Genomic DNA, 57671 nt, shown 5'->3' on the forward strand with positions numbered 1-57671 from the left:
AGGCTGTGTCCACCGCCCACGGCCCAGCCGGGCACCACGGCGATCACCACCTTGGGCATGAAGCGGATCAGCCGCTGCACTTCCAGGATGTTGAGGCGTGGCATGCCGCCCTCATCCACGTAGCCCTGGTGGCCGCGTGCGCGTTGGTCACCGCCGCTGCAGAAGCTCCAGCCGCCGTCCTTGGGGCTGGGCCCTTCGGCGCTGAAGAGCACCACGCCGATGCTGGTGTCCTGATGGGCATCGTGGAAGGCTTCGAGCAGTTCGCTCACCGTGTGCGGGCGGAAGGCGTTGCGCACCTCGGGTCTGTTGAAGGCGATGCGCGCCACGCCCCTGCATTTGCGGTAGGTGATGTCGGTGAACTCCTTCGCCGTGCGCCACTCCGGCGGCTCGGCGGTGATCTGCATGCGGGCCTTGGTCATGGGGGTGGTCGCTTGTGGTCCAGTAGGCGGTCGTCACGCGCGTTTCTCCGCGTACACGAAGTAGTAGCTCGGATAGAGGAATCGCAGGAAGGGCCGGATGCCTAAAGCGAGCCGTGGTGGCGAGGCCCAGGGCTCCCTGCGCAGGATGGTCCAGCCGCTTTTCTCAAGCAGCCAGTCGAATTGACGGGGCTCGAACTCATGGTAGTGGCGGTCCCAAGGGTCGGTCTTGCTCCACCAGGCTTTGGCGAACCACACTTTCAGCGGCACGGAGCAGACCAGCTTGATGCAGCCCCCTGGAGGTGGCTGCACATGACGCAACAGGTTGAAAGGTGCCAGCAGGTGCTCGAACACCTCGAATGAAGTGATGCAGGTGATGTCGCTGAGGTCGAGCCTGGCATGGTCCAGGTCCAGGTCTTCGCCTTGCGTGTTGCGCACAGCGAATCCCTTGTCCCGCATCATGCGCGAAAATGGATTGGGTACGCCCAGGTCCATGATGCGTTCTTCTCGGCCGATGCAGCTTTCGAGAAAAGCCATCGTTCTGCGGTAGCGCCGATCGGGCACGCGCCCCGCGTACATGCGTTCGCCTTCAGCTTCTGTGGACATGCGCGTGCTCAAAGGTACCGGCGCTCAATCCCTCGCGATGACGAGGGGTTGTGCGATGCTGTTCCCATTCACCCGTATCAGCACCATGTACATTCCTGTTGCCAACCCCTCCAAGGCGATCGGCGTCCCCAGGTCGTGCGCGGCGAACGACCGCACGGGTCTTCCGTCCTGGTGCCTCAGTTCCACATCGGCACGCGGCAGCGGGCCTTCAATGCGGAAGTGGTCCGCGGCTGGGTTGGGCAGGATGCGCCAGGCATCGCGTTCCAGCGTTCCCACATCCACGGTGGCGAGGTCCAGCACATTGATATCGTCCAGAAATAGGTCGTTGCCGCCACCGCTGGTGAAGGCGAAGCGCACCACCACATTGTCCGTGCGGTAGGGCTGCGGAATGTTCACGATCAGCTCCTCGCGCCAGTTCTCGTAGGCGGGTATGAAGCCCTGTCCGCCCGTGGGTGGTGCGGTGGCCAGTTCCGCACCGATAAGCGTGCGGCGCACCAGCCAGGAGGTGCCACAATCCCGGCTGATGCTCACCACAAGTTTGTCGTTGTCGCTTGGCTGGCGCTGCGCATGCGCGATGCGGAAGCGGATCACCGGGTCGGGTACCTGCGAGAGATCGAGGCGAGGCGTGTGCAGCGTGTACAATTCGCCTGGCGCGACATTCACCACGCGCACCGATCGGAAGCCGGAAGCGGCCGCCATGTCGGTGAGTTCCCAGCAGGGACCCGCATCGCATTGGTTGAACAGATCGCTCGCCTCCAGCGCGGGCATGCCTTCGAAGCCTTCGATATAGGGCAATGGAATGCCCGTGCTCTCCAACATGCGGAAGAAGCGCGGCCTGGTCACGGACATGTTGTTCGCGCCATCGCCCACGTCCAGGGTCACATCGAAATGACCGCTGCCGTTGTAGGTGAAGACCGGATCGCGATCGGTGAGGACGGGTCCTTCGCCCGTGTTCCATGCCCAGCTGATGGGGTCGTGGTAGGAGGCGTCTTCCAGGCGAACGACATCCCCCGCACAGAAGAGACGACGCGGTGCCCGGAAGTCGGCTTTGCACAGGCCCTGGACGTCCGCGAGTCCCGTGAACGCGAGATTCTCCGGGGTCCACAGGTTGTCGCGCCCGGCCACAGGACTGTTCAGCGCGGCATGCACGCGTGCTTTCTGGCCTTCGGTGAACATGCGTGCGCAGTAGGCGTAGTCCATGAAGTTCTGCACGTTGTCCACCTGCCCGTCGCAACTGGTGGCGTTCAGATTGCACACGCTCCAGCCGATGGTGGCCGGGGTGTCGTCCACCTCATCGCCGATGTCGCAATTCTCCGCCAGGCCCACCGGTTGGTAGAAGAAGCCCGGCACATTGTTCCCGCCCCATACGTGGTAGAGATCCAGGTAGTGGCCGGCCTCGTGCGAGAGCACCACCGAACGAAGATCGTCGCTGGTGCCGATATTGCCGAAATAGCTGCCTTGGATCACGATGCCATCCCAATGGGGCTCCTGTGCGGCCTGGGAAGGCATGAGCGCGTGGCCCGCCAGGCCCGCCGCGCCGCGCGTCACATAGATGTTCAGGTAGCGGTCGGGCGGCCATTGTGCCAGGCTCTTCACCTCGTGGTTGCCCGGCACGGTCAGTGGTGAACGGATCCGCTGTATGCCGCTGTGGCAGTTCCCCTGCGGATCGCGCCGTGCGAAGCCGAACTCCACCTCCATGTCCGCGGCGAGGGGTTTGAACATCGGTATGATGTCCACCGTGTCGGGATTCTGTTTGCGCCAGTTGCGCGTGAGGATCTCGATGCCATTGCGGATCTGCGCCTGCGAGATGTTCTCGGTCCCATCGTCATGGACCACATGCACCACCACGGGAATGCGATATGGCGATTGGGCCTGGAGCGGCTTGGCCAAAAGCAGCATGGCGGGGAGGGCGAGAATGGATGTGCGAAGCATGCCGCAAAGTAGTCCGGGATACCGGAGACTCAGCGCGTGAGCACCACCTTCACATGCCGTTGCCCCTCGTTGCTGTCCAGCACCACGTGCAGAAGCTGGGCGGCCAGATGTCCGAGGTCGGTGTTCCAGCGATGCTCCCCGGCGGTGGCGGATCCATCGAAGAAGCGGTGCACGATGCGGCCATCGGCGCCGAGCACATGCACCTTCAGCCAGGTGTCGCGTATCAGCCTGGCTTCCACTTGGAGCATGCCGCCGGTGGGATTGGGTCGTACGCGCAATTCGTGCATTGGCGGTTCGATGGCGGCCGGCACGGAGGTGTTCACCGGTGTGCCGCGCCGGAAGACCTGGTTGCCGCTGATGAACGCCGTACTGTCATTGATCCACAGGAAGCGGTTGTGCTCGGTGCCAAGTACCGTCGCCCCCCAGCTTGCCCCGCCATCGAGGCTCTCGAAAAGCAGGGAACCACCGCCGGTGTAAACATGGTCGTTGGTGAGTGCGCCGATGAGCTGGATGTAGCTGTAGAAGTCGGCCACGATGCCTTCGCTCCAGGTCAGGCCACCATCATCGGACCAGGCGTATCGCGTGTTGCCCAGCGCGGGATTGCCCACGATCGAAGCGTACCAGCGCTGCCCGTCGATGGTGTGCAGTTTCCAGATGTACTCGCCGGTCTGGTTGGTCCGGTGGCGTTCGGTCCAGGTCTGTCCGCCGTCCGTGGTGCCGATGATCACCCCCCCGCCGTCGGCCTCGGGTGTTCTTCCGCAGGCCAGTCCGGTCATCGGATCGGTGAACCAGATGTCCACCAGGGCGCTGGCATGCGCGCTCATGTTCGCATGGCTCCAAGTGCTCCCGCCATCCTCGCTACGGATGATGAAGGCCGGACTGTTCCATATGCCACAACCAACTATCGTCAGCGGGTCCGGTGCGGTGAGTCCGCAGATGCCGGGTATGGGCTGTGGCAGCAGCGGCGCGATGTTCACCCATTCGGCGCCGCCATCCAGCGTGCGCATCAACTTGCCGTTCAAGGTGCCTGCGAAGGCCTTCAGCGGATCGATCGCCAGCACGCTGCGCAGGTATCCCACCTGCGAGGCTTGCAGCTGCCAGCTGTCACCGCCGTCGGTGGTGTGGTGTATGGTGCCCGATCCGTTCACCACCCAGCCGTGCAAGGGGTCCGCGAAATGGATGTCGTCATAGCGGCCCACGCCCATGGGCAGTGGCAGCATCTGCCATTGCGCGGCCACTGGCGAAGCGAGAAGCGATCCGATGGCGATGAGGGAAGCGGGAATGGTAGGTGGCATGTGTGGATCGTGATGGTCGGCGCAAGGTATCCGGCATGCGGGCTGGTCAACGCACCGTTGCCTGGACCACTTCGCCGTACAATTCCAGATAGCGCCGCGCCACGTTGCCCATCGCGAATTTTTCCTCGGCGCTACGGCGTGCGGCCCTCCTCAAGCCATCGCGGTCGGCATGGCCCAGGCACCATTGGATCGCTGCCGACAGTCCACCAGCATCCATCGCCTTGGCGAGTGCGCCGTTCACGTGGTGCTGCACCATGTCGGCGTTGCCACCGATATCGAAAGCGGCCACAGGCGTGCCGCAGGCGAGGCTTTCCACCACGGTGTTGCTCAGGTTCTCCTGCAGGGAGGGCAGCACGGTGACATCGGCGCAGTTGTAGAGCGCGCACAGGCTCGCATCATCGTGGAGATGGCCGAGGTAATGGGCGGGATGCCCCAGGTCCGGCGGGTCCATCGGGCGTTCGGCGCCGAAGACCACGAGTTCGGTGTCGCCTTCGGGCAGGGCGCGCAGCGCGGCGGCCAGTTGGATGAAGCCCTTGCGCAGGTCGCCCGTGGCGTTCACCGCGCCGAAGAGCACGAGCCGGCGGCCCTCGGGCAGACCCAGGGACCGGCGCGCGGCAAGGCGGTCCATGGGCTTGAAGATGTCCGTGTCGATCGGGTTGGGCAAGTGCACCACGCGCTTGTCGCGCAGCAACCGGCTCTTCGCCGCGCAGCGGGCCATCCAGCCGCTCAGGCCCACGATCGTGAGGTGCGGGAGTTGCTCGAAGGCGGCGAGTTTGCGTTCGAAGACCTCATGGCTCAGGTCATGCTCGCGCGGCGAGCCCAGAACCGGACAGGCTCCACAGTGGCTATCCCACTTGCCGCAGCCTTCATCGTAGTGGCAGCCACCGGTGAAGGCCCACATGTCGTGCAGCGACCACACCAACGGTTTGCGTATCGCGGCAAGGTCCTCCACGCGCAGCATGCCGCCGTTGATCCAGTGCAGATGCACCACGTCGGCGTCGCTGGCATTGATACGACGTACGACGCCCGACCAGGGCACATGGGCGGGGGAGAACATCACTTCGCGGCCACGTGGATAGCGCTTGATCGGCAGCATGTCCAGCGTGGGCCGCAGTCTTGCCCAGGCGTGGGCTGGACCTGGAGCGGGCCCCAGCACGTGCGGGTCGTCACTCTGCCGCTGCTGCACCAGCATGCGGGCGTCGGCGCCCTGGGAACGAAGTGCCAGCAACAGGCGCTGGGCGGCGCGCGCGGCGCCGCCTTTGATGTCCGTGGCGTTGACGAGCAATGGCCTCATGCACGTCGCAACAGGTTCGCGCTCCACCGATAGAGACGGTTCATGGCGCGGGTGCGGAAACTGTCGAGTACGAAGAAACGGCGGTCCAGCCAGGCTTCATAACCCCGGCCTTCCAGCGGGCCGCGAAGCGGGAAGACCATATCGCCACGCGGCAGGGCGGCATTGGGGTCATCCGGATTGGCCGTATGCGTGGCCTCCGCGCTGAAGCCGATGTTGGTGATCAGGTTCACGTGCGGGTAGAGGAAGTCCTGCCCGCGCCGCTGGCACATGAAGTTGAACTGGAAATCCCAGGTGTCTATCTCGCCCACCTGCACCGCGTCGAACACGGCCTTCAGGAAGCGCTTGGTGGCCTTGCTTTTCGCCGCGATGCGCGGCAGGACCTCGGGGTCGCCCGTCCAGTCCTTCATGTCCACATCATAGTGCCGCCATACACGACGCCAGCTGGCCCAACCCCAGATCAGCGGATATCCGACGCGCCCGTATGTGTCCGCCGGATGCCTGCTGTGCACCGGCCGGTAGTCCCCGGTGATGCCCGCGATGTCCTCATCATCCTTGTGCTTCTCCAGCAATTCGGCGCAGTAACGGAAGAAGCTCGGGCTGGGCAGGCAGTCGTCCTCGAGTATGATGCCGCGTTCCTCCTGCTCGAAGAACCAGGTGATGGCACCGCTCACGGCACGTTTGCATCCGAGGTTCGCTTCGCGGAAGAGCGTGAGCGTTTCGCAGGGCCAGTCGATGCGTGTGAGGATCTCGCCGCGCAATGCACGCACCACATCGCCCTCGCCGTCGCGGTGCGCGCGTGGTCCGTCACTGGCGATGTAGAGTCGTGGCGGCCGTGCGGCACGGATGGCCTCGAACACACGCAGGGTGGTGTCCGGACGGTTGAAGATGAGGAACAGCACGGGTACGCCGCTGGGCGTTTCGGGAGCGCTCATGGTCATTCTACGGCGCGAAGATGGCGCGCTGCTACGCGGCTTGGCGCCCGACCACCGTCGCGCGATGCACGAAGCGCTGTGGACGGCGGTCCGCAGCGGGCGAAGCATCTACTTTTGCCGCCGCAACAGGCCCCATAGTTCAACGGATAGAATAGGAGTTTCCTAAACTCTAGATCCAGGTTCGATTCCTGGTGGGGCTACAACCATGGACCATGCTGCGCCGCGCGTTGCTCAATGACCGATTCATCCTGGCGGTGATCCTGCTGAACGCGGCGGTGATCTTCACCCAGGGTTTCACGCCACCGGCACCCTGGACCTTCCGCCTGGAGGCGGTGGACCACTTGTTGACCCTGGTGTTCCTGCTGGAGGCGGTGGTGAAGATGCGCACGTGGGGAACCCGGACCTACATGGCCAGCGCGTGGAACGTGTTCGACCTGTCGTTGGTGCTGCTGGCCCTGCCCGCCCTGCTGTTGTGGTTGATGCCGGTGGAAGGTCTCCGGCTGGACTTCCTGCTGGCCTTCCGCATCATGCGCGTGTTCAAGTTCTTCCGCTTCATCCGTTTCGTGCCGCGCATGGACCACATCATCGCCGGCGTGAAGCGTGCCGCACGGGCGTCGGTGCTGATCGTGTTCGCGTTCTTCATCTTCAATTTCATCGTGTCGTTGATCTCGTGCTTCCTGTTCCGTGAATTGTCTCCGGAACATTTCGCCGACCCGTTGATCAGCTGGTACTCCATCTTCAAGGTGTTCACGGTGGAAGGCTGGTTCGAGATCCCTGACGCCATCGCCGGGGAAGCTTCGCCCGTGGTGGCCTTTTTCACGCGTCTCTACTTCATCGTGATCCTGTTCTTCGGCGGCATCTTCGGCCTGTCGCTGGTGAATTCCATCTTCGTGGACACGATGATCAGCGACAGCAACGATGGTCTGGAGCGGCGCATGGAGGCGCTGGAGGCCAAGATCGACCGGCTGCTGGAGGATCGGCGCTGATCGTGTTCCCCCCTCAACACGGCGCTGTGTGAAAATGCGCATGTCTCGCGACGAAGCGAGGTGAAGGCCCCGTCTACCTTCGGCGTGGCCGTGCGTGCGAACCGCACGCGCCGATCGTCGCCGACGCATGCGATCCATACTTCCCGCGCCCATCCTGCTTTGCATGGCGACCGTGGCCATGGCCCAGCCGCCCAACAGCAGTTGCGACCAGGCCGCCCTGCTGTGCAATCAGCAGTCCCTGCCGGGCAACAACACGGGCGCGGTGGGCCTGCCGGGTTTCTGCGCCGGCACCACCAACCTGCTCTGGTACGTCTTCACCACCAACAGCCAGGGCGGTCCGGCCAATGTGAACATCACGGGCATCACCTGCCCCAACGTGCAGGGCATGTCCAACACACTCACGGCCGTGGTCCTCTCAGGCGATGGCTCCTGCCTGCCCGCATCCTTTTCCGCCGTCAGCGATTGCCAGTCGGGTAGCGGGGACTTCACGCTGGTGACACAGCCACTGCTGCCGGGCACGCAGTATTGGCTGGTGGTGGCGGGCAACGTGGGCGGCGGCTTTCCCATCGCCGCGCAATGCGGTTTCGACATCTGGCTGGACGGCGAAGGGGTGGACATCCCCGGTGTGGATTTCGGCACCGGCGGGGATGTCACCATCGGCGTTGGGGAGAGCGCGCAGTTGAACGCCTTCGGCGGACCGCCCTACGACTGGTCGCCCACCACCGGGTTGAGCGGCAGCGATATTCCCGACCCGATCGCTTCGCCACAGGGCTCAACGGTCTATACGGTGACCACCGAGATCAACGGCTGCGTCTTCACCGGCACGGTCAACGTCTGGGTGATCCGGCGCATCGATCCACCCAACACCTTCACACCCAACGGCGACGGCATCAACGATGTGTGGGAGGTGCCCGGCATCGCCGACTATCCCGGTGCGGAGGTGACCATCTTCGATCGTTGGGGCCAGCGGGTATTCCGCAGCATCGGCTACCGGGAGCCCTGGGATGGCACCAACAACGGCGCCAGGCTGCCCAGCGGCACCTACTACTACCATATCCAGTTGAACCAGCTCGAGGGGGTATCGCCGCCTTATACGGGCTTCATCTCCATTGTGCGATGAGGGCGCCCATCCTGGCCGTGATGCTTCTCGCCATGGGCGCACCGGCGGCGGCGCAACAGCTGGCGCAATACTCGCAGTACGTCTTCAACCAGTTCAGCATCAATCCCGCGGTGGCCGGCAGCAAGGACTGCATCGATGTGCGCCTCGGCTACCGCAAGCAATGGTTGAACTTCCCGGGGCAGCCCACCACGGCATGGGCCAGCCTGAACGGTGCCATTCGTCCGAAAGGCAAGCCTTACATGGCCAACAAGCATGGGGTGGGCGCCTTCGTGGAATCGGACAACGCGGGCAATTGGGGCTACACCCGATTCGTGCTGGCCTATGCCTACCACATGCGCATGTCCCAGGAGACCTACCTCGCCTTCGGGGTTTTCGGCGGCGCGGAGCAGATCAAACTCAATGTGGGTGAAGTGACGCTCACCGACTATGACGACCCCGCCATCGATGGGCGGGCCAGCGTGGTGGTGGCGCCGGAGATCACGCCCGGCATCTTCCTCTATGGCAAGAAAGGCTGGGGTGGGCTGGCGATGCACCACGCGCTCGGCAACGAGATCGACGGCATCGGGCTGGAATCGCGGCTGGCCCGGCATTTCCTCATGAGCGGCGGCTACCGGCATGTGCTCAGCAAGAAGACGAGCCTTTCGCCCAGCGCCATGATGAAGTTCGCCGGTGGTGCCCCGATGGCGTTGGACATCAATGCCATGATCGAATGGAACCGCACCATCGGCCTTGGCGCCGGCTACCGGGGCGGCGATGCGCTGGTGCTGATGATGAAGCTCGCCTTCCTGAAGTACTTCCAGTTCGGATACAGCTACGATGTGACCACTTCCAAGCTGCGCATGGGAGGATCCAACACGCATGAGATCATGCTCGGCATCATCCCCTGTGGCAAGGACGATCTGAAGAAGAAGATGATCAACTGCCCGGCCTTCGATTAGACCATGGAGCGAAGCACCCTGCGGGCCATCGCCCGGACGATCATCACGGCCTGCCTGTTGGCCGTAGCCATCTCCACCATGGCGCAGACGCCGCGCACCAAATACTGGACGGGTGGCAGCGGGGATTGGAGCGATGGCGCGCGCTGGTCCCTGACGCCTGATGGCCCGGGGGGTGCGGGCGTGCCCAGGGCCGATGAACATGTGATGATCGCGCCCGCGCGCGAGGCCGTGGTGCTGCTGCCGCGGAACGCGCAATGCCGCGACCTGCATGTTTCGGGGGAGAACGCACCGGTGACCATCGTCGGCCAGGTGCGCGATGTGCTGGAGATCTCCGGCCAGTGGAAGATGACTGGCGATGCGCGCTGGGACCATCGTGGGACCGTCCGGTTGAATGTGCGCCGGGAAGGCGTGGAGATCGACACGCGCGGCATACCCATTGGCAGCGAAGTGGTCTTCGATGGTGCCGGCGCATGGTCCTTGGCAAGCGACCTGGTCCTGCTCGATGACCGCGCCCTGGTGCTGAAGCAGGGCACGGTGATGGCCAACCGCGGCCTGGTGCGCGCAGCCGAATTGCGTTTCGACGGCAAGGCCGCGAAGTCCTTCCTCGCCGGAGACGCCATGCTGATGCTCGCGCAGCTGCCGGCCGGGCCCATGCTCAAGACCTACGTGCAGCCGGGCAATGCCACCTGGGTGGCCGGTGGCACCATGGTGAAACCGGACTTCGGGGTCGAGGTGGGCGCCGGCCCAATGGACATCAATGTATGTGGCACGGGCCCGGGGCAGACACCCTTTGTGGTGGACGCCCAGGTGGTGACCGATTACAATGGCTTTGGTGTGCGTTGCCGGGGCGAGTGCAACGCCACAGTGACGGTGACCGTGACCGGCGGCGTGGGGGGCTTCACCTACCAATGGCTGAACGGCGGCCCGGCCACGCAGACCTGGACCACGGCCTGCGGCGGCCCACAGATCGTCATCGTCACCGACATCGGCCAGGGCGTGTCCTGCCCGGTATCGGTCACGGTGTCCGAGCCCGCGCCCCTGGGGGTGATCTTCTTCGGGGGCGGTACGCCGCCCACCTGCCCCGATGTGTGCGACGGCTCGCGGCAGGCCCTGGGCATCGGCGGCGTGGCGCCCATCACCTACAACTGGAACAACGGCGCCGGCACCGGTTCATCCTTCAACGGCCTTTGTCCCGGTGCCAACACCCTGGTGGTGACCGACGCGAACGGATGCCAGTTCGACACCACCTTCGTATACGACCTGCAGCCCATACAGCCCAACCTGCTTTTCTCGGGCACCAGTTGCTTCGGGGCATGCGATGGTTCGGCGTCGGTGGCACCACAGGGAGGCACACCGCCGCACACGGTGCAGTGGTCCCCGCAACCACCCATAGGGCAGGGCACCAACAGCGTGAGCGGCTTGTGCGCTGGCAACTGGGAGGTCACGATCACGGACTTCAATGGTTGCGACACCACGGTGCAGTTCATCATCGATGAACCGCCGCCGTTGGACATCGCCGTGATCCTGGACGATGCCAGTTGTTTCGGCGCCTGTGATGGCAGTGCCACGGTGATCCCCTCCGGTTCGCCCGGGCCCTTCACCTTCCAATGGACGCCAGCGCCCGGCACGGGCCAGGGCACCGGTTCGGCAGCCGCGATGTGCGCCGGGGAGTACAGTGTGCTTATCGTGGATCAGTCCACGGGCTGCGATACCACGCTGCAACTGACGATAGACTCCCCGCCCGCTTTCGAGGTGGATCCCACGGTGACCGATGCGACCTGCTCGAACGCATGCGACGGGGTCATCTCCTGTCCGGTGATCTCCGGCGGATCGCCACCGCTGAACTTCATCTGGTCGCCGAACCCACCCCTGGGGCAGGGCACACCGACGGCCAGTGGATTGTGTCCGGGCCTTTGGTCGCTCACCATTACGGACGCGGCGGGTTGCGACACCACGCTGGTCTTCGATGTGGGCGCGCCACCGCCACTGGTGGTAGTTCCATCGCAAACGGACCTGACCTGCTACGACAGTTGCGACGGCACGGCCACCGCACCCACCAGCGGCGGCACACCGCCATACACCTTCGTGTGGTCGCCCACACCGCCATTCGGCCAGGGAACCGACTCCGCCAGTGAACTCTGCGCGGGTCTGTGGACGCTGACGATCACCGACTTCAATGGCTGCGACACCACGCTGCAGTTCTTCCTGCTGGAGCCACCTGTGCTGGAGCCGAATCTGGCCTTCACCAACGTCACTTGCGCGGGTGTGTGCGACGGCACGGCCACGGTGGATCCCACGGGCGGCACGCCGGGCTACATCTACGAGTGGATCCCCAACCCACCACAAGGTCAGGGCACCTCTTCGGTATCTGGTCTTTGTCCGGGCGTCTGGATCGCTTCGGTCACCGATACCAATGGCTGCAAGGAGATCCGCCCCTTCACCATCGAAGATGCCACACCACTGGAAGTGGACCTGAGTGTGCAAGCGGCCACCTGTCCGGGCATATGCGATGGAAGCGCGGCGGCGAATGTCACCGGGGGTACGGAGCCTTACACGTATGTCTGGTCGCCGGAACCGGGCGCTGGTCAAGGCACGCCAAGTGTGACCGGACTCTGCGGACAGAGCTACACGCTCACCGTGACCGACGCATTGGGCTGCGATACCACCATCGCCTTCACGGTGGATGTCCCCGATGCGATCGAGGCGAACGCGGTGATCACCACGATCCAATGCGCGGGTGACTGTGACGCGAGCATCACGCTCTCGCCCTCTGGAGGCACCGGCATCTACACGTACGACTGGTCGCCACCGCCGCCGAATGGCCAGGGCACTTCCACGGCCAGCGGGCTTTGCGCAGGCGACTGGACAGTGACGATCGCATCGGGCGCGTGCGACACCACCATCACCTTCAACATCCCCGAACCGCCGCCGCTGGACGCGGGACTCACCACGCTCGATCCGAGTTGTGCCGGTGATTGCGATGGCAGCGCAACGGTCGATCCCGCCGGCGGCACACCGCCCTACACGATCATCTGGGATCCAGTGCCAACCAACGGGCAAGGCGGCACCACGGCCACCGGTCTTTGCCCCGGCAATCATGTGGTGACCGTGACCGATGACCTCGGCTGCGATGTAGTGCTGCCCTTCGAGATCCTGGGGCCGCAACCCATCCTGGTCAGCCTGGTGCTCACCGATGCCGGATGCGACAACGCCTGTCTGGGTACGGCCACGGCCACGGTGAATGGCGGACAGGAGCCCTACACCTACGATTGGCAGCCACCGCCACCCATCGGCCAGGGAACACCCAGTGTGTCCGGGCTCTGCCCGGGGCCCTACACACTCACCGTGTCTGATGCCGCTGGCTGCGACACCACGGTCACGTTCATCATTCTGCAGCCCTCGGGCATCATGGCGGTTCCCACCGTCACCGACGCGAGCTGTTTCGACAACTGCGATGGGGCCATTGATGTGGCCACCATTGGCGGATCCCCACCCTACACGTTCACCTGGACGCCCGATCCTCCAGCGGGACAGGGCACGCCCAACGTGAGCGGATTGTGTCCCGGCGTCTGGACGCTCTTCATCGCCGACGCGATCGCCTGCGACACCACGTTGCTGATCACGGTGGGCGCGCCAACGCCGATCATGCCGAATGAAAGCTCCACCAATGAAAGTTGCGCCGGACCGTGTGATGGTACCGCCACGGTGACGCCCACCGGTGGTGATGGTTCGTACATCTTCGTCTGGTCACCGCAACCGCCGAACGGGCAGGGCACATCTACCGCCAGTGGCTTGTGTCCCGGAAGTTGGGGCGTGACGATCACCGATGCTTCGGGATGTGATACCACGGTCACATTCCTGATCCTGGAACAGCAACCCATCGATGCCGGGCTGGTGACCACGGACGTGATCTGCCATGGCGATTGTGATGGCACGGCGAGCGTATCACCCACCGGCGGTGTGGCGCCATTCACCGTCCTGTGGTCGCCGGAACCCGGCGCGGGCCAGGGCACGCAGAACGCCACGGGCCTCTGCCCCGGCGCATGGAGCGTGACGATCACCGACTTCGCGGGTTGCGACACCACGCTGCTCTTCAACATCAACGAACCACCGGCGATCACGCTTGACCTTGTCAACACGGCAGCGGATTGCTTCGATCCATGCAGCGGCACCGCCACGGTGGACGCTGCCGGTGGCACGGGCGTCCTGGTCATCCTGTGGCAACCCGATCCCGCCACGGGCCAGGGCACCGCCTTCGCCACGGGGCTGTGTGCGGGCACGCCCTACACAGTGACGATCACCGACGAGAACGGCTGCACCATCTCGCAGGGATTCACCATTGAACCGTTCGACGAGATCCAACCCAACAGCAGCAGCACACCGGCGAGCTGCCATGACGCCTGCGATGGCACCGCCACCGTGGGCCCCATCGGTGGACAGGAACCATACGCCTATGTGTGGTCGCCGGAGCCGGGTGCGGGTCAGGGCACGACGCAGGCCACAGGCCTCTGCCCGGGGGTGACGCAGGTGACCATCACGGACGCCAACGGTTGCGAAACCGTCGCTTCGATCCTGATCCTCGCGCCCGAGCCGCTTGATGTACAGGCGACGGTGACGGACCTGGATTGCGGTGGTGAATGCAACGGAAGCATCGTGCTGGATGCACAAGGCGGTACGCCACCCTACACCTACAGTTGGTCGCCGGTTCCACCCAACGGACAAGGCGACAACGTGGCATTCGACCTGTGCGCCGGTACTTGGAACGTGACCGTGACCGACGCCAATGGCTGTGTGACCACAGCGGGCTTCGACATCAATGAACCTCCCGCACTGGTGGTGACCGTCGCCATCACGCCCAGCGAATGCCAGCTCTGCAATGGCGGAGCACAATTGACCATCAGCGGTGGCACCATTCCGATCCTTGCGGTATGGACGGATGCGCAGGGCAACACCGTGGCCATTGGCGACAATCTGGCGAACGTCTGCGCGGGCATCTACTCGGTGACCGTGACGGACGACAACGGCTGCCAGGAACAATTGGTGGTGTCCATCTCCGACAGCGACGGGGAGGTCATCGCCGCATCCGCCACCGGGGCCAGTTGCCACGATGCCTGCGACGGTTCGGTGAGCGTGGTGGTCTACTGCCAATTGCCGCCCTGTGTCATCGTGTGGACGGACGCCAATGGGGATCAGATCGGCGATCAGCCCACGGTGACCGATCTCTGTGCGGGCACCTACTATGTCACGGTAACGAACGCGGATGGCTGCGTGTCGATCGATCCGGTTATCGTGACCGCGCCGCCGCCGATACAAGTGGTGATGTCCGCTGATGATGCGACGTGCGCCGGCGATTGCGACGGCTGGGCCTTCGCGATGATCTCCGGCGGCACGCCACCCTTTAGTCTGGATTGGTCGCCCGAACCGGGGTCCGGGCAGGGAACACCTTTCGCGAGCGGACTATGCGCCGGTACGTACACGCTGACCATCACCGATGGCGCCGGATGCGCCGCTTCCTTCGATGCCGCGATCGACAGCCCCGAGCCGCTGACGGTGGACGAGACGGTGGAAGGCAGCGCCTGTGCCGGCGATTGCGAAGGCTTCATCACACTGGATGCGCAAGGCGGCACAGCACCCTATACCTATGTGTGGGATCCCGTGCCACCGAATGGGCAGGGTGGAAGCAGCGCCACAGGCTTGTGCGCGGGCACCTGGAGCGCCACGGTGATCGATGCGGCGGGATGCAGCATCAGCCTGAGCTGGGAATTGGGCGAGTCCGATCCGATGGAGCTGACCACGGGCAGCACACAAAGCACCTGCCCCGATTGTGACGGTACCGCTTCCGTGTCAGTGGCCGGTGGAACGGGTCCATACACCTACGCCTGGACCCTGGCCGGTCAACCCGTCGGGGATGAAGCCGAGCTGCAGGACCTCTGCGGCGGACTCTACACGGTGACCGTGACGGACGCGGCCGGATGTGGCGCACAGGCCGTGGTGGCCGTGACGGACGCCAACGCCGAGGTGCTTTCCACGAACGATGGACAGGTGGGCTGCGCCGGTGATTGCGACGGTGTGGTGTCAGTGGATCTCGTCTGCTCCGCACCAGCCTGTGTCATCCAATGGTTCGATGCGGATGGCGCACCCGTGGGCGATGGCGACACCGTCAGTGGCCTGTGCGATGGCGACTACTTCGTGGTGGTGACGAACGCTGATGGCTGCGTTTCCATCGCCACGGCCACCGTCACGCCCAGCACCATCATCGCGCCGGTCTTCAGCAGCACGCCCACGAGTTGCGTCGGCGCATGTGATGGCACGGCCACTGTGGCGCCCACCGGCGGACAAGAGTCATTCACCTACACCTGGAGTCCTGAGCCGGGTGGAGGCCAGGGTACGTCGCAGGCCACTGGACTTTGCGCGGGCGTATACGCCGTAACGATCACCGAGGGGTCCGGTTGCGACACCACCGTCACCATCCTCATTGTGGATCCGCAACCCCTGTCGATCAACGCCTTCACCCAGCAAGCGGATTGCTCCGGCGCGTGCAGCGGCAGCGTGTCGGTGATCGTCACCGGCGGACAAGGTCCCTACGACTACTTGTGGGACCCCGTACCATCCAATGGACAGGGCGATGCGTTCGCGCAGGGCCTCTGTGCAGGGGTGGTGACGCTGACGGTGACGGACGCGAACGGCTGTTCCATCACGCAGCTGTATACCATCAATGAGCCTTCACCCATCGTGATCACGGCCACCACCACACCGAGCGCATGCGGGGAATGCATCGGTACGGCGAGCGCCAGCGCTCAGGGTGGCACTCCGGGCTATGGCTGGTACTGGACGATCGACGATGTGATACAAGGCACGGGCAGCAGCCTCACTGGTCTGTGCGCGGGGCTCTACTTCGCCACCGCCGTGGATGCGCAAGGTTGCACGGCCACGCAATTCGTGCCACTGGAGGATGTGGACGGCGAATCAGCCGCCACCACGGACGGCATCACCACCTGCCCGGGCGATTGCGATGGCGCGGTGTCCGTGAGCGTGGATTGCCTTGATGACCCGTGCGACATCACATGGTACGACACACAGGGCAATGAACTCGGCGGTGGCGCACAACTTGGTGACCTGTGCGCCGGGCTTTACATCGCGGTGATCGTGAACGCGTCGGGTTGCATCACCGTTGATTCGGCCTTCGTGCTCTCGCCCGATCCGATCCTGGCGAACCTGGGCACCGCGCCGACGAGCTGCTTCGGCGAATGCGACGGCACGGCCACGGTGGGCCCCACGGGTGGCGCGGGTGGCTATGTGATCGAATGGGTGCCCGAACCGCCCAATGGCCAGGGCGGCGCGCAGGCAACGGGTCTGTGCGCTGGCGACTATTCTGTGATCATCACCGATGCGGCGGGCTGCTCCATCACGCAGGGCGTGCTCATCCTTTCGCCGGATCCCATCAGCCCCAATGCGGTGCTCACCATCGCCACCTGTGCCGGTGATTGCGACGGCTCCATCGTGCTGTCGCCCAGTGGTGGCAATGGTGACTTCACCTACTTCTGGAACCCCGAGCCACCCAACGGCCAGGGCACCAACAGCGCCACCGGGCTTTGCGCGGGTTCGTACGCGGTCACGATCACGGATGCGAACGGATGCACCGCTGAATACACCGTGGTGTGGAATGATCCGCCCACCCTCAACGCCTTGGTGTCCCACACGGACAACGGTTGCTTCGGCGATTGCCAGGCCACGGCACAGGTGGATATCACCGGTGGTGTGCCGGGCTATGCGATCACCTGGTTCGATCCCCTGGGTCAGATCATCGCGCAGGATGTCACCGATGTCAGTGGCCTGTGTGCCGGTGACCACCAGGTGGTGGTGACCGATGCGAACGGTTGCGAACGCATCACATCCTTCACGGTGGGCCAGGGAGTGGAGATCCTGCCGAAACTCTCCACCACGAGCGAGACCTGCTTCGGGCCGTGTGACGGAAGCGCCTTCGTATCACCCAGTGGCGGTGCTGGAGGTCCATACACCGTATTGTGGCAGCCTGAACCGGGCTTTGGCCAAGGCACCACGCAGGCAGGTGGACTCTGTGCGGGCACCTGGCAAGTGACCATCACCGACGGTGCTGGATGTGTGAGCAACACGGAGTTCGAGATACTCCCCTACATCGCGATCACCGACGATGCCTTTGTGACGCATGTGGCATGCGCGGGCGCCTGCACCGGCAGCATCCTGCTGGCCACCTCGGGCGGTCTTGGTCAACTGGACTATGTGTGGTCGCCCGCGCCGCCCAATGGGCAAGGCACCGCCAATGTCACCGGCCTATGTGCGGGGGCCTGGTCGGTCACGATCACCGATGCGGTGGGCTGTACGCAGGTCTTCAACTACATCATCCTGGAACCGCCGCCCATCCAGATCGGAATCGGGCAGATCACGCCGGCCAGCTGCGCCAATGTGGCCGACGGCGCCATCACCACCACGCCATTGGGCGGCACGCCGCCATACACCTACGGTTGGACGGGCCCAGGCGGCTTCGTCTCGGACCAGGAGGACATCAACGGCCTGCTGCCCGGCACCTACTTGCTTACCGTCACCGATGCGAACGGCTGCTCCGAGGTCGCCTCGGTGCAGGTGCTGGCCCTCACCGTGGTGGTGGCCGATGCGGGATCGGACCAGGAGGCTTGTGCCGGCGGTAATATCATCCTTGATGGCAGTGGCAGCATCGGCGCCACCAGTTGGACCTGGTTCGACGACCAGGGCGATGTGGTGGGCCAGGGCGCCGTAGTGGTCCTCAGCGGGCTGCCGCCCGGCCCGCACACCTTCACACTGCTGGTATCAGACGGGCCCTGCAATGACACCGATGAGGTGACCGTGGTGGTGCTGTCCCTGCCGCTGGCCAACGCTGGTCCGGACCAGACGATCTTCGTGGGTGATGTGGTCACCCTGGGTGGGAACCCCAGTGGCCCACAAGGCTCCGCATTCAACTGGCAGCCCGATTCGCTGTTGGCCAACAACACCCTGGCCAACCCCAACAGCCAACCCACGCAGACCACCTGGTTCGTGCTCACCGTGACGGCGCCCGACGGTTGCGTATCGGTGGATTCCGCCCTGGTGACCGTGTTGCCCACGATCGACATCCCCACAGGCTTCACGCCCAACGGCGACGGTTGGAACGACGCGTGGATCATAGACAACATCGACCAGTTCCCCGAGTGCGAGGTGGAGATCTACAACCGCTGGGGCGAGATGCTCTTCCGCAGCGTGGGCTACAACACCCCTTGGGATGGACGCTACAACGGCGGTCCGGTGCCGGTGGGCACCTATTACTACGTGATCAAGCTCAACGACCCGCGCTTCCCGGACGCCTACACCGGCCCACTCACCGTGATCCGCTGAACCACAGGAGACCATGCGCACCCCAAGACACATCGCCCCGGTGGCCCTGATCGCCTGTTTGGCCGCGCAGGGGCAGCAGCTGCCGCAACTCACGCAGTACACGCTGAACGACTATGTCTTCAACCCCGCGGTCGCGGGAAGCAGACCTTTTTTCGAAGTGCGCAGTGGCCACCGCTACCAGTGGGTGGGCATCCAGGATTCGCCGCGCACCTTCACGCTGAGCGGCACCACGCCCGTGGGCAACAACATGGGCCTTGGCGGTTATCTGTTCACCGATAACGTGGGCCCCACCCGGCGCACGGGCGTGCAGTTCTCCTATACCTATCACTTGAAATTGAATGAGGACCTGCGCCTGGGCATGGCGCTTTCGGGCGGTCTGCTGCAATTCCTCATCGATGGTTCCAAGATCACCTTGCGAGACCCCGGCGACCCCGCCATGGACGATCAACTGCGCGGTGAACTGTTGCCTGATGCCAAGTTCGCCCTGTATCTGCACCATCCACGATTCTGGGTGGGTGCCACCGCGCCACAGATCATGCGCAGCAGGGTGCGGTTGATCGAGGGCCCGCGTGAAGCGCTGAGCCGTCTTGAAAACCACTATTACGCCACGGCGGGTTATCGCATCCAGCTGGGTGAGGACTTCCGCGTGGAGCCATCCGTGCTGGTCAAGTACGTGGACCCCGTGCCGCCCACCATGGACCTGACCGCCACGATCCGCTACCGCGACGCGATCTGGTTGGGGGCCTCCTATCGCACCAATGAGTCGTGGTGCGCCATGGTCGGATATTGGTTCCGGGAGATGTTCCAGTTCGGTTATTCTTACGATATCCTCACCTCCAACCTGCGGAATTACAGCAGCGGTTCGCACGAGGTGATGCTGGCGATCACCTTCGCGAAACGATCGGACAAGCTGGCCGACAGCCCACCCACGCCCTGATCGGCGGGAGGGGAGCAACTTCCTCGAGGCATTCTCGTCTCTATTTCCCGCACGCCGCGTTGCCCATGGCGATCGTCAATCGATCCAGTGTTTTCGTCGTGGCCATTAGTGCGTTCATGGGTTGACCCGTACGGGGGGGAGGGCCGTACCTTTGCCGCCCTTCGCGAAGGACCTGAACGGAACGTGCGTGCGAATGAGGCCGAGCTTCGATCCCCGAGAGCGATCCGCGAACCGGACAGTGCTGGCCTTGGCCGCCCTGCTCCTTGGTCTTCCGGGACCGGCGCAGGTCTACCTGGCGGTCGATGGGGTCACCTACGAGACCTGCACCGGGCTTTTCTACGATAGTGGTGGTGCCGCCGGGAACTACGGCAACAACCAGAACATCACCACCACGCTCTGCCCCACGGGTGGCGCGGGCACCGGTCCTGCCACGGCCGTGTTGTTCCTGCAATGGCAGGTGGCTCCCGGCCCTGGTGACCGACTCTTCATCTACGACGGCCTGGTGGCCGGCGGTGCGCCACTGGCGGTGGGGACCAGCGCGGCATCCTTGCTGGGTCTGACCTTCGTAAGCGCCGACCCCAGCGGCTGCCTCACCTTCCGCTTCGAAAGCGACAATGCCGGCACGGCCGCCGGTTGGGCGGCGCGTATCCTCACGGCGGGTGACCCCGGTGGGAACGGAGCCGCACAGGCCTGTGCCACGGGTGGGCCTTTCGCCCTGTTCCCCTTCCTTACCGGCAACCCGGACCCCGGGGGCGTGTGGAGCGGCCCCAACGGCGCGCATTCCGGCTCTTTCAACCCCGCTTCAGATCCGCCGGGCGATTATTTCTACACGCTCTCGGGCCCATCACCATGCGCGGATACCAGCGCCACGGTGACGGTGACGATCGTGCAACCGCCCGATGCGGGCACCAATGGCGCCTACACGGCCTGCGCCACCGATGCTTCCTTCAGTCTCTTCGCTTTGCTGGGAGGTTCGCCGGAAGCGGGCGGTGCATGGACCGGCCCGGGTGGTCCGCACAATGGCACATTCGTTCCCGGGGTGGACCCGGCTGGGGCCTATGTATACACGGTGGCTGGCACCATGCCCTGCAATGATGCCTCGGCCACGGTGACCATCACTGTGAACCAGCCACCCGTGGCGGGCACCAATGCCAGCATCACAGTATGCAGCTTGGATGCCGCCTTCGCCCTGTTCCCGCTGCTCGGAGGCAACGCGCAAGGCGGTGGCACATGGGCCGGTCCAGGCGGTGCGCATTCCGGCACTTTCATTCCGGGCACCGATCCGCCGGGCCCATATGTGTATGAGGTTCCCGGCATACCCCCATGCTCCCCGGCAAGTGCCACGGTGACCGTGGGTGTGCAGGCGGCGCCCAATGCGGGCACCATGGGCAGCGTCACGGTTTGCAGCAACCTGCCACCCTTCAGCCTTTTCACACTGCTGGGCGGCACTCCTCAAGCGGGTGGCACCTGGACCGCACCCGGGGGATCATCGCATTCCGGCATCTACGATCCCGCGACCGATCCGCAAGGTCCCTACACCTATACCGTGGCCGGCACGCCGCCATGCGCGAACGCATCGGCCGTGGTGAACGTGACGCGCATCCAGGCGCCCAACGCGGGCACCAATGGCACCCTGACCCTGTGCAGCGATGGCCCGCAGACGCCGCTCTTTGGTGCGCTGGGTGGGGCCCCGAACTCAGGTGGTACCTGGAGTGGCCCCGGCGGCGCGCACAGCGGTCAATTCATTCCGGGGACCGACCCACCGGGCCTCTACACCTACACGGTAGCGGGCACGCCGCCCTGCGCCAATGCGAGCGCCACGGTGAACGTGGTGGTGAACCAGCGGCCGAACGCGGGCACCCCCGCCTCCATTACGGTATGCAGCAACGATGCGCCATTCAGCCTGTTCGCCACGTTGGGTGGCGTTCCACAGGGTGGAGGCGCCTGGACCGGCCCGGGTGGCACGCCAGTTTCCGCGACCTACACACCGGGCACTTCGGTCCCCGGCGTATATACCTACACGGTCATCGGTCTGCCACCCTGTGCGCCTTCATCGGCCACGGTCACTGTGGCGCAGGTGACCGCACCGAACGCCGGCTTGGACCGCAGCATCACCCTTTGCAGCGACCATGCGCCCTTCTCCTTGGTGAGCGAACTGGGTGGCACCCCGGATGCTGGCGGTCAATGGTCCGGTCCGGGGGGGCCGCATGGCCCCACCTTCACCCCGGGGGTGGACCAACCTGGCGTCTACACCTATACCGTGGTGGGTACATCGCCGTGCGCCAACGACCAGGCTACCCTCACCATCACGGTGAACCAGGCGCCTGACGCGGGGCTCTCGGCAGCCATTACCGTGTGCAGCACTGACGGCAGCTTCCCCTTGATCAACGTGCTGGGTGGTGCGCCGGATGCGGGTGGTAGTTGGACCCGTCCCAATGGCACACCACACCCCGGCATTTTCAATCCCGGGGTCAGCGTTCCAGGCATCTACACCTACACGGTGGTGGGCTTGGCACCATGTGCTCCGTCCATTTCCACGGTGGAAGTGACGGTGAACATCGCGCCGGTGGCCGGCACGAATGCCTCCGTGGTTAGTTGCTCCAACGATGCGCCCTTCAGCCTGTTCGCCTCCCTCGGCGGAACGCCTGATGCGAGTGGCACTTGGACAGGGCCGAATGGGCCGCATGGGATCAACTTTGCTCCAGGCGCTGACACCCCCGGTGCCTATACCTATACGGTGCTGGGTCAGGCGCCCTGTGCGAACGCCACCGCCGTGGTGAACGTGTCCGTGGTGAATGCGCCTGATGCGGGCATCTCCGCGGATACCACGGTGTGCAGCAACCATGCGCCGTTCAGTCTTTTTGCACGCTTGGATGGCACCCCGGACGCCAACGGCTCCTGGACCGGACCCGGGGGTGGCATCGTGGGCAGCACATACACACCGGGCACGAGTACGCCGGGGATCTACACTTACACGGTGCCCGGTATCGCCCCTTGCGTCAATGCGGTGTCCACGATCACGGTGAGCGAAGTGCCTGCGCCGGACCCCGGCACCAATGGGGCCATCACGCTCTGCAGCGACCATGCTCCCGTGGACCTGTTCACACTGCTGGGTGGCACGCCACAGAGCGGTGGCAGCTGGGCCGGCCCTGGAGGTGCACATTCCGGCCTGTATCTGCCCGCCACCCAGCCGGGTGGCACATACACCTATACGGTCGCCGGCACGGCACCATGCGTGGATCTCTCCGCTTCGGTGCAGGTGGTGCGTGTGATCGCGCCGAACGCCGGTGTCAATGGCAACATCACGGTATGCAGCACCAATGGCCCATTCCAGTTGCTGAGCGTGCTGGGTGGCAACCCGAACGGCACGGGAAGCTGGAGCAATGCGGGCGGGCAACCCGTTTCCGGCACATTCACACCCGGCACCACCGCGCCCGGTACCTACACCTACGTGGTGAACGGTACAGCGCCCTGTGTGAATGACACCGCTTGGGCCACCGTGGTGGTGAATCAGGCACCGAATGCCGGCATCAATGCCAATACCACCATTTGCAGTTCCGACGCCCCCTTCGCGCTGGTATCGGTGCTGGGTGGCACCCCCAATGGAGGCGGCACCTGGGTGGGTCCGGACAACCAGCCGCATCCGGGAACCTTCATTCCCGGCACCTCCACGCCCGGCGGATACACCTACACGGTGTCCGGTCAAACGCCATGTCTCGATGCTTCAGCCGTGGTGGTGGTCAACGTCAACATACAGCCCAGCGCGGGCCTCAATGCCAGCTTTGAGCGCTGCTCCACCGATCCACCTGTGGACCTCTTCACCATCCTGGGCGGTACGCCGAACACCGGAGGTACATGGATCGGTCCTGGTGGCCCAACGTCGGGGGTGTTTTTCCCTGGCACGAGCCTGCCCGGCGACTACGTCTATTCGGTCACCGGTACACCACCCTGCCAGAACGCCTCCGCCACCGTAACGGCCACGGTGAACCAGGCTCCCAATGCGGGTAGCGGTGGAACGCTCACGGTCTGCACCGATCAAGCGGTGGTGGATCTCTTCGATGGCCTGAGCGGCAACCCCGATCAGAACGGCACTTGGAATGATGATGACGCCACGGGCCAGCAGAGCAACCAGTTCTTCAGTCCATTGGGGCTGCCCGCCGGTACCTACAGCTTCACCTACACCGTGCCTGGTATCGGGCAATGCGGCGATGATCTGGCGACCGTGCTGGTGACCACCGTGGCAGGCTTGGACGCCGGCAGCAACGGCACCATGACCGTTTGCGGTACCAACACGCAGGTGAACCTCTTCAATGGCTTGGGCGGAAACCCGCAACCGGGCGGTGTGTGGATCGATCTGGACGCCACCGGTTCGGTAAGCGGGCAATTCTTCAATGCCGCCAACGTACCACCTGGCACCTACAACTTCCGCTATGTGCTGGGCGGCACGCTGGCCTGTGCCTCCGACTCGTCGCAGACCACGGTCACCGTGGTGGCGCCACCCAATGCGGGCACCAACGGCAGCACCATCACGTGCAGCAACAATGCGCCCTTCAGTCTCTTCCCATTCCTGGGCGGCAACCCGCAGGGTGGTGGCGTATGGCGCCTGGGCAGTCCCACTGGCCCGGTGGTATCCGGCATCTACAACCCTGCTTTGGACAACCCGAACACCTACTTCTACGTGGTGAGCGGGACGGGGCCGTGCGCCAATGCGGTGGCCTCGGTGCAGGTGACGGAGGTGCAGGAGCCGAACGCAGGTGCCTCCAACCAGATCACCGTGTGTTCCAGCGGCGGCACGTTCAACATGACGCTGCAATTGGGCGGCAACCCACAGCCGGGTCAATGGACCTTCAACGGGGATCCGCACGGCAACATTTTCGTGCCGGGACTGGATGCGCCAGGGATCTACGTTTACACCGTGCAGGGCCAGCCGCCCTGTGGGCCGAAGGTTTCCACGCTCACCATCTCGGTGCAGCAGGCGGCCAATGCGGGCACCAACGGCTCGACCACCGTTTGCAGCAGCCAACCTCCCTTCCTGCTCTTCGGCCTGTTGGGTGGCGGCGCCCAGTTCGGCGGTTCATGGACCGGCCCCGACCTGCTTCCTCATGATGGCCTCTTCATTCCCGGCACCAGCCTGCCCGGGGACTACTTCTACACCGTGCCGGGCACTGCGCCCTGCGCGAACGATGTGGCGGTGGTCTCCGTGTTCGTGAATCAGGCGGCCAATGCGGGATGCAGTGGTGCCACCACCTTGTGCAGTGGTGGAGGAAGCGTGAACCTCTTTACCGTGTTGGGCTGTTCGCCGGATCCCACCGGGTCATGGACCGGTCCTGCACCCGGCAACGGGCCATTCAGCGGAACCTTCGTGCCGGGCACCAGCACCCCTGGCACCTATACCTACACGGTGCAAGGCGCGGCACCATGCGGCGCGGCGACGGCCACGGTCACTGTTGCGGTGAACCAACCTTCCAACGCCGGGCAGAGCAACGCCATCACGCGTTGCAGCACGAACCCCGCCTTCGCCATGGTGGACTTCCTCCTGGGCACTCCTGCGCTCAATGGCACGTGGACCGGGCCGGGAGGTGTACCCTCCAATGGTGTGTTCACCCCCGGGACCAGCACCCCGGGAACGTATACCTACACGGTGCCAGGCCAGCAACCCTGCCCCAACGCCACCGCCACCCTCAACATCACGGTGAATCCTGCGCCAGTGGCGGGTGTGAGCAACAGCCTGGCGGTATGCAACACGGGTGGCAGCACCAACCTCTTCAGCCTCCTTGGTCCCACGGCGCAGCCCGGAGGCACCTGGACCAACCCCATGGGTGTGGGCCATTCGGGAACGTTGCTGCCGGGCGTGGACATTTCCGGAAGCTACACCTACACGGTCAGCGGCCTCCCGCCATGTGCGTCCAGCTCGGCGGTGGTGGAAGTGGTGATCAACACTTTCCCGGACGCGGGTTTCAATGGTTTGGTGACGATCTGCACCGACACGGTGCCCTTCCAGCTTTTTGATGTGATCAATGGCACGCCGCAGTTGAACGGGCTGTGGACCGATCCTGCTGGCCTGCCGCACACCGGCATCTTCCTGCCGGGAACGAATCCGCCAGGGGTCTACACCTACACGGTGCCCGGCATCGCGCCTTGTGGCGATGCCAGCGCACAGGTCACCGTGCTGGTGAACACCTCGCCCAACGCGGGCCAGAACGGCGTGGTGACCGTGTGCAGCGACCAGCCGCAGTTCAACCTCTTCAACATCCTCACCGGCTCACCGATGAGCGGTGGCACCTGGCTCAATCCATCGGGCGGTTTGAGCAGTGGCATCTATGTGCCGGGCAGTTCGCAACCGGGCGCTTACACCTACATCCTGGTGGGCCAGGCGCCCTGCCGGAGTGATTCGGCCACGGTGACCGTGATCCAGAACGCGGCCGCCAATGCGGGCATCAGCACGGTGGCGCAGATCTGCTCCAACGAACCGATACAGCCCTTGATCTCCTTGCTCGGCGGAACGCCGGACCTGACAGGGACATGGACCTTCAATGGTGACCTGCATGGGCCATTCTTCGATCCCGCGACAAATGCTTCTGGAGCATATGTCTACACCGTTGCCGGTCTTCCACCTTGTTCCAACAGCACGGCCCAGGTGCAGATCACCCTGGTCACGGCGTCCAATGCCGGCTCGGATGGGGTGCTCGCGGCGTGCATCGATGATCCAGCGATAGCCTTGGTATTGGGTTTGGGCGGTACACCGGATGCTGGTGGCACTTGGACCGATCTCTCGGGTACGGGCCAACTCACGGGTGGTATGCTCAACTCCACCGGCCTGGCGCCCGGCTCCTATGCCTTCCTCTATACCGTGCAGGGCTTTGGTCCATGCGCGGATGCGAGCGCCACGGTGACGGTCAACGTGACCGAAGCCCTCAGCGCGGGCTACGACTCGGACATCTCCGTGTGCCAAGGCGAGATCGTGGACCTGTTCGCCGCGCTGGACGGATCGCCGCAGACCGGTGGATTCTGGCTGGACGTGGATATGAGCGGCGCGCTCATCGGCGGGGTGTTCAACAGCGGACAGACCGGCGGCCCGGGCACCTGGCGCTTCGACTATGTGCTTTCCGCCTCGGCGCTTTGCCAGAGTGATACGGCGCGCGTGACGGTGAACGTGATACAAGGACCCTTCGCGGGCTGTGATGGCGCCTTTTCGCTTTGCTCCACCAATCCGCCCGTGATCCTGATCGGGGCGCTGACCTGCGGCCCCAACGCTGGTGGATTCTGGTTGAACCCGGCCTTGGAAGCGCACAGCGGCACCTACTTGCCCGCCACCGATCCGCCCGGCATCTACCGCTACGTGGTACCCGGTGCCGGTATCTGTCCATCGGACACCGCCCAAGTGAATGTGCAGGTGACACAGGCCGTCTTCGCCGGTGTGGACGCCAACGTCTCGATCTGCTCCAATGACCCGCCTCTGAACCTCTTCCCCTTGCTGGGTCCTTTGGCCATGACCGGAGGGCAGTGGTCCTTGTTGGGGGTGCCGCACCCCGGCATCTACAATCCAGCGGTGGACGTGCCAGGCGTATATCGCTATACGGTGCAGGGGCAAATTCCCTGTCCGAATGACGATGCCTTTGTGACCGTGGCGGAACCGCAAGCGCCCAATGCCGGTTGCAACGCCTCCGTGGCGCTCTGTTCGGACCAGGTGCCCATCAACATGCGGCTCTACCTGGGCTGCTCACCCCAAGCTGGGGGAACCTGGATCGGCCCGAATGGACCTGTGGGTGAATTCTTCGATCCCGCCACGGGCACACCGGGTGTTTACACCTACACGATCGTGGGTACGCCACCTTGTGCCAATGCGTCCGCCTCGCTCACAATTTCGGTGACGCAGTTGCCCAATGCCGGGCAGAGCGCCAGCATCACGGTCTGTCTCGCCCAGGATCCGATCGACCTCTTCCCCGCACTGGGTGCACAGGCACAACCGGGTGGCAATTGGGTGGACCTGAACGGTTCCGGTGCGCTCGATGGCAGCGAATTCGATCCGGCCATCGCGGGCCTTGGCACCTGGGTCTTCCAGTATGGCTTCCCCAGCAATGGCCCATGCCCTGCGGTGTTCCGGCAGGTGACCGTGACCGTGATCGCCGGCCCTAGCCCTGGGGAGGACAACGTGGTGACCGTGTGCGGCGCTGAGACAGCGTTCAACCTGTTCGGTGCTTTGGCCGGCGATCCTGCTGGTGGAGGCAGTTGGAGCGATGTGACAGGTACTGGCGCACTGCTCGCGGGTGGCATCCTCAACGCGAGCCTGCTGCCCTTCGGGGGCCAATCACCCTTCGTGTACACCGTGACCGATCCGCAATGCGGCAGCCTGAGTGCGACCGTGCTGGTGACCACGGTGCCCTATCCGATCCCGGGTATCGACAACGCCATTGTGCTGTGCACCACCTCATCCGCGGTGGACCTGCTGGCCCTGTTGGGCGATCCCCAACTCGGAGGCACATGGGCCGGCCCGGGTGGATCCCCGCACGGGGGTACCTTCCTGCCCGGCACGGATACGCCTGGTGCATATACCTACACGGTGTCCGGCAATGAAGCCTGCCCGGACTCCAGCGCCACAGTGATCGTGACCGTGAACGCACCGCCCATGCCCGGAACAGGCGGAACCACCCTGGTGTGCGACACACTCCCGGCATTGCAGCTCTTCCCCCTGCTGGAAGGTGGGCCGCAGGGCGGAGGAACCTGGTCGGATCCCGATGGTACGGGCGCGCTCTCCGGTGGTGCGGTGAACACCACCTCGCTCTCGCCGGGCGAGTACCTCTTCGGGTACACGGTTTCCACGGAAGGCTGTCCCGACGCCACGGCCTTCGTCGCCGTAACGGTGGTAGGCGGGGTGGAAGTGATCGACGTGGAACGCATCTGCGACCCGGTGGCCCGCACCTACACGGTAAGGTTCACGATCACGGGTGGCGATCCGGCCACCTACTTGGTCAGCGGGCTGGCGGGTGAGTTGAGCGATGCCGCACCCTGGATCTTCAGCAGTGTTCCGCTCTTCACCAGCGAGAGCTTCGAGGCGTTCGTGCAGGACGGTTTCGGGTGCAACGAAGCACGTGTGACCGGTGGCAGCCCCTGCGACTTCGAGAATGTCGTGTTCGTGCCGCAGAGCTTCTCGCCCAACGGGGACAACATCAACGACACGTTCGTGATCCCCGGGATCGAGGGCTGGCCGGGCAACAGCATCGTCATCTTCAACCGCTGGGGCGCCAAGATCTATGAGGCGCGCGGCTACGACAACCGCGAGGTGGTCTGGGACGGCAGCGCCAAGGACGCGCTCTTCGACGGAGAAGCACCGGCGGGCACCTACTACTACATCCTGGAACTCGGCAATGACCAGCCCGCCATCACGGGATACATCTACCTGAACCGATGAGCAGCACTTTCGCCCGCATCGCCCAGGTGGCCCTGTGCGCCCTGCTGATCGGCCGCGCCACGGCACAGCAGGACCCGCTGTATTCGCAGTACATGTTCAACACCCTGGCCTTCAACCCGGCCTATGCGGGTTCGGCGGACCTGTTCACCGTGATGGCCCTGAGCCGCCACCAGTGGGTGGGATTCGAGGGTGCACCGGTCACACATACCCTGCTGGCGCATTCTCCTGTGAAGGTCACCGGCCTTTCGCTGGGTTTTTCGGCGATCTCCGACAAGGCCGGACCCGTGCGCCAGACCTCCGGCCATGTGGACATCGCCTACCGGATCCGCACCGGTGAGGAGTCGCGGCTCTCCTTCGGATTGAAGGGGGGCATCAACCTCTACCAGGCCGAGCTCGCCTCGCTCACCACGGTGGAAGCCGATCCGGCCAATGTGGACATACAGGGTGACATGCACCCCAATTTCGGCTTCGGGCTCTTCTGGCACACGCCGCGGAGCTATGTGGGCCTGTCCGCGCCCAAGTTGCTGGAGAACAGCATCGCCACGGTGAGCGGAACGGCGCTGGTGGCATCCACCGAAGCGCGCCACTACTTCCTCATCGCCGGCCATGTGTTCGACATCGACCACGGGCTGAAATTCAGGCCCTCGATCATGTTCCGCGTGGTGGAGGGCGCCCCCTGGTCGTTGGACCTGAACGCCAATTTCCTGCTCCGCGAGCGCATATGGTTCGGCGCTATGTACCGGGTGGGGAATTCCTTCGGCCTGCTGGGCCAGTACCAGGTGAACGACCAGTTCCGTGTGGGCTACGCCTTCGACCTCACCACCACGAGCATGGGGGCCTATAATGCAGGCACCCATGAAGTGATGCTCAACTACGATCTGCGTTTCATCAAGGGCCGCACGATATCGCCGCGCTATTTCTGAGATGCTTCCGCGCAGCTCCCATATCCTCATGTTCACGCTGCTGGTTGGCTGCGCTGGCCACGTCTGCGGCCAGGCCGAGGGCTACATCCGCGAAGGTGACCGGCATTTCCAGCAGCTGGCCTTCGTGCGTGCCGTGGAGGCGTACAGCACGGCCGCCGAACTGGGCGCGGTGAACGAGCACGTGGCCAAGCGCCTCGCGGAAAGCCACATGCGTTTGGGCGCGATGGAGGAGGCGGAGAAATGGTACGCCGTGGTGGTGAAGTACCTGAACCGCGAGCCGCGCGACATGTACAACTACGCCCAGGCGCTGAAGAGCAACGGGCGCTACGACGAGGCGGAGGAATGGATGGACCGCTACCTCGCATCACGCGGGGTGGATGGGCCCAACCGAAGCAACATCAGCGGCTTCGCGCGCAAGTTCACGCAGGAGGAGGAACGCTTCTCCATCAAGCCCGTGGGGATCAACACGCCCTACAGCGACATGGCCGCCACCTGGTTCGATGAGGGCCGCGTGATCTTCGTCTCGGCACGCAGCAAGCGCGTGGCCATGGACCGCCGTGCCGCCTGGAACGGACAGCCCTTCATGGACCTCTATGTGGCCGACAGGTCGGAAGGCGGTGATCTGAGCGCGCCACGCCCCCTGAGGGGCAGGGTGAACAGCAGGAACCATGAAGGCCCTGCAACCTTGGGCGGTGGCGGCAACACCATCTGGTTCACGCGCACCAATCCGCAGCGCAGCGGACAGGGCATCCACCGGCTGAGTCTGTTCCAGGCGCGCCGGGATGGCGACGCGTTCGTCGCGCCGGAGCCATTCCTCTACAACAACAGCGAGGTGTCGATCGGGCATCCCGCCGTGTCGCCCGATGGCGACGTGCTCTACTTCGTGAGCGATATGCCAGGCGGCTATGGTGGCACGGACCTCTACGTGGTGCGCATGCAGGGCGGCCAATGGGGCGAACCGGAGAATCTGGGACCGCTGATCAATACGCCGTACAATGAAGTGTTCCCCTTCCTCGCGGCGGACGGCACCTTGTACTTCTCATCCAATGGGCATCCGGGACTTGGCGGCCTGGACATTCTCGCCGCACGCCCCGACGGCAAAGGCGGATTCAGGTCGCCGATCAACGTGGGTGCTCCGGTGAACGGCCCACGGGATGATTTCGCCTTCGTGATCGACGCCACCGGCAGCCGGGGCTACTTCAGCAGCGACAGGCCGGGCGGTGCGGGCAGCGATGACATCTACAGTTTCGTGATGCTCGCCCCCTTGGAGCAACGTTTCATGTGCACGGGCCTGGTGATCGATGAGGAGTACGACATACCCGTGATCGCCTCAGAGGTATTCCTATATGGTGCCAACGGGCAGCTGATCGCCACCACGCTCACCAACGCGCGCGGCGAGTACGCCTTCACCGTGGAAAAGGACCGCGAGTACAAGCTGGTGGCCAAGCTCAAAGGCCGCTTCGATGGCGAGCAGGCGCTGAGCACCGATCGCATCGAGCAGGAACAGATCATCACACGCGACATCCGCCTGGTGGCCGATGCAGGCATCTGGTTGCGCGGCACCGTGCGCCCGCGTGAGCGCCCCGGATTCCTCTCTGGCATGACCGTGAGCGTGGTGAACCTGAGCAGTTTCCACGCGGACAGCAAGACCACCGGCCCCGGCGGTGATTTCAGTTTCCGCCTGCAGGGCAACGAGGAGTTCGAAGTGCTCTTCGAGATGCCCGGCTATTTCAGTCAAAGCGTTCCGTTGTCCACCATCGGCATGCGGCAGGGCATCATCGACCTCAACGAGGCGCGAGAGCTGGTCTTCGATCCGATGGTCATCGGGGAGCCCGTCGCCTTGAAGCATATACGTTGGGAACGCGGTGAGGCCAGGTTGGATCCCATCGCACGCACCGAGCTGGACGCGTTGGCGGAACGGATGCTGGTGAACCCCGGCATCAGGATCGAAGTGGCCGTGCACAGCGATGCGCGCGGTGAAGGAGGGGATGATCAGCGCCTCACGCAGAAACGGGCCGAGGCCATCGTGGACCATCTGCGGGGCAAGGGTGTGCCACGCGATCGCTTGACCGCCAAGGGATACGGCGCCACAAAGCTGCTGAACCATTGCGCGCCCGGTGTGGGATGTTCCGAGGAGGAACACGCCGTGAACCGGCGCAATGAGTACATCGTCACCGCGATCGAGCCGTGACGCCCATGTCTTCGGGGATCGCCGGGAACCTGTAGCCGCTTTCTTTCAGCGATCGCAACGCTTCGGGCAGCGCATACCGCAGCCGGTCCCAGGCCTTCACACTATCGTGGAACACCACGATGGAACCCGGGCGTACGTTGTCGATCACGTTGTGGAGGCAGCGTTCCCCATCGATCGCGGTGTCGAAGTCGCCACTGAGCACGTCCCACATCACCAGGCGGTACTTCGCACGCAGCGCGCGCGTCAGGCGCGGCGTGATCCTGCCATATGGCGGCCTGAACAGGGCCGTTCGGGTGAACACCTGGCAGCGTGCCACATCGCGCAGGTAGACGCCGTGTGCGGTGCGCCAACCATCGCGGTGGCCCCAGGTATGGTTGCCCACCGTGTGGCCTTCCCCGCGGATACGGTCCATCAACTGGGGGTGGGCGGCCGCATTGGCGCCCACGCAGAAGAAGGTGGCCTTGGCGTCGTGCGCGCGCAGCAAGTCCAGCACCCAGGGGGTCACTTCGGGGACAGGCCCATCGTCGAAGGTGATATGCACCGCACGCGCATCGCCCGGGATCCGCCAGGTGATACCCCGGAACAGCGCGGGCACCGGGGCGGGGATGCGCACGGTGTACATGCCCGGGGTCCAGCGCTCAGAAGCGCATTCGTGTGGTGCGACGTTTGGCGGCCTCCAGTTCCATCAGCTTCCCCTCGTACGCCTCCTCCACCTCTTCAAAACGCTTCACCAGCGTGTCGCTGAAGGCCGGCTCCAAGGTGTCTCCGCGCAGTATCGCTTCCACCGAAGGCAGCGGCGCATAGCGGCTGGCCACGCTCGTCAATCGGCCCATCACCGCATGCGTGATGGCCATCTCGTTCTCCACGCGTGCGGCGAACCGGGGCTCCAGACTGAGGAAGTAGGTCATGTTGCGCTCCATCAGATCGAAGAGGCGCTCGTTCAACTCGTTGCCTTTGATGGTGTCGCCCAAAGCGTAATAGGCTTCCACCGTGGGCAGCAGGATGCGATCGAAGGGCACGTTGTGCGCAGGCATCTTCTCCAGCGACAGGTCCAGGATGGTGCGGGCCTCGTCCATGCGGCCTTCGGTGATCAGCGCCTCGGCCAGGCTGCTCAACTGGAGGCGCAGGTTGGTGGTCATGCGCAGGATGTTCTCGTCGAGGTAGATCTCGTTCGCGCTGTCCATGTTGCCCCAGAGGAACTTTTCGGTCACGTTGTGGTACATCGCGTCCGTGGCCACGCGCCCATGCAGGTTCGGATTGGGATTGGGCGTGTACACCGGCACCAACCGGTAGGTGAGGCCCTCCAACTGGAAGTGGTCCTGGAGATTGATGTAGCTGTCCGGTCCGGTGGTGACGGCGAAATAGATGGGCCGGTCCCAGTTGAAGTTGCTCAGCAGGTCGAGGACCATCAGGTGGTTCTTCAGCAGCACCTGGCGGTTGATGCGCCAGTTGATGGCGGACACGTAGGCGGACGTGTCCTTGGCCTGCAGCGTGCCGTTGGAGAAGACATGGGCGCTGTCCACCGGCAGACTGAAGCGGTCGGTGGGGAACCAGGCGTCCTTCTGGCCGCGCTGGAAGATGGGCTGCATGTTGCGGTCGTTGGAGATGAAGGCCATCATTTCACGCACGTCGCGGTAGGCCTCACGGTCGCCCTGGGGGATCAGCGCCACCACATCGCGTGTGCCCTGGCGGTACTTCTCCGGGTCCATGGCGAAGGGCACCGGATCGCTCGTGTAGGCCTTGCGCCGCATCTGGTCGATGTACCAGTCGGTGTTCAGCAGGCTGAGGTTCACCACGCGGATGTCCGTGCGAATGCCTTCCACCTCCTGCGCGTACCACAGCGGGAAGGTGTCGTTGTCCCCATTGGTGAAGAGGATGGCGTTGGGCTCGCAGCTTTCCAGGTAGTTGTGCGCCAGGTCGCGAGCGGGTTTGCGCTCGCTGCGGTCGTGGTCGTCCCAGCCGTCGGCCACCATCACGGCGGGTACGATGAGACCCACCGCCGTGGCGAGCAGACCGTGCAGCACCTCGCTGCGCAGAGACCGGCCCAGGAAGTGGAAGAGGAACAAGGCAGCGCCGCCCAATGCGCCCATGTAGAGGATGGCATAGGAAACCGAATGGTCCTCGCCCCATTCCAACAGGTACTTGAGCATGCCCAGGCCCAAGGCCGCACCGGTACCGATGGCCAGCTCGCGCCGTGTGATGGATCGGGCCGCGTCATACAGCGCGTACACGCCCAGGCCTATCCAGATGGCGAAGGCGTAGAACGAACCCACGTAGGCATAATCGCGTTCGCGCGGCTGATAGGGCGTCTGGTTCAGGTATATGACGATGGCGATGCCGGTGAAGAAGAACAGGAGCATCACCACGGACCAGTCGCGCAGATGGCGCACCAGCTGGTACACCAGCCCGATGACCCCCAGCAGCAGGGGCAGCAGGTAGAATTTGTTGTGGCCCTTGTTGTCCGCGATACTCGGCGGCAGGTGGTCCTGGTTGCCCAGGCGCTGCGCATCGATGGCCTTGATGCCACTGATCCAGTTTCCGTCCAGGATGCCGCCATGGCCCTGCACGTCGTTCTGGCGGCCGGCGAAGTTCCACATGAAGTAGCGCCAGTACATCCAGTTCATCTGGTAGTCGATGAAATAGCGCAGGTTCTCGCCCATGGTGGGCTTGTGTATGATGGTGGGCCGGCCCTCGCGGTCGGTGGTGCGGATGGGCACGCCCTTGAAGCCGCTCCATTCCTTGTAGGCTTCCGTGTGGCCGCGCTGGGCGCTGTACATGCGCGGGAAGAGCATGGTGAACTCCGGGTCATAGACCACCTCGGTGCCCTTGCGCGGATCGGTGATGATGTACTGGTTGTCGATCGTATGCCCCGGGGTCGTCTCCAGGAAGTGCTTCGCGCTCCAACGGTCGTAGAACTTGCGCACCTCGCGGCCGTCCTTCTTCGCGATCCAGGTGGCGGTGTACACGGGGTTGCCATCGCGCCGTTCGCTGGCGTAGGGCGAATCCCAGAACTGGCCCATCAACAGCGGCCTGTCGCCGTACTGCTCTCGATTCAGGTAGCTCAGCAGGTTGAAGACGTTCTCCGGGTTGTTCTCGTCGATCGGTGGGTTGGCCGCGCTGCGGATCACGATCATGGCGTACGTGCTGTAGCCGATCAGGATCACGGTGACGCCCAGCACGATGGTGTTGAGCAGTACGCGGCCCTTGCTTTGGGACCACCGAAGGGTCCACACGATGGCGCCGATCAGCAGCAGGGCGTAGATCAGGTTGCCCGTGTTGAAGGGCAGCCCCATTTCATTGACGAAGAGGAGTTCGAACCGGCCCGCCAGACGCACGATGCCCGGGATGATGAGCGTCTGGATGGCGCCGAGGATGACCGCCGACACCACGAAGGTGATGCCGATGCCCGTGGGCGTGACCTGGTATCGCTTGAAGTAGTAGACGAAGGCGATGGCCGGGATGCAGAGCAGGTTCAGCAGGTGCACACCGATGCTCAGGCCCATCAGGTAGGCGATCAGGATCAGCCAGCGGGTGCTGTGGGGCTGGTCGGCCTCGCTTTCCCATTTCAGGATGGCCCAGAACACGATGGCCGTGAAGAAGCTGGAGAGGGCGTAGACCTCACCCTCCACGGCGCTGAACCAGAAGCTGTCGCTCCAGGTGTAGGCCAGGGCGCCCACGATGCCGCTGCCCAGTACGGCGATCAACGCCCCGGTGGTCAGTTCGGCGCCATCGCGGGTGGCCAGCTTGTGGGCCATGTGGGTGATGCTCCAGAAGAGGAAGAGGATGGTGAAGGCACTGGCGAGCGCACTGAGCACGTTCACCGCCACGGGCACATGCTCGGGCGCCACGAAGAAGCTGCTCACGCGCGCCAGGATCATGAACAGGGGCGCTCCGGGCGGGTGTCCTACCTGCAGCTTGTGGGCCGTGGCGATGAATTCGCCGCAATCCCAGAAACTGGCCGTGGGTTCGATGGTGGAGACATAGGTCCATGCGGCCACCAGGAACACGGCCCAGCCGGTGAGGATGTTGAGCTTCTTGAAGTCCATCGGGAGGGATCGCTTGCGAGAAGCGGCGAAAGTACCAAAGTCCCAACGGGCACGCCGGTCGTGCATTCGATCGATCGTGTTAATTTCGCCGCTCGATTGGCCGATGGTGTAACTGGCAACACGTCTGATTTTGGTTCAGAAGAGTCTAGGTTCGAGCCCTAGTCGGCCAACATGGAATGAACGAAGCCCCGCATCCGCGGGGCTTCGTCGTTCTTGAGGTGCCTTGGTGCGGGGCCGCGCCTATTCCACCACGAAGCGGCTCACCCGGCTGCCATGGGGGCTTTGCAGGCGGACGAAGTACACCCCGCTGGCCAGGCCATGCAGGGACAGGTCCATCCGTTGGACGCCGGCCGGGAGCATGCCGCCATGTGGGGCCAGCAGCAGGCGGCCCAGGCCATCCAGCACTTCCAGCCGCGCCATGCCCGCTTGTGGCAGGTCGAAGATCACCTGCGCCGTACCATGTGCCGGGTTGGGCACCACGGCCAGGGCGCCGTCGGCCAGGCCGGAGAACTCTTCCAGGCCCACGACCTCGCCATTCAGGTTGATGTCGTCCAGGTAGACGTTGTTGCCACCATAGCTCTCGAATTCGAACTTGACCCTGAAGTCGCTCACGTGGTAGGCGGCGCTCACGTTGGTCACTTCGCTGTACATCCACTGCTCCGGGCCGCTGGGCACGAAGCTCGCCGTCATGGGTGCGCCAGCGGTGTTCAGGTTCTGCGTGCCGCGCAACTGCTGACGCATGCTCCAGGTGGCGCCGCAGTTGTTGCTCACCCAGATGCGCAGGCGATCGTCACTGGAACTGTTGCGCTGGGCATAGGCGTAACGGAAGGAGAGGCGCACCTCGCTCTCACCGCTCATGTCCAGCGGCTGCGAGATCAGCTCGTCCTTGCGGCCGTTCATGGCCGAGGTGTTCAGGATGCGCACGCTCTTGTCCCCGGTGAAGGCCGCGGCATTGGTCAGGGTCCAGGTATTGTCGTTGTCCGGGTTGGCCAGCATCCAGTCCGAATCACCCAGGTTCGCATAGGCCTCGAAACCTTCCTCGAAGGGAACCGCGGCGCCGGGATCGGGAAGCACGGTGATGCAGGCCTCCTGCGTCACCTCCATGGTGTTGGTGCCATCGCTCACCTGGAGTGTCACGGGATAGACGCCCGCTGCGGCATAGGTCACCGTCGGGTAGAGTTCCGAGGAGGTCGCCGGTGTTCCACCGGGGAATGACCAGGTGCGGCTCTGCACGCCGTTGTAACTCAGGTCCGTGTAGGTCACCGAGCCGCCCGCGCAGATGGTCTGGCGGTCTCCCTTGAATTGCGCCAGGCAGAGTTGCGGCTCCTGGTCCACGCCGGTGAGTGTGAGATTCGCGGGTTGCCAAAGGTTGTTGCGCTGTGCGGTGCTGCTGTTCAGCGCGGCGATCATGCGCGCGGCCTGTCCATTGGTGAACATCTTGCTGCAGTAGGAATACTCCATGTAGTTCTCCACGTTGTCCAAGGACCCGCAGCTGGTGCCCTGGGTGAAACAGGTGGTCCAGCCGATGGTGTTGGGCGTGTCGGCCACCTGGTCGTCCCCGTTGCAGTTGCTCTCCAAGCCGGGGTTGTTGCTGTTGCCCCAGGCGTGCCGCAGGTTGATCCAATGCCCCACCTCGTGGGTGAGCACCCGCGAGCGGCTGGGGTGGCCCGTGCCGATGCTGCCCACGTAGGTGTGCTGCACCACGATACCGTCGCCGCTGGGGTTGTTGTGGAAGGCGCTCGGATAGTTGGTGTAGCCCGCCGCCCCGTTCGCGCTGGCGGCCACCCACACGTTCATGTAGCGGTTGCGCGGCCACTGGATCAATGCCTTCATCGCGTTGTCACCTTGGTAGGTGAGGGTGCTCACCGTGCGGGTGATGCCGTTGGTGCAGTTGCCCTGGGGGTCCTTCTGTGCCAGCCGGAACTCCACGCCCACGTCGGCCACGATGCTCAGGAACTCGGCCTTCACGCTGGTCCAGTCGGGATTCAGCTTGTTGAAGTCGTCGTTCAGGATGCGGATCGCGTCGTAGAGCTGGTCGTCGTTGATGTTCTCGCTCCCGTTGTTGTGGATGATGTGGAAGACCACCGGGATGATGAACGGCTGGCGCTGTCCGTCCTGGTACTGGGCCACGAATTCGGCCGTGAAGGCTTCCAATTCGGCTTCCGCCTGTGCGATGCGCGCGATCTCCGCCGGATCGCCACCGTGCAGATAGTGGAACAGGTCGGCGTCGTTGTTCTTGCAGGGCAGCATGCCGTCCTGTTGTGCGATGGCGTTGTTGCCTGCGGCCGCGATGGCCGTTGCGATGATGATGGTCGCGATCCTCATGGTCGTCTTCCTTGGGGCGTTCATTGTTTCACGAAGCGGACGACTTCCTGGCGGTCGCCCTGCACCAGGCGCACCAGGTAGACCCCGGCATTGAGCGTGTTCACAGGGATCTCCACCCGGTGGGGCCCCGTGGCATGCTGGCCGTCACGCAACACGTGCGTCACACGTCCCAGCATGTCCAGCACCTCCAACCTCGTCATGCCCGGGCTTTGCAGGTCGTAGACCACGGTGGCCATGTCTTCGGCCGGGTTGGGCACCACCATCAGGGCGCCATCGCCCAGCAGCAGTTCGCCCATGCCCACGGGCATGCCGTTGACGTTGATGTCGTCCAGGTAGATGTTGTTGCCGCCGTAGCTCTCGAACTCGAACTTGAAGCGGAAGTCGGCCACATGGTAGGCGGCGCTCACGTTCGTCACTTCGGTGTATCCCCATTGGCCGGGGCCATTCGGTACGAAGCTGGTCTGCATGGGCGCACCGGCCGTATTGAGCGAAATGGTGCCGCGCAGTTGCTGGCGCATGCTCCAGGTGGCTCCGCAGTTGTTGCTCACCCACACCCGCAGGCGGTCGTCGCTACCGCTGGTGCGCTGGGCGAAGGCGTAGCGGTAGGAGATGCGCACCTCGTCCGCCCCGCTCATGTCCACGGGCTGCGAAAGCAGTTCGTCCTTGCGGCCGTTCATCGCGGCCGTATTCAGTATGCGCACGCTCTTGTCGCCGGTGAATGCCGCCGCGTTGTTCAGCGTCCAGGTGTTGTCGTTGTCCGGGTTGGCCACCACCCAGGGTGAGTCGTTCAGCGCGGCATAGGCCTCGAAACCATCCTCATGCGGCACGGGCACGCCGGGGCTTGGCAGCACCGTCACGGCCTGTTGCATGGTGGTGCTCATCGTGTTCACCCCATCGCTCACGGTGAGCGTCACCTGATAGGTCCCGGGTTCGGCGTAGGTCACCGTGGGGTTGGCCGAGGTGCTGGTGGCGGGTGTTCCGCCAGGGAATTCCCAGGTGCGGCTGGTGACCGCATGGAAGCTGAGATCCTGGAAGGTGATGGAGCCACCGGCGCAGAAAGTGTTCGACCCGTGGCTGAATTCCGCCGCGCACAGGGCGTCGGGCAGCAGCACGCCGGTGAGTTGAAGCGTGTTGGGCTGCCAAAGGGTGCTTCGCTGGGCGGTGCCGCTGTTCAGCGCGGCGATCATGCGCGTCTTCTGCCCGGTGGTGAACATCTTCGAGCAGTAGGAGTAGTCCATGTAGTTCTCCACGTTGTCCAGCGTGCTGCAGGTGACACCGTTCAGGTTGCAACTGGTCCAACCCATGGTGTTGGGCGTGTCGCTCACCTGGTCGTCGTCGCTGCAGTTGCTGGCCAGGCCGGGGTTGTTGCTGTTGCCCCAGGTGTGCATCAGGTTGATCCAATGCCCCACCTCGTGGGTGAGCGTGCGCGACTTGTAGGGCGAACTGGTGCCGATGCTGCCGGTGTAGCTGTGCAACAGCACGATGCCGTCCAGCGCCGGCGCATTGTTCACCGCGGCCGGCCGGTAGGTATATCCTGCGGCGCCATTCGCGCTGGCGGCCACCCATACGTTCAGGTAGCGGCTGCGCGGCCATTGGATCAGGTTCTTCATGGTCTGATCGCCCTGGTGGGTGAGCGCACTTTGGGTGCGCGTGATGCCCTTGGTGCAATTGCCATTGGGGTCCTTCTTCGCCAGGCGGAACTCGATGCCCACATCGGCCACCAGCCCAAGGAATTCGGGCTTCACATTGGACCAGTCGCTGTTGAGCTTGTTGAAGTCGTCATTCAGCACCCGCATGGCGTCGTACACCTGCTCGTCGCTGATGTTCTCCGGGCCATTGTCGTGTATGATATGGAACACCACCGAGATGATGTACGTGTTGCGCGCACCGTCCATCTCCGCTTCCGCGAAGAGCTGGGTGAACGCCTCCAACTGCGCTTCGTCCTGGGCCATGCGGGCCAGGTCCTCGGCGGTGGGGATGTAATGCGGAGCAGCCAGCGACAGGTCGTCGGCCAGACAGGGAAGGGGTTGGGCGGATTGTGCCAGGGCGGCGGCCGGGAGCAGAACGGCCGCTGCCAAGAGGGTCTTGAAGGTCATTTCGTGATCGAGGGTTCCGGGTTCAGATTCCTTGCGTTACGAATTTACCCCTTCCAAGCCGAGCGGCCTGTCACGGATCACGCCTTTGGTCACGGTGGTCTTGTGGTCCTGACCGGTGATCACCGGTGGGATCCCGTGCTGGATGCCACGCCATCCATGGCTGGTGCATGCTTCCTGAACGACCAAGTTCCGCTCCCATGCGACGAACGGTGGATCTAGCCGGGTGTGACGATCCTGTGACGATCACTGGTCAGCGCTGGCCGTGGAATGCTGCCGGTGTTGGCACGCGAAGGACGGTCACTCGATCACCAGGCGGGCCACCTGCTCCTGCCCCCCTGCACGAAGACGCAGGAAATACATGCCCGAGGAGCGGCTGGCCAGGGGGATTTCCAGGCGGTGCTCGCCAGCGGGAAGCGTTCCGGCATGCGGCACGGCCACCACCCGGCCCAGCACATCGATCAATTCAAGGGAGGCCTCGCCGGCGGCCCGTGTGATGAACCATGCCTGGGCCTGGTCCACTGCCGGATTGGGCACCACCAACAGGCCGCCACCGCCGAGTACGATCTCATCGAAGCCCACCGGCTGGTTGTTGATGTTGATGTCGTCCAGATAGATGTTGTTGCCACCGTTGCTCTCGAACTCGAAGCGCACGCGGAAGTTGGCCACATGGAAATTCGCGGGAATGTTGTCCACCACGGAATAGCCCCACTGGCCGGCATTGGGCACGAAATTGCCGCCCACGGGCGCCCCGGCGGTGTTGAGCGAGCCGTTGCCCGTGAGTTGCTGGCGCATGGTCCAGGTGTTGCCGCAATTGCTGCTCACATACACACGCAGACGGTCGTTGCTGGAGCTGTTGCGCTGCGCGTAGGCGTAGCGGAAGGAGATGGTCACCTGCTGCGCACCGGCCATGTTGACGGGTTGGGAAAAGAGGTCGTCCGTGCGGCCGTTCATCGTGGGCGCGTTCTGGATGCGCACGCTCTTGGTGCCGCTGTGGGCCGCCGCAGTATTGATCGACCAGGTGTTGTCCCCGTTCGGGTTGAAGACGCTCCACGGTGATGCGTCCAGCGTGGCGTAGCTCTCGAAACCTTCCACGAAGGGTGCTCCTGTGGTCTGCATCACCTTCACCAATTGCGGCACGGTGGTGCTCACATTGCCGCTGGCATTGGTCGCGGTGAGCGTCACGGCGTAATTGCCCGGGGTGTTGTAGGTCACCGTCTGGGTGGCCGAGGTACTGGTGGCCGGGCTGCCGCCGGGGAATTGCCAACTGCGCCCGGTGGCCCCGAAATAGCTCTGGTCCGTGAAGGTCACCGTGCTGCCCTGGCAGATCTCCGGCTTGGTGTTGATGAACACCGCTTTGCAGAGCGTTTCGGCATCGAACACGCCGGTGAGTTGCAGGTTGGCGGCCTGCCAAAGGTTGTTGCGCTGGGCCACGCTGCTGTTCAAGGCGGCGATCATGCGGGTCTTCTGGCCGTTGGTGAACATCTTGTAGCAGAACCCATAGTCCATGTAGTTCTCCACGTTGTCCAGCGACCCACAGGTGTTTCCGTTCAGGTTGCAGCTCACCCATCCGATGGTGTTGGGGGTGTCGGCCACCTGGTCGTCGTCGTTGCAGTTGCCCGGCAACAAGGGGTCGTTGGAATCGCCCCAGGTGTGCATCAAGTTGATCCAGTGGCCCACTTCATGGGTGAGTACACGCGAGTTGCCCACATTGCTGGTGCCGATGCTGCCCGTGAAATTGTGCAGGATCACGATGCCATCGGCCTCGGCCCAGTCGGCCACCGCGAAAGGCCGGTAGGTGTAGCCCGAGGTCCCTGGGGAATTCGCATAGGCCGAGACCCAGATGTTGAGGTAGCGGTTCCTCGGCCATTGGATCAGACCCTTCATGGCCTGGTTGCCCTGGCTGGTCAGATGGCTCACCGTGCGGGTGATGCCGTTGGTGCAATTGCCCTGCGGGTCCTTCTTCGCCAGGCGGAACTCCACGCCCACGTCGGCCACGATGCCCAGGAACTCCGGCTTCACGGTCGGCCAGTCCGGATTCTGCTTGTTGAAGTCCTCGTTCAGGATCCGCATCGCGTCGTGGATCTGCGCGTCGGTGATGTTCTCCGGGCCGTAGTTGTGGATGATGTGGAAAACCACGGGGATGACGTAAGAACCGCGCTCCGCGTCTTCACCCTCCGCAGCGAAGGCCTGGGTGAAGGCCTCCAATTGTTGGTCGGTCGCCTGCATGCGGGCCAGGTCTTCCTCGGAGGGGATGTAGTCCGGTGCCGCAGGGCTGAAGTCGTCCACCAGACAGCGGAAGTGGGGTGCATCCTGTGCCTGGGTGAGGGTGATCAGCAGAAATAACAGCGCGGATAGGAGGTTACGCATGATCATGGCACTCTAGGGATCTCGGGCGTGAAAGGGAGGACAATGATACCGGATCGTGACGGACCGTTCCGCCACGCGCGACCCACCTTCACCCGCCCTCCTTGCGATCCAAGCGGCCCCTTACTCCACGATGAAGCGCGCCACCTTTTCCACCATGCCGGTGCGCAGGCGCAGGAAGTAGACGCCGCTCGTCAGCCCGCCGATGGGCAGGTCCATGCGATGCGTGCCAGCGGCCATGTGGCCTTGATACGGCGTGGCGATGGTGCGGCCCAGCACGTCGATCAGGTCCAGTTCGGTCCGCCCGGCCTTGTCCAGATGGATCACCGCTTGTGCCTGGCCCGCTGCGGGGTTCGGCACCACCAGCAGGCCGCCGCCGCCAAGCGCGATCTCCTCCACGCCCACCGGCTGGCCGTTGATGTTGATGTCGTCCAGGTAGATGTTGTTGCCGCCGTAGCTCTCGAACTCGAAGCGCAGGCGGAAGTTGTTCACGTGGTAGATGGGCGCGATGTTGTTCACTTCGGAATAGCCCCACTGCCCCTGCCCGTTGGGAACGAAGCTCGCCGTCATGGGCGCACCGACGGTGTTCAGGGTCTGTGTGCCGCGCAGTTGCTGGCGCATGCTCCAGGTGGCGCCGCAGTTGTTGCTCACGTAAACGCGCAGGCGGTCGTCGCTGCCGCTGTTGCGCTGCGCGTACGCGTAGCGGTAGGTCACCACCACCTGCTGCGCGCTGCTCATGTCGTAGGTGCCAGAAATGAGGTCGTCCGTCTGGCCGTTCATCGCGGCGGTGTTCAGGATGCGGGTGCTCTTGTCGCCGGAGAAGGCGGCCGCATTGGTGATGGACCAGGTGTTGTTGCCGTTGGGGTTCACCACGGTCCAGGGTGAAGCATCGAAGTTGGCGTAGGGCTCGAAACCCTCCATCACGGGCACCGCCGCACCCGGAGCCGCCAGCACCGTCACGTGTCCATTCAGGGTGGAACTCACCTGCGTGCTGCCGTCGCCCACGGTGAGCGATACCGCATAGACGCCCGGCGCATTGTAGGTCACCACCGGGTTCGCCTGGGTGCTGCTGGAGGGGGTCCCGCCGGGGAAGCTCCAATTGCGCTGGGTGATGCCGTGGTAGCTCTGGTCATTGAAGGTGACCGTGCCGCCGGCGCAGATCGTCACCGGGCTGGGGCTGAAGACCGCGGCGCAGGGCACATCGGGCGAGGTGACACCGGTGAAGGAGAGATTCTGCGCCTGGGATAGCTGGTTGCGCTGCGCGGTGGTGCTGTTCAGCGCGGCGATCATGCGCGTCTTCTGGCCGTTGGTGAACATCTTGGAGCAGAAGGAATACTCCATGAAGTTCTCCACGTTGTCCAGCGAGTTGCAGCTGCTGCCATTCACATTGCAGGTCTGCCAGCCGATGGTGTTGGGCGTGTCGGCCACGCCGTCGTCGCTGTTGCAGTTGCTGGCCACGCCCGGGTTGTTGGTGGGCCCCCAGGGGTGCTCCAGATTGATCCAGTGCCCCACTTCGTGCGTCAGGGTGCGGGAGAAATTGGTGATGCCGGTGCCGACCGTGCCCAGGCAGTTGTGGCGAATGACGATGCCGTCCTGCGTGGGGAACCATTGGGCCGCGCTGGGCAGCAGCGCATAGCCCAGCACACTCGACGAACCGTTGGGCTGAGCGCACACCCACACGTTCAGGTAGCGGTTGCGTGGCCATTGGATCAAGGCCTTCATGGCGTTGTCGCCCTGGTTGGTCAGGCTGCTCACCGTGCGGGTGATGCCGTTGGTGCAGTTGCCGTTGGGGTCCTTCTTCGCCAGCCGGAACTCCACATCCACGTTGGCGGCGATGCCCACGAAGCTGGGGTGCGCATTGGACCAGTCCGGATTGGTGCGGCTGTAGTCCTCGTTCAGGATGCGCATGGCGTCGATGATCTGCGCGTTGCCGATGTTCTCCGAACCATTGTTGTGGATGATGTGGAAGACCACGGGAATGATGTGCGTGGCCCGTTCCCCATCCATCTCCACCTCGCCGAAGGCGGTGGTGAAGGCCTCCAACTCGGCCTGCGTGGCCGCGATTCGCGCAAGCGCTTCGGGGTCGCCGCCCGTGAGTTGTTCGAGCAGGGCGTCATCGCCCGTGGCGCAGGGGAAGCCACCGGCATCCTGTTGGGCGGAAAGCGAGAAACTGATGAGGCCTGCGAAGGCCAGGGAGGAAATACGAAGCATGGTCAAGCAGGTATCTGGTCCGAGGACCAAGTTATTCGATCGGCAAAGGACCGCAAGAGCGAGCGCCGCTACTCCCTGACGAATCGTGTGACGGCATTCCCTTCAGGCCGGGATACGCGCAGCACATAGGTGCCGGTGGCGATCGCGGCCACGGGCAGATCGATGCGTTGCGGCCCGGCCGGCAGACGGGCCTCCAAGGGCGCCATCGCCGTGCGGCCCAGCGCGTCGAAGAGCTCCACACGCACGGCGCCGCCCGTTTCCAGATGGAAGAGCACCTGCGCCTGCTCCGCGGCCGGGTTGGGCACCACCAGCAGGCCGCCGCCTTCCAGCGCCAGCTCCTCCAGGCCCACGTGCACACCGTTGATGTTGATGTCGTCCAGGTAGAGGTCGTTGCCGCCGTGGCTCTCGAATTCGAAGCGCACGCGGAACTTCTGGCTGTGGTAGGGGAAGCTGATGTTGTCGATCAGCGCGTAGCCCCATTGGCCCTGGCCATCGGGCACGAAGGTGCCATTGTTGTCCGGTGCGGTGGCCAGCGCCATGCTGCCGCGCAACTGCTGGCGCAGGCTCCAGGTGGTGCCGCAATTGCTGCTCACGTACACGCGGAGTCGATCGTCGTTGTTCGGGTTCCTGCGCGCGAAGGCGTAGCGGTAGGTGATGGTGATCTGCTGCGCGCCGCTGAGGTCGTAAGTGCTGGAGACGAGCCGGTCCACGCGGCCGAATTTGTCGGGACCGTTGCCGAGCCGCACACTGCGGCCACCGGTGTAGCCCGCTGCCGAGGTCACTTGGAATCCGCCGTCGCCATCCGGGTCGCGCACCAGCCATTCATCGGTGGGCAAGGTGGTGATGTCCTCGAAGCTCTCGGTATGCGGCACCGCGCGGCCCACGGCGGGGAGCACGGCGATGGCCTCTGGTTCGGTGGTGTTCAGGTTGATGTCGCCATCACTCACGATCAGCGACACCGAATAGCGGCCGGTGTTCTGGTAGGTGACCGCCGGGTTCGCAGCGGTGCTGAAGGATGGCGTGCCGCCGGGGAAGCCCCAGAAACGTGACTGCACATTGTGGTAACTGGCGTCGGTGAACTGCACGGTCTCGCCGGTGCACACTTCGCTCTTGCTGCGCGTGAAGCCGATGGCGCACAGGACCGGTTCCTCCTCCACGCCTGTGGCGATCAGGTTCTCCGGTTGCCACAATTCGTTGCGTTGCGCGATGCTGGAGGTGAGTGAGGCCACCATGCGTTCGGCCTGGCCCAAGGTGAACATCTTGCTGCAGTAGGAGTACTCCATGAAGTTCTCCACGTTGTCCAACTCCGACCCGCAGCTGTTCGCGGCCAGCCAGCAGCTGGTCCAGCCCTTGGTCAGCGGGGTGTCGGCCACATCATCGTCCATGGAACAATTGCTTTCGCTGCCGGGCTCGTTGCTGTTGCCCCAGCAATGCATCAGGTTGATCCAATGCCCCACTTCGTGCGCCCATACGTGGGAACGGCTGGGGTGGCCCGTACCGATGCTGCCCAGGTAGTCGTGCCGCAACACCATGCCGTCGGCCTCGGGCCAGTTGTTCAACCACATGGGGTAGTAGGTATAGCCCGCCGCGCCGTTCGCGCTGGCCGCCACCCACACGTTCATGTATTTGTTGCGCGGCCATTGTATCAGCTGCGTCATCTCGAAATCGCCCTGGTAGGTCTGGGTGCTCACCGTGCGGGTGATGCCATTGGTGCAATTGCCCTGGGGGTCCTTCCGGGCCAGGCGGAACTCCACGCCCACCTCCGCCACGATGTCCAGGAATTCGGGCCGCACACCGGGCCATTCGGGATTCAGTTTGTTGAAGTCCTCGTTCAGCACGCGGATGCCATCGATCACCTGCGCGTCGCTGATGTTCTCCAGGCCGTTGTTGTGGATGATGTGCACCACCACGGGGATGATGAACAGTCCCCGCTCCCCGCGCTGGAAACCGGCGGTCCACGCATCCAACTCGGCCTGGGCGCGCAGGGCATCCTCCAGAAATGCGGGGTCATCGGCGATGCGGCGGGTCAGCGCGTCGTTCTCGTTGGCCTTGCAGGTGAAGCCTTCTTCGGCCGGGCCTTGGGCATGGAGGGCCGTGGCCATGGAGAGCAGCAGAACTACCGGGGTAATGGATTGACGCATGGGAAGCTCGGGATCAAGGGTGATGCAAGGTAACGCGCAGGGGCGGCTGAAGGATCGGCGTTTCGCGGCGAAGGGCTTCAAGCCAGGGCCTGCTCCAGGTCGGCGATCAGGTCCTCGGCGTCCTCCAATCCCACACTGAGCCGGATCAGCGTGTCGGCGAGTCCGTTCTTGATCCGCTCCTCGCGCGGGATGCTGGCGTGCGTCATGCTCGCCGGGTGGCCCAACAGTGATTCCACGCCGCCCAGGCTCTCGGCCAGCGCGAAGAGCTTGGTGCCGCTCAGCACCCGGGTGGCATCGGCCATGGCATCGCCCTTCAGCGTGAAGCTCATCATGCCACCGAAGCCGCGCATCTGACGCTTGGCCACATCGTGGTTGGGGTGCGTGGCGAATCCTGGCCAGTAGACCTTGTCCACCTTGGGGTGCCGCGCCAGGAATTCCGCCACGGCCTGCCCATTCTCGCAGTGGCGCTGCATGCGCAGGTGCAGCGTCTTCAGACCGCGCAGCACCAGGAAGCAGTCCATCGGCCCCGGGGTGGCGCCGCTGCTGTTCTGGATGAAGGCCAGCCGCTCGGCCAGCCCGTCGTCCTTCACCACCAGCGCGCCCATCACCACATCGCTGTGGCCGCCGAGGTATTTCGTCACGCTGTGCATCACCAGGTCGGCACCCAGGTCCAGCGGGTTCTGCAGGTAGGGGCTGGCGAAGGTGTTGTCCACGCCCAGCAGGCAGCCGTGCTTCTTCGCGATGGCCGCCAGACCGGCGATGTCGATGATGCGCAGCAGGGGGTTGGTGGGCGTCTCGGCCCAGATGAGCCGGGTGTTGCTGTTCATGGCCGCCTCCACGTTGCGCAGGTCGCCCATGTCCACGAAATGGAACTTCACGCCAAAGCCCTCGAAGATCTTGGTGAAGAGCCGGTAGGTGCCGCCGTAGAGGTCGTTGGTGCTCACCACCTCGTCGCCGGGCTTCAGCAGTTTGATGATCGCATCGATGCTGGCCATGCCGCTGCTGAAACACAGCCCGTGCTTCCCGTTCTCCAGCGCCGCCAGGGCGTTCTGCAAGGCGGTGCGCGTGGGGTTGTGCGTGCGGCTGTATTCGTAGCCCTTGTGGCCGCCGGGGCCATCCTGCACGTAGGTGCTGGTCTGGTAGATGGGCGTCATGATCGCCCCGGTGGCGGGGTCGGGTTCCACACCGGCGTGGATGGCTTTGGTGGCGAATTTCATGGGGGTAAGGGGAGGGGCGGCGAAGGTAGCCCAGCGCTCCCCTCACACCTTGCTCCTCGTGCGCCGCAACCACCTCGGCAGGATGATCACGCCCATGAACAGGTAGAGGTAGTAGCTGAACAGGCGCCAGATGATGGCGATGGCGCCGATGAAGCCCAAGGTGGGCAGCAGATCACGGAAGAAGCCCGCGAAGGCCACTTCGGCGACACCGCTGCCACCGGGCGTGGGGCTGATGAGCAGGATCACCCACATCACCAGCTGGCGCGCATACAGCAGCAGGTGGTCGCCCACACTGAAGAAGGCCGCGGCGATGAAGTTGATCACCAGGAAGCGCGAGGCCCAGCTGAAGACCGTGGCACCGAAGGCCTGGGCCCAGAAGCGCTTGGGCTTGCCCTTGAGCTCCTCGCTGGTGAGGGCGATGTCGTCGCCCACCTTGATCACCAGGGGCCGCCAGCGCCGCAATAGCCGCAACCGGAAGACCTGTAGCAGGGCGAACTTGAAGGCGCGCGGCCGGAAGAAGACACCATAGAAGATGATCCCCACCATGCCCAGGATGAAGGCGTACCCGACCCAGAAGATGGTCTTGATGGGCAGGCCCCAGAAGGCGTTGTCCAATTGCGCAGGGAACAGGTTGTCCATGCCCACCAGCAGGAAGACGATGGGCACCATGATGACGTAGAAGAGTTCGTCCATCAGGGCGGTCACCAGCACGATGGCCGTGGCGCGGCCAAGCGGTATGCCCTCGCGGCCGATGATGAACATGGCGATGCCCGAGCCGCCCACCACCGAGGGCGTGAGGGCCGAGGCGAATTCCCAGAGGAAGGTGACGTTGAAACTCTGCCGCCAGTTGAGGTGCCCATCGCTGAGCACCCGGATGCGGAAGATGTAGCCCAGGTCGCGGAAGGCCGTGGCGATCAAAGCCATGATGATCCAGAAGGTGCTGTAGGCGGTCCACTGCACCTGGCCGAGCATCTCGCGTTGCGTCATGCGGCGGTATTGCCCGCTGCCGTCGGTAACCCGCTGGAATTGGCCGGCGTCGTTCAGGTCGGGAATGCCCGAGGCGCCATCGCCGACCCAGACATAATCGCCGGGTCCCTGGCCAACGAGTTCGAAGCGCTCCTTGCTCAGATCGCGCCACAGCAGCCAGCCGGCGGCGATCATGCCGATAAGCACCGGCAACATCACCTTGCGCAGCTTGAAACGGCCGCGGATGTCCTTCTCGTCCTGCTGGTGGGTGTGGGGCGGGGCGCCTTCCATCTAATTTCGCCGCTCCGCGCGGGGCGGATCGGGTTAAAGGTATCCGTCGCCCCGCGATCGCCACGACCATGGACCGCCGCGCCCGCGCGCACGCCGCGCTGTTCACGGTCAACTTCATCTACGGCGTCAACTACGTGGTGGCCAAGGGCCTGATGCCGGCCGTGTTGGGTCCGGGCGGCTTCATCGTGCTGCGCGTGCTGGGCGCCGGGGCGCTCTTCTGGCTCATGCGCGCCTTCCTGCCCGAACGCGTTTCGCCGGCTGACCTGGGCCGCCTCTTCCTCTGCGCGCTGTTCGGCGTGGCGCTCAACCAGCTGATGTTCTTCCATGGCCTCATGCGCACCACGCCCATCAATTCCAGCATCATCATGGTGGCCACGCCCATCCTGGTGCTGGTGCTCAGCGGCATCCTGCTGCGCGAACGCATCACCTGGACCAAGACCCTTGGCGTGGCGCTCGGGGCGGCGGGCGCGCTCACCCTCATCGCCCTCAAGCCCAAGGGCGCAACCGCCGGCCCCACCGTGCTCGGCGATCTCTTCATCCTCATCAACGCCACCTCCTACGGCATCTACCTGGTGATCGTGAAGCCGCTCATGCGCAAGTACACCGCCGTCACCGTGATGAGCTGGTGCTTCCTGCTGGGCACCTTCCTCGTGCTGCCCTTTGGCTGGCGCGAAGCCCTGGAGGTGGACTGGCCGGCCCTCACACTGCCCATCTGGTCGGCGCTCGGCTTCGTGGTGGTGGTGGTCACCTTCGTGGCCTACCTGCTCAATACCTGGGCCTTGCGCCACGTGAGCGCGAGTGTCGTGGGCACCTATATCTACATGCAGCCCGTGCTGGCGGCGGTCTTCTCCTGGCTCTTCATGCGCATCGGTCCAGAGCGCCTCGGCATTCCCGGCAGCTATGACGCCACGCTGGGCTGGCCGCAACTCCTGTGCGCCGCCGCGATCTTCCTCGGCGTTCATCTGGTGGGCAGAGCGGATCGGATGGCCCGATGACGAAGTGGCAAGTGGCCAGTTCGCCAGTTGGCAAGGAGAGTTGCGCGGCGGAATGGATCATTTCCGTGGCTTGAGTACCCATTTGGCCGGGTTCTCCATCATGCTGTTCAGCATCACGCCGACCTCTTCGCAGCGCCTCACCAGTTCATTGTGCCGCACATGCTCCATGAAACCGCATGCCATCGCAAAGTCGAGATGGACCAGCGTTTCGGTGTTCTCGGTATCCGCGTCCGTGAGCTTCGCGATGAATGCCGCTTCATACCGGCGCTTTCGATATGCCTCGGCAAGGTTGGTACACACCCCCCTGCTGCTTCGGTGTATCTGGTCCGTGAGTGCGTAGCGTTCCTCTTTGGGGAACTGCTTGGTCAAATGGAATATGTCCATCGCCAGGCTGAACGCCTTCTGATGGATAATGAGATCCCTGAACGTTCCCATGACATGCTTCTTTGGTGTCCCGAAGTTCATGTGGATCGCGGTACTCGCCAACTTGCGAACCGGCCACTTGCCACTCTCTCCGCACGGATACCTTTGCCGCACTTCAAGCGGGATGCTGCGCTCCATGACAGGATTCGGCCGCGCCGAGGGCGTGGTGAACGGCCGCAAGGTCACCGTGGAGGCGCGCGCGCTCAACAGCCGGCAGCTGGACCTCTCGGTGAAGACCCCCGGCCTGTTCCGTGAGTTGGAGATGGACCTCCGTGCCCTGGCCGCCGATGTCGTAGTGCGCGGCAAGGCCGATCTGACGGTGACCCAGGAAGGCACCGCCGAACAGCGGCGCGCCGCTTTCGATCGCGAACTGATCCGATCCTACCACGAGGAGTTGCGGGCCATCGCGGAAGAAGTGGCGCCCGGGGAGCGCAGTGATCTGCTTTCGCTCATCCTGCGCCTGCCCGATGTGTTGACCACTGCGACCGACCGCATCGATGAGGCCGGCAAGGAGGCGCTGCTCGCCCTGGTCAGTGAGGCCTTGCGGGGCTTCAACGAGTTCCGCGCGAGCGAGGGGTCGAAACTGCGCGAGGAACTCGCCGGCCGGGTGGGCGCCATCGGGGAGCTGCTCGGAGAAGTGGAGGGCTTGGATGGCGCCCGCATGGACCGGACCCGCGATCGTCTGCGGGGCAAACTCGCCGAACTGAAGGTCGAAGTGGACCCCGAGCGCTTTGAGCAGGAGTTGGTCTTCTACCTGGAAAAGCTCGACATCACCGAAGAGAAGATGCGGCTGCGCACACACTGCGACTACTTCCTGGAGACCATGGCCTCGGGATCCAACCAAGGGCGCAAGCTCAACTTCATCACCCAGGAGATGGGCCGCGAGATCAACACCCTGGGCAGCAAGGCCAACGATGCGGTCATCCAGCGTTTGGTGGTGCGCATGAAGGACGAGTTGGAGAAAGTGAAGGAGCAGGTGCTCAATGTCCTTTGAGCGACCACCGGCCATGGAAGCGCGCGGCAAGCTCCTGATCTTTTCGGCTCCTTCGGGCGCTGGCAAGACTTCCATCGTGCGGCATCTGTTGGATCAGGACCTGGGCCTGGCCTTCAGCGTGAGCGCCACCACGCGTCCCAAGCGCGACAATGAGGTGGACGGCCGCGACTACTGGTTCATCAGCGAGCAGGACTTCAGGGCGCGTATCGTCGCAGGCGAATTCGTGGAATGGGAGGAGGTCTACCCCGGCCGCTTCTACGGCACGCTTCGCAGCGAATTGGAGAGGATCTGGTCCGAAGGCCATCACGCCATCTTCGACATCGACGTCATCGGCGGGCTGGACCTGAAGGAGGTCTACCAGACGCGCGCGCTGGCCGTCTTCGTCAGCCCGCCTTCCCCAGCGGACCTGGAGAAGCGCTTGCGCGAGCGCGGTACGGAGAATGAGGATTCCCTGCGGGTCCGCATCGACAAGGCCATGCACGAATTGACCTTCGCCGACCGTTTCGACGCGGTGATCGTGAACGACCAATTGGACCGTGCCTGCCGCGAGGCGGAGTCGATGGTCCGCCGATTCCTGCACTGATGCGCATCGGCTGTCTCTTCGGCACCTTCGATCCGCCGCACAAGTCGCATGTGGACCTGGCCCGCCACATGCTGCACGCCTGCGGGCTGGACCAGGTGTGGTTGGTGGTGACGCCACAGAACCCCTTCAAGCAGGACAGGACCCTCACCCCCGACGCGCACCGCCTGGCCATGACGCGGCTGGCCGTGATGGGGGAACCCGGTCTATCGGCCAGCGGCTTCGAGTTGGACCTGCCCAAGCCCAACTACACGGCGGACACCCTGCGCTTCATGCGCCAACGCTGGCCGGACCATGTCTTCGACCTGATCATCGGCAGCGACAACCTGGCCACACTGCACCGCTGGAAGGACCCCGACAAGATCCTGGAGCACCACCGTGTGCTGGTGTACCCGCGCGAGGGGCTGCGCGAGCACCTGACCGCCACGAATTACCAGGGCCACCCGGGGGTGAAGGTGGTGAACGAGGCACCCCTGCTGCCGGCTTCCTCCACCGACGTGCGCGCGGGCATCCGGGCTTGGCGCACCGTGGATGGCAGCGTGCCCCCGGCCGTGCTGAGCTACATCCGCCAGCACGGACTCTACGGCTCCTGAGCCTGCCGCACGGGCATGGTGATGGCGCTGAGCAGGTGGTCGCTGAGCACCCGAAGCGCGCGCTCGAAGCCCTGCTCGTTCACCACGTGCAGGTCGCAGAGGTGGCGGTAGGGCAGCAGGTATTCCCGATAGGCGGGCAGCACATGGTGCTCCCATTGGTACATCACCTCGCGCTCCCCGTAGCCGCGTTCTTCGGCATCGCGCCGCAGCCGGCGGTCCAGCTGGGAACGCTCACTCGCCTCGATGAACACGCGTAGATCGAGCAGGTCGCGCACGGGGGCGTGGTGCAGCAGGAAGAGTCCCTCCACCAGCACCACCGGCGCGGGCAGCATCTCCACCACACCGGCTTCCCGCCCCGCGTTGTTGAAGGTGTATTCCGTTCGCCGCACGGGAAGGCCGGCGAGCAGCGTACGCAGATCCGCGGCGAGGGCATCGAGGTCAACGGCCGTGGGCAGGTCGAAGTTCACCTGGCCATTGGTGTCGCGGGCCTGGGCTTCGCGGGGCAGGTAGTAATCGTCCTGGCTCATCAGGCAGACACTGCCGGGTGGCAACCGATCGCGCAGGGCGCGCACCAGGGTGGTCTTCCCCGAGCCGCTGCCGCCGGCCACGCCCACCAGATAGGACCCCGATCGCATGGGTCCGAAGGTAAACGGCGGGCCCGTCAGATGCTGCCATGCCGTTGCCCCGATCCGGCCGCCGCTGGTCCGTCCCGATCGACCGCTGCCCACATCCCCCATGCGTTGGGCAAGGTCCGGGGCGTTTTGGCACAGGGTTGGAAAGGAGTGCGATGCAGAGACCAGATCCAGAAAGCCATGAACCATCCGATCGAGATCTACCAGAGGCTGAAGCGCCGCGCGCGCCGCCTGTTGATGAAGGGTGATGTGGAACGCTACATGCGCACCCTGCGCGCGCTGCACGACCTGCGCACGGCCCCGCCCACGGCGATGGCCTGAACATATCCGGCGGTCCCCAGGGGTGGGGGCCGCTTTGGGCGAGAGCCCGGGTTTTGGTGAAAGGGGGCGGCGGGCTTTCGGAAGAAGGCCCGCCGCTGTTTTCCTGCCCTACGCAAGCAAGGCTTTCCAGCGTATCGCCTGCCCCCGGGGGATCCTTTTCGCCGGGCCGCCGTAGAAGGCCACCATGACCAAGAAGGACAAAATAGCCTTCATCAAAAGCAGCAAGCGCAAAACGCACGTGTACAACGACCTGTCCCGGTACACGGACCAGCAGCTCAACGAGGTCATCCGGGAGATCGTGCATGGACTGGTCCGCGAGAGTGAGATCATCGCCAATGCGTACATCAACGGATATCGTTAGCGGCATGCGTGCGCCCTGCTGAAGGCGGAAGCACACAGGTAGCGAGGCCTCGTACGGAAGTACGGGGCTTTGTTACTTCAGGTCCCCGCCTCACCACAGGAAGGTGAAGGCGTTCGTCCAGCGGTAGTTCAGCCCGGGCACGCCGGGGGCCATCTTGGTGTCCTGTTGCAGGTTCAGACGCGTGTCGAAGGCCCAGCGGCGGGTGACGCGGAAGCGCAGTTGGGCCTCCAGCGCCACGCGGTGGTCGCTGATGTCGCCGATCAGGGGCTGGTAGTAGAGGATGGCCGTGAACTGCGTGTGCGGTTCCAGCTTGAACGAGGTGGAGAGGTAATGGCTCAGCCGCAGGTCGTTGTAGCGAAGCTCATTCACGCGGTCCACCTCGTGCTCGAACATCAGGGAGCTGCCCAGCGCCAGCCGCATCGCATCGGTGTTGCGCACCACGATGCGCGGCCCGGCGCCCGTCACCCAGCGCACGTCGATCCGCAGCGGCTTGTTGTACTGCAGCTGGGTGTAGGCCTCCCAGTGTACCGGCCCACGCCAGGCGCGCTGGTAGCGCAGGTGCTGGAAACCCGTGTTGGTGAAGGCGTTGTCCTCCACCTTGTTCAGGTTGAAGTCCGTGATGACGAACGCGCGGTGGATGCCGTGGATGAACTGCAGCCCGCCGTTGGCGCCCAGCTCGGTGCTGCGCTGGGTGTTCTCCACCACGTTGAAGCGCAGGCTGGCGTGCGCGGCCCAGCGCGAGGTGTCGTCCTCGAAACGCTTGTTCTCGATGTTCACCACCTGCGCCGTGGCGGTCAGGGGAAGCAGGGCCAGCAGAAGCGGGAGGCAGACGCGCATGGGTGGCGGCAAAGATCCCGGCGAGGAATGACAGGTCGCGGGGCTATGCGGGCCGCGCATCCACAGGGCGCGGTGGGCAGCGGGGTGGCCTTACTCCACCACCAGCTTGGCCCCTGCGATCCAGCGGGTGTTGTCGTGCAGGTGGATGTGGTAGAGGCCCGGGGAGAGCGAGGGGGGCAAGGCGGTCAAGATCGCTTCCTGCTTCGTGCCTCGCAGTTCGCGATGACCGCCTTGTGTCAAGCGTTCATCATGCACCAACCGCCCTGCCCCATCGGTTACCGTAATGCGCAAGGCGCCCTGCGGGGTGAAACCCTCTGGCAAGCGCACCTCCACTTGCAGGGGCATGCCGCGCGGCACGGGGTTGGGCCACACGCGCAGCGCGCCGCCCAGGTTGGTGATCTGCACCTCCATGCCGGTGATGAGGTGGCAGCCAGGCTCCAGGCAGCCGTACCCGTCCACCTTCACCACCCAAAGATCCTGGTCATGCACCCCGTTGGGCAGGGCGGTGCCCACGGCCACAAAGCCGCCGTCCGGCGTGGGCAGCACATCGCGGAAAAAGCCCCGGCCCTGTGGCATCTGATCATCCTGGTACTGGTAGAAACGCATCCACAGGCTGTCGCCCATGTTGGTGGTGCGCAACAGCATGCCGCTCTGGTAGGATTCCACCTGGAGGTTGGAGAGGTAATGCTGCCCGGCCGCGATCAGATCCCCGCCCGGTTCGATCTCCTTGACCGTGAAGAAGGTGCTGTTGAAGATCGCTTCGCCATAATAGCGATCCCAGAGCACAGCACCATCCGCATCCAGTTTTTTCATACAGGGCAGCGTTCGGTTCAGTGTGCTGGTCTTCACGCCCCCCGCGAACACCGGCAGACCATCGGCCAGGGTGGTCAGGTGGGCGTTGGGGCCGTCGTTGAAGGGTGATCCATAGGTGTCGTCCCAAAGCAACTCACCTTGCGCATCTACACGCAGCACCCATGGGTCGAAGACATTGAAAACGGGTTCGCGCTTGCCCCCCAAGTAGTAACCGCCATCCGGGGCCAGGTCCACTGTAATGATAAAGTCCCGTAGGCCGGGGTAGCCGTAGGTGCGCACCCATTCCAGGGTGCCGTTCGCATCGGTCTTCAGGAGGAAGCCGTCCAAAGACCCCGGACTATTCGTCTCACCACAAAGCACAAAACCACCGTCGGGTGTTTGTTTGGCCTGGCGGCCGATCCATGCAGCTGTATCGAAATCGAACTCTATCAAGGTGTCCAGTTCACTGGTCGGGTTAAAGAAGATCATCGCCGGGCGCTGGATATCCCCTGGGTGGTAAGTGCTTCCACCTACCACCACCCTGCCATCCGTGGTCATATCAGAGCTGTTCGCCCAGCCTGCATAGGTGCTATGCACAGCCAAGGGACTGTGCCCCACTGAGAGGAACTCGCCGGATGGTGAAAGCCGGATCACTGCGGTCAAGAAATACAGCCATGGATCCTCAAAAAGACGGGTGGTGTGGACGGCCAGATACTCGCCGTCCGGCGCCAACTCCACCGACCACCCACCTTGCGAAAGAAGTTGACCGAAGGTGTCGAACCGCTCATTGAAAGTGACCGTCTGGCCCGCCACCTGCAACAGCAGGCAGCAGGCCAGCGGTACACCACTATAATCGGCGCAAGTCCATCTATCGCAGGATCCGGAACTTGGTGCTTACGGCAGGAACGCCGTTGAGATACAATGCCGCCATGTAGAAGCCCGTGCTCAGCGGCAGATACAGTTCCTCCGTGAGGGTGCCCGCACTGATGCGCCGCTCGATCATTACGCGCCCCACCAGATCAAGCACCTTCAGGCTGGCCTGTTCAGTGCCTTCGGGCACATGCACAGTCACGTTGATGGTGCCATCACTCGGATTCGGGAACACCAGCATCCGGGGCAACAC

At 64.2% G+C, this 57671-nt stretch carries 34 protein-coding genes and 2 tRNA genes (2 of these 36 only partly in view); 16 read left to right on the plus strand and 20 right to left on the minus strand.

What is annotated here, in order from left to right; all coding sequences use genetic code 11:
• The 6 genes in view from KIT10_12505 to KIT10_12530 are tightly spaced (at most 51 nt apart) and all read right to left on the minus strand, a layout consistent with a single transcriptional unit that may run on beyond the window.
• Window positions 1–404, minus strand: partial view of a 1,4-dihydroxy-2-naphthoyl-CoA synthase gene (locus KIT10_12505; protein ID MCW5900082.1) — the 5' portion only. The gene continues 451 nt to the left of window position 1, outside the view; 404 of the gene's 855 nt are visible here — the first part of the coding sequence; it begins with the start codon at window positions 402–404; the stop codon falls past the left edge of the window.
• Between the two features lie 48 nt (window positions 405–452).
• A complete protein-coding gene (locus KIT10_12510) occupies window positions 453–995 on the minus strand; it encodes a methyltransferase (GenBank protein ID MCW5900083.1) in 543 nt (180 codons plus the stop codon).
• A 51-nt stretch (window positions 996–1046) separates the two neighbouring features.
• The gene (locus tag KIT10_12515; GenBank protein MCW5900084.1) at window positions 1047–2954 is read right to left on the minus strand and encodes a hypothetical protein; all 1908 of its coding nucleotides are present in this window, start codon (window positions 2952–2954) and stop codon (window positions 1047–1049) included.
• A gap of 29 nt (window positions 2955–2983) precedes the next feature.
• Complete coding sequence (locus tag KIT10_12520) at window positions 2984–4249, minus strand: hypothetical protein (protein MCW5900085.1); 1266 nt, start codon at window positions 4247–4249, stop codon at window positions 2984–2986.
• A gap of 46 nt (window positions 4250–4295) precedes the next feature.
• Entirely contained in the window at window positions 4296–5543 is a 1248-nt protein-coding gene (locus tag KIT10_12525; protein ID MCW5900086.1) for a glycosyltransferase family 4 protein, read from the minus strand.
• The gene (locus KIT10_12530) at window positions 5540–6475 is read right to left on the minus strand and encodes a nucleotide-diphospho-sugar transferase (GenBank protein ID MCW5900087.1); all 936 of its coding nucleotides are present in this window, start codon (window positions 6473–6475) and stop codon (window positions 5540–5542) included. Before KIT10_12530 ends, KIT10_12525 begins: the two co-directional genes overlap by 4 nt.
• 128 nt (window positions 6476–6603) lie before the next feature.
• Here KIT10_12530 and KIT10_12535 point away from each other — a divergent pair.
• The 9 genes from KIT10_12535 (at window position 6604) to KIT10_12575 (ending at window position 32363) form a co-directional block, all read left to right on the plus strand.
• Window positions 6604–6675 (plus strand) — tRNA-Arg (locus KIT10_12535).
• A gap of 12 nt (window positions 6676–6687) precedes the next feature.
• Window positions 6688–7461, plus strand: a complete 774-nt coding sequence (locus tag KIT10_12540) for an ion transporter (GenBank protein MCW5900088.1) — start codon at window positions 6688–6690, stop codon at window positions 7459–7461.
• Between the two features lie 127 nt (window positions 7462–7588).
• Window positions 7589–8581 (plus strand): gliding motility-associated C-terminal domain-containing protein, encoded by a 993-nt coding sequence (locus KIT10_12545; GenBank protein ID MCW5900089.1) that lies wholly within the window; start codon window positions 7589–7591, stop codon window positions 8579–8581.
• Window positions 8578–9519: a type IX secretion system membrane protein PorP/SprF gene (locus tag KIT10_12550; GenBank protein ID MCW5900090.1), complete on the plus strand. Its 942-nt coding sequence runs from the start codon at window positions 8578–8580 to the stop codon at window positions 9517–9519. Before KIT10_12545 ends, KIT10_12550 begins: the two co-directional genes overlap by 4 nt.
• 3 nt (window positions 9520–9522) lie before the next feature.
• Complete coding sequence (locus KIT10_12555) at window positions 9523–18903, plus strand: gliding motility-associated C-terminal domain-containing protein (protein ID MCW5900091.1); 9381 nt, start codon at window positions 9523–9525, stop codon at window positions 18901–18903.
• Window positions 18904–18916: 13 nt separating this feature from the next.
• Window positions 18917–19840 carry a type IX secretion system membrane protein PorP/SprF gene (locus tag KIT10_12560; GenBank protein ID MCW5900092.1) on the plus strand — a complete coding sequence of 308 codons (924 nt, stop codon included), beginning with the start codon at window positions 18917–18919 and terminating at the stop codon, window positions 19838–19840.
• Between the two features lie 247 nt (window positions 19841–20087).
• Window positions 20088–29249, plus strand: coding sequence for a gliding motility-associated C-terminal domain-containing protein (locus KIT10_12565; GenBank protein MCW5900093.1), 9162 nt, complete (start codon window positions 20088–20090; stop codon window positions 29247–29249).
• The gene (locus KIT10_12570) at window positions 29246–30172 is read left to right on the plus strand and encodes a type IX secretion system membrane protein PorP/SprF (protein ID MCW5900094.1); all 927 of its coding nucleotides are present in this window, start codon (window positions 29246–29248) and stop codon (window positions 30170–30172) included. The genes KIT10_12565 and KIT10_12570 overlap by 4 nt, the downstream gene beginning before the upstream one ends.
• Before the next feature lie 28 nt (window positions 30173–30200).
• On the plus strand, window positions 30201–32363 hold the full coding sequence (locus KIT10_12575; GenBank protein ID MCW5900095.1) for a PD40 domain-containing protein: 2163 nt from the start codon (window positions 30201–30203) through the stop codon (window positions 32361–32363).
• Here the strand turns inward: KIT10_12575 and KIT10_12580 are convergent.
• Both KIT10_12580 and KIT10_12585 read right to left on the minus strand, forming a co-directional pair.
• Window positions 32344–32985, minus strand: coding sequence for a polysaccharide deacetylase family protein (locus KIT10_12580; protein ID MCW5900096.1), 642 nt, complete (start codon window positions 32983–32985; stop codon window positions 32344–32346). The genes KIT10_12575 and KIT10_12580 overlap by 20 nt on opposite strands.
• Before the next feature lie 16 nt (window positions 32986–33001).
• Window positions 33002–36409, minus strand: coding sequence for a DUF2723 domain-containing protein (locus KIT10_12585; protein MCW5900097.1), 3408 nt, complete (start codon window positions 36407–36409; stop codon window positions 33002–33004).
• A gap of 97 nt (window positions 36410–36506) precedes the next feature.
• On the opposite strand from KIT10_12585, the gene KIT10_12590 reads away from it, so the two are divergent.
• A tRNA-Gln gene (locus tag KIT10_12590) sits at window positions 36507–36579 on the plus strand.
• Between the two features lie 70 nt (window positions 36580–36649).
• Here KIT10_12590 and KIT10_12595 read toward each other — a convergent pair.
• From KIT10_12595 to KIT10_12625, 7 genes are all read right to left on the minus strand, one after another.
• Window positions 36650–38734, minus strand: a complete 2085-nt coding sequence (locus KIT10_12595) for a T9SS type A sorting domain-containing protein (protein MCW5900098.1) — start codon at window positions 38732–38734, stop codon at window positions 36650–36652.
• 20 nt (window positions 38735–38754) lie between these two features.
• A complete protein-coding gene (locus KIT10_12600) occupies window positions 38755–40830 on the minus strand; it encodes a T9SS type A sorting domain-containing protein (GenBank protein ID MCW5900099.1) in 2076 nt (691 codons plus the stop codon).
• A gap of 297 nt (window positions 40831–41127) precedes the next feature.
• On the minus strand, window positions 41128–43197 hold the full coding sequence (locus tag KIT10_12605) for a T9SS type A sorting domain-containing protein (GenBank protein MCW5900100.1): 2070 nt from the start codon (window positions 43195–43197) through the stop codon (window positions 41128–41130).
• A gap of 120 nt (window positions 43198–43317) precedes the next feature.
• Entirely contained in the window at window positions 43318–45405 is a 2088-nt protein-coding gene (locus KIT10_12610) for a T9SS type A sorting domain-containing protein (GenBank protein ID MCW5900101.1), read from the minus strand.
• 68 nt (window positions 45406–45473) lie between these two features.
• Window positions 45474–47546 carry a T9SS type A sorting domain-containing protein gene (locus tag KIT10_12615; GenBank protein MCW5900102.1) on the minus strand — a complete coding sequence of 691 codons (2073 nt, stop codon included), beginning with the start codon at window positions 47544–47546 and terminating at the stop codon, window positions 45474–45476.
• Between the two features lie 77 nt (window positions 47547–47623).
• A complete protein-coding gene (locus KIT10_12620) occupies window positions 47624–48763 on the minus strand; it encodes a cystathionine gamma-synthase (protein MCW5900103.1) in 1140 nt (379 codons plus the stop codon).
• Between the two features lie 42 nt (window positions 48764–48805).
• Window positions 48806–50020, minus strand: coding sequence for a flippase-like domain-containing protein (locus tag KIT10_12625; protein ID MCW5900104.1), 1215 nt, complete (start codon window positions 50018–50020; stop codon window positions 48806–48808).
• 68 nt (window positions 50021–50088) lie between these two features.
• On the opposite strand from KIT10_12625, the gene KIT10_12630 reads away from it, so the two are divergent.
• Window positions 50089–51015, plus strand: coding sequence for an EamA family transporter (locus tag KIT10_12630; GenBank protein MCW5900105.1), 927 nt, complete (start codon window positions 50089–50091; stop codon window positions 51013–51015).
• A 57-nt stretch (window positions 51016–51072) separates the two neighbouring features.
• Here the strand turns inward: KIT10_12630 and KIT10_12635 are convergent, their stop codons facing one another.
• On the minus strand, window positions 51073–51450 hold the full coding sequence (locus KIT10_12635) for a four helix bundle protein (GenBank protein MCW5900106.1): 378 nt from the start codon (window positions 51448–51450) through the stop codon (window positions 51073–51075).
• 112 nt (window positions 51451–51562) lie between these two features.
• On the opposite strand from KIT10_12635, the gene KIT10_12640 reads away from it, so the two are divergent.
• The 3 genes from KIT10_12640 to nadD are packed head-to-tail and all read left to right on the plus strand — an operon-like array spanning window position 51563 to window position 53605.
• Window positions 51563–52432 (plus strand): YicC family protein, encoded by an 870-nt coding sequence (locus KIT10_12640; GenBank protein ID MCW5900107.1) that lies wholly within the window; start codon window positions 51563–51565, stop codon window positions 52430–52432.
• A gap of 13 nt (window positions 52433–52445) precedes the next feature.
• Window positions 52446–53015 (plus strand): guanylate kinase, encoded by a 570-nt coding sequence (gene gmk, locus KIT10_12645; protein ID MCW5900108.1) that lies wholly within the window; start codon window positions 52446–52448, stop codon window positions 53013–53015.
• Window positions 53015–53605 carry a nicotinate (nicotinamide) nucleotide adenylyltransferase gene (gene nadD / locus KIT10_12650; protein MCW5900109.1) on the plus strand — a complete coding sequence of 197 codons (591 nt, stop codon included), beginning with the start codon at window positions 53015–53017 and terminating at the stop codon, window positions 53603–53605. The genes gmk and nadD overlap by 1 nt, the downstream gene beginning before the upstream one ends.
• On the opposite strand, the gene KIT10_12655 is transcribed toward nadD, so the two are convergent.
• A complete protein-coding gene (locus KIT10_12655) occupies window positions 53593–54240 on the minus strand; it encodes a hypothetical protein (GenBank protein MCW5900110.1) in 648 nt (215 codons plus the stop codon). The two genes, nadD and KIT10_12655, sit on opposite strands and share 13 nt — an antisense overlap.
• Window positions 54241–54417: 177 nt before the next feature.
• Between KIT10_12655 and KIT10_12660 the strand changes: the two genes are divergently transcribed.
• Entirely contained in the window at window positions 54418–54558 is a 141-nt protein-coding gene (locus KIT10_12660) for a hypothetical protein (protein MCW5900111.1), read from the plus strand.
• A 184-nt stretch (window positions 54559–54742) separates the two neighbouring features.
• Window positions 54743–54919, plus strand: a complete 177-nt coding sequence (locus tag KIT10_12665; GenBank protein ID MCW5900112.1) for a hypothetical protein — start codon at window positions 54743–54745, stop codon at window positions 54917–54919.
• A gap of 90 nt (window positions 54920–55009) precedes the next feature.
• Here the strand turns inward: KIT10_12665 and KIT10_12670 are convergent, their stop codons facing one another.
• From KIT10_12670 to KIT10_12680, 3 genes are all read right to left on the minus strand, one after another.
• Window positions 55010–55756: a DUF481 domain-containing protein gene (locus KIT10_12670; protein MCW5900113.1), complete on the minus strand. Its 747-nt coding sequence runs from the start codon at window positions 55754–55756 to the stop codon at window positions 55010–55012.
• A 90-nt stretch (window positions 55757–55846) separates the two neighbouring features.
• The gene (locus KIT10_12675; GenBank protein MCW5900114.1) at window positions 55847–57037 is read right to left on the minus strand and encodes a hypothetical protein; all 1191 of its coding nucleotides are present in this window, start codon (window positions 57035–57037) and stop codon (window positions 55847–55849) included.
• Between the two features lie 379 nt (window positions 57038–57416).
• Window positions 57417–57671 carry the end of a hypothetical protein gene (locus KIT10_12680; GenBank protein ID MCW5900115.1) on the minus strand. Its footprint extends 1821 nt past the window's final position, so 255 of the gene's 2076 nt are visible here — the last part of the coding sequence; its start codon lies beyond the right edge, outside the window — the gene reads right to left on this strand; its stop codon occupies window positions 57417–57419.

Source organism: Flavobacteriales bacterium (assembly GCA_026129465.1).
Taxonomy (GTDB): Bacteria; Bacteroidota; Bacteroidia; order Flavobacteriales_F; family PHOS-HE28; genus PHOS-HE28.

Bases quoted from the DNA above. Each gene is read 5' to 3' on its own strand.
- KIT10_12630 (MCW5900105.1), top strand. From the start codon at position 50,089: ATGGACCGCCGCGCCCGCGCGCACGCCGCGCTGTTCACGGTCAACTTC.
- KIT10_12660 (MCW5900111.1), top strand. From the start codon at position 54,418: ATGAACCATCCGATCGAGATCTACCAGAGGCTGAAGCGCCGCGCGCGC.
- KIT10_12510 (MCW5900083.1), bottom strand. From the start codon at position 995: ATGTACGCGGGGCGCGTGCCCGATCGGCGCTACCGCAGAACGATGGCT.
- KIT10_12655 (MCW5900110.1), bottom strand. From the start codon at position 54,240: ATGCGATCGGGGTCCTATCTGGTGGGCGTGGCCGGCGGCAGCGGCTCG.
- nadD (MCW5900109.1), top strand. From the start codon at position 53,015: ATGCGCATCGGCTGTCTCTTCGGCACCTTCGATCCGCCGCACAAGTCG.
- KIT10_12570 (MCW5900094.1), top strand. From the start codon at position 29,246: ATGAGCAGCACTTTCGCCCGCATCGCCCAGGTGGCCCTGTGCGCCCTG.
- KIT10_12575 (MCW5900095.1), top strand. From the start codon at position 30,201: ATGTTCACGCTGCTGGTTGGCTGCGCTGGCCACGTCTGCGGCCAGGCC.
- KIT10_12600 (MCW5900099.1), bottom strand. From the start codon at position 40,830: ATGACCTTCAAGACCCTCTTGGCAGCGGCCGTTCTGCTCCCGGCCGCC.
- KIT10_12675 (MCW5900114.1), bottom strand. From the start codon at position 57,037: ATGATCTTCTTTAACCCGACCAGTGAACTGGACACCTTGATAGAGTTC.
- KIT10_12670 (MCW5900113.1), bottom strand. From the start codon at position 55,756: ATGCGCGTCTGCCTCCCGCTTCTGCTGGCCCTGCTTCCCCTGACCGCC.
- KIT10_12595 (MCW5900098.1), bottom strand. From the start codon at position 38,734: ATGAGGATCGCGACCATCATCATCGCAACGGCCATCGCGGCCGCAGGC.
- KIT10_12620 (MCW5900103.1), bottom strand. From the start codon at position 48,763: ATGAAATTCGCCACCAAAGCCATCCACGCCGGTGTGGAACCCGACCCC.
- KIT10_12540 (MCW5900088.1), top strand. From the start codon at position 6,688: ATGCTGCGCCGCGCGTTGCTCAATGACCGATTCATCCTGGCGGTGATC.
- gmk (MCW5900108.1), top strand. From the start codon at position 52,446: ATGGAAGCGCGCGGCAAGCTCCTGATCTTTTCGGCTCCTTCGGGCGCT.
- KIT10_12585 (MCW5900097.1), bottom strand. From the start codon at position 36,409: ATGGACTTCAAGAAGCTCAACATCCTCACCGGCTGGGCCGTGTTCCTG.
- KIT10_12580 (MCW5900096.1), bottom strand. From the start codon at position 32,985: ATGTACACCGTGCGCATCCCCGCCCCGGTGCCCGCGCTGTTCCGGGGT.
- KIT10_12555 (MCW5900091.1), top strand. From the start codon at position 9,523: ATGGAGCGAAGCACCCTGCGGGCCATCGCCCGGACGATCATCACGGCC.
- KIT10_12550 (MCW5900090.1), top strand. From the start codon at position 8,578: ATGAGGGCGCCCATCCTGGCCGTGATGCTTCTCGCCATGGGCGCACCG.
- KIT10_12665 (MCW5900112.1), top strand. From the start codon at position 54,743: ATGACCAAGAAGGACAAAATAGCCTTCATCAAAAGCAGCAAGCGCAAA.
- KIT10_12625 (MCW5900104.1), bottom strand. From the start codon at position 50,020: ATGGAAGGCGCCCCGCCCCACACCCACCAGCAGGACGAGAAGGACATC.
- KIT10_12545 (MCW5900089.1), top strand. From the start codon at position 7,589: ATGCGATCCATACTTCCCGCGCCCATCCTGCTTTGCATGGCGACCGTG.
- KIT10_12525 (MCW5900086.1), bottom strand. From the start codon at position 5,543: ATGAGGCCATTGCTCGTCAACGCCACGGACATCAAAGGCGGCGCCGCG.
- KIT10_12635 (MCW5900106.1), bottom strand. From the start codon at position 51,450: ATGGGAACGTTCAGGGATCTCATTATCCATCAGAAGGCGTTCAGCCTG.
- KIT10_12610 (MCW5900101.1), bottom strand. From the start codon at position 45,405: ATGCTTCGTATTTCCTCCCTGGCCTTCGCAGGCCTCATCAGTTTCTCG.
- KIT10_12560 (MCW5900092.1), top strand. From the start codon at position 18,917: ATGCGCACCCCAAGACACATCGCCCCGGTGGCCCTGATCGCCTGTTTG.
- KIT10_12530 (MCW5900087.1), bottom strand. From the start codon at position 6,475: ATGAGCGCTCCCGAAACGCCCAGCGGCGTACCCGTGCTGTTCCTCATC.
- KIT10_12640 (MCW5900107.1), top strand. From the start codon at position 51,563: ATGCTGCGCTCCATGACAGGATTCGGCCGCGCCGAGGGCGTGGTGAAC.
- KIT10_12615 (MCW5900102.1), bottom strand. From the start codon at position 47,546: ATGCGTCAATCCATTACCCCGGTAGTTCTGCTGCTCTCCATGGCCACG.
- KIT10_12520 (MCW5900085.1), bottom strand. From the start codon at position 4,249: ATGCCACCTACCATTCCCGCTTCCCTCATCGCCATCGGATCGCTTCTC.
- KIT10_12605 (MCW5900100.1), bottom strand. From the start codon at position 43,197: ATGCGTAACCTCCTATCCGCGCTGTTATTTCTGCTGATCACCCTCACC.
- KIT10_12515 (MCW5900084.1), bottom strand. From the start codon at position 2,954: ATGCTTCGCACATCCATTCTCGCCCTCCCCGCCATGCTGCTTTTGGCC.